This window comes from Sphingomonas sp. Ag1 (assembly GCF_000980895.1).
In the GTDB taxonomy this organism is placed as follows: Bacteria; Pseudomonadota; Alphaproteobacteria; order Sphingomonadales; family Sphingomonadaceae; genus Sphingomonas; species Sphingomonas panaciterrae.
Genome location: NZ_LAZX01000090.1, coordinates 1 through 56,806, shown reverse-complemented (window position 1 = coordinate 56,806; position 56,806 = coordinate 1). Strand labels below are relative to the sequence as shown.

54 protein-coding genes and 2 tRNA genes (1 of these 56 cut by a window edge) are annotated in these 56,806 nt (G+C 66.8%); 24 read left to right on the top strand and 32 right to left on the bottom strand.

What is annotated here, in order from left to right:
- On the top strand, positions 1–455 hold the 3' portion of the coding sequence (locus XM50_RS20980; protein WP_046409039.1) for an energy transducer TonB. The gene continues 352 nt to the left of window position 1, outside the view; only the last 455 of its 807 coding nucleotides appear in the window; its start codon lies off the left edge, out of view; it ends in the stop codon at positions 453–455.
- 36 nt (positions 456–491) lie between these two features.
- Here the strand turns inward: XM50_RS20980 and XM50_RS09180 are convergent, their stop codons facing one another.
- From XM50_RS09180 to XM50_RS09170, 3 genes are all read right to left on the bottom strand, one after another.
- A complete protein-coding gene (locus XM50_RS09180) occupies positions 492–926 on the bottom strand; it encodes an NUDIX domain-containing protein (protein ID WP_197075484.1) in 435 nt (144 codons plus the stop codon).
- Between the two features lie 39 nt (positions 927–965).
- Entirely contained in the window at positions 966–2,351 is a 1,386-nt protein-coding gene (locus XM50_RS09175) for a DEAD/DEAH box helicase (RefSeq protein ID WP_046409037.1), read from the bottom strand.
- Between the two features lie 103 nt (positions 2,352–2,454).
- Complete coding sequence (locus tag XM50_RS09170; RefSeq protein WP_231621916.1) at positions 2,455–2,904, bottom strand: hypothetical protein; 450 nt, start codon at positions 2,902–2,904, stop codon at positions 2,455–2,457.
- Between the two features lie 41 nt (positions 2,905–2,945).
- Between XM50_RS09170 and XM50_RS09165 the strand changes: the two genes are divergently transcribed.
- The gene (locus XM50_RS09165; RefSeq protein WP_082102928.1) at positions 2,946–4,418 is read left to right on the top strand and encodes an FAD-binding oxidoreductase; all 1,473 of its coding nucleotides are present in this window, start codon (positions 2,946–2,948) and stop codon (positions 4,416–4,418) included.
- Positions 4,419–4,472: 54 nt separating this feature from the next.
- A complete protein-coding gene (locus XM50_RS09160; RefSeq protein WP_046409035.1) occupies positions 4,473–5,237 on the top strand; it encodes a SapC family protein in 765 nt (254 codons plus the stop codon).
- Positions 5,238–5,490: 253 nt separating this feature from the next.
- On the opposite strand, the gene XM50_RS09155 is transcribed toward XM50_RS09160, so the two are convergent.
- On the bottom strand, positions 5,491–6,324 hold the full coding sequence (locus tag XM50_RS09155) for an N-formylglutamate amidohydrolase (RefSeq protein ID WP_046409034.1): 834 nt from the start codon (positions 6,322–6,324) through the stop codon (positions 5,491–5,493).
- Positions 6,325–6,445: 121 nt separating this feature from the next.
- On the opposite strand from XM50_RS09155, the gene cpdR reads away from it, so the two are divergent.
- The 4 genes from cpdR to XM50_RS09135 all read left to right on the top strand — a co-directional run bounded on the left by cpdR (position 6,446) and on the right by XM50_RS09135 (position 9,549).
- Entirely contained in the window at positions 6,446–6,823 is a 378-nt protein-coding gene (gene cpdR / locus XM50_RS09150) for a cell cycle two-component system response regulator CpdR (protein ID WP_046409033.1), read from the top strand.
- 49 nt (positions 6,824–6,872) lie between these two features.
- Positions 6,873–6,947, top strand: a tRNA-Val gene (locus XM50_RS09145).
- A 280-nt stretch (positions 6,948–7,227) separates the two neighbouring features.
- Positions 7,228–8,892 carry a catalase gene (locus XM50_RS09140; RefSeq protein ID WP_046409032.1) on the top strand — a complete coding sequence of 555 codons (1,665 nt, stop codon included), beginning with the start codon at positions 7,228–7,230 and terminating at the stop codon, positions 8,890–8,892.
- A 54-nt stretch (positions 8,893–8,946) separates the two neighbouring features.
- Positions 8,947–9,549, top strand: a complete 603-nt coding sequence (locus XM50_RS09135) for an ankyrin repeat domain-containing protein (protein ID WP_052742517.1) — start codon at positions 8,947–8,949, stop codon at positions 9,547–9,549.
- 26 nt (positions 9,550–9,575) lie between these two features.
- Here the strand turns inward: XM50_RS09135 and XM50_RS09130 are convergent, their stop codons facing one another.
- The 4 genes from XM50_RS09130 to sucC all read right to left on the bottom strand — a co-directional run bounded on the left by XM50_RS09130 (position 9,576) and on the right by sucC (position 13,446).
- Positions 9,576–10,145 carry a septal ring lytic transglycosylase RlpA family protein gene (locus XM50_RS09130; RefSeq protein ID WP_443024651.1) on the bottom strand — a complete coding sequence of 190 codons (570 nt, stop codon included), beginning with the start codon at positions 10,143–10,145 and terminating at the stop codon, positions 9,576–9,578.
- Positions 10,146–10,374: 229 nt separating this feature from the next.
- Positions 10,375–11,304: an electron transfer flavoprotein subunit alpha/FixB family protein gene (locus XM50_RS09125; protein WP_046409030.1), complete on the bottom strand. Its 930-nt coding sequence runs from the start codon at positions 11,302–11,304 to the stop codon at positions 10,375–10,377.
- Between the two features lie 76 nt (positions 11,305–11,380).
- Complete coding sequence (locus tag XM50_RS09120; RefSeq protein WP_046409029.1) at positions 11,381–12,130, bottom strand: electron transfer flavoprotein subunit beta/FixA family protein; 750 nt, start codon at positions 12,128–12,130, stop codon at positions 11,381–11,383.
- A 116-nt stretch (positions 12,131–12,246) separates the two neighbouring features.
- On the bottom strand, positions 12,247–13,446 hold the full coding sequence (gene sucC, locus XM50_RS09115; protein ID WP_046409028.1) for an ADP-forming succinate--CoA ligase subunit beta: 1,200 nt from the start codon (positions 13,444–13,446) through the stop codon (positions 12,247–12,249).
- A 255-nt stretch (positions 13,447–13,701) separates the two neighbouring features.
- Here sucC and XM50_RS09110 point away from each other — a divergent pair, with 255 nt between their 5' ends.
- Both XM50_RS09110 and XM50_RS09105 read left to right on the top strand, forming a co-directional pair.
- A complete protein-coding gene (locus tag XM50_RS09110; RefSeq protein WP_046409027.1) occupies positions 13,702–16,407 on the top strand; it encodes an ATP-dependent DNA helicase in 2,706 nt (901 codons plus the stop codon).
- 12 nt (positions 16,408–16,419) lie between these two features.
- Entirely contained in the window at positions 16,420–16,959 is a 540-nt protein-coding gene (locus tag XM50_RS09105) for a SixA phosphatase family protein (protein ID WP_046409026.1), read from the top strand.
- Positions 16,960–16,997: 38 nt separating this feature from the next.
- On the opposite strand, the gene XM50_RS09100 is transcribed toward XM50_RS09105, so the two are convergent.
- From XM50_RS09100 to XM50_RS09070, 7 genes are all read right to left on the bottom strand, one after another.
- On the bottom strand, positions 16,998–18,659 hold the full coding sequence (locus XM50_RS09100; RefSeq protein WP_046409025.1) for an ATP-binding protein: 1,662 nt from the start codon (positions 18,657–18,659) through the stop codon (positions 16,998–17,000).
- A gap of 92 nt (positions 18,660–18,751) precedes the next feature.
- On the bottom strand, positions 18,752–19,510 hold the full coding sequence (locus XM50_RS09095; RefSeq protein WP_046409023.1) for a TIGR02186 family protein: 759 nt from the start codon (positions 19,508–19,510) through the stop codon (positions 18,752–18,754).
- Positions 19,507–20,421, bottom strand: a complete 915-nt coding sequence (locus XM50_RS09090; RefSeq protein ID WP_046409022.1) for a sulfite exporter TauE/SafE family protein — start codon at positions 20,419–20,421, stop codon at positions 19,507–19,509. The genes XM50_RS09095 and XM50_RS09090 overlap by 4 nt, the downstream gene beginning before the upstream one ends.
- Positions 20,422–20,467: 46 nt before the next feature.
- Positions 20,468–21,649 (bottom strand): hypothetical protein, encoded by a 1,182-nt coding sequence (locus XM50_RS20835; RefSeq protein ID WP_046409021.1) that lies wholly within the window; start codon positions 21,647–21,649, stop codon positions 20,468–20,470.
- Positions 21,646–23,016, bottom strand: coding sequence for a glycosyl transferase family protein (locus XM50_RS09080; protein ID WP_082102926.1), 1,371 nt, complete (start codon positions 23,014–23,016; stop codon positions 21,646–21,648). Before XM50_RS09080 ends, XM50_RS20835 begins: the two co-directional genes overlap by 4 nt.
- 298 nt (positions 23,017–23,314) lie before the next feature.
- A complete protein-coding gene (locus XM50_RS09075) occupies positions 23,315–23,821 on the bottom strand; it encodes an RcnB family protein (protein WP_046409020.1) in 507 nt (168 codons plus the stop codon).
- Between the two features lie 164 nt (positions 23,822–23,985).
- Entirely contained in the window at positions 23,986–24,441 is a 456-nt protein-coding gene (locus XM50_RS09070; RefSeq protein WP_046409019.1) for an outer membrane protein assembly factor BamE, read from the bottom strand.
- A 109-nt stretch (positions 24,442–24,550) separates the two neighbouring features.
- Between XM50_RS09070 and XM50_RS09065 the strand changes: the two genes are divergently transcribed.
- Positions 24,551–25,069: a ubiquinol-cytochrome C chaperone family protein gene (locus tag XM50_RS09065; RefSeq protein WP_046409018.1), complete on the top strand. Its 519-nt coding sequence runs from the start codon at positions 24,551–24,553 to the stop codon at positions 25,067–25,069.
- Positions 25,066–25,587 (top strand): YceD family protein, encoded by a 522-nt coding sequence (locus XM50_RS09060; protein WP_046409017.1) that lies wholly within the window; start codon positions 25,066–25,068, stop codon positions 25,585–25,587. Before XM50_RS09065 ends, XM50_RS09060 begins: the two co-directional genes overlap by 4 nt.
- A 48-nt stretch (positions 25,588–25,635) precedes the next feature.
- Here XM50_RS09060 and XM50_RS09055 read toward each other — a convergent pair whose 3' ends face one another.
- Positions 25,636–27,300 (bottom strand): thiamine pyrophosphate-binding protein, encoded by a 1,665-nt coding sequence (locus XM50_RS09055; RefSeq protein ID WP_046409016.1) that lies wholly within the window; start codon positions 27,298–27,300, stop codon positions 25,636–25,638.
- 166 nt (positions 27,301–27,466) lie between these two features.
- Here XM50_RS09055 and XM50_RS09050 point away from each other — a divergent pair, with 166 nt between their 5' ends.
- On the top strand, positions 27,467–28,387 hold the full coding sequence (locus tag XM50_RS09050) for an SMP-30/gluconolactonase/LRE family protein (protein ID WP_046409014.1): 921 nt from the start codon (positions 27,467–27,469) through the stop codon (positions 28,385–28,387).
- 39 nt (positions 28,388–28,426) lie between these two features.
- On the opposite strand, the gene XM50_RS09045 is transcribed toward XM50_RS09050, so the two are convergent.
- Positions 28,427–29,734, bottom strand: coding sequence for a sensor histidine kinase (locus XM50_RS09045; RefSeq protein ID WP_046409135.1), 1,308 nt, complete (start codon positions 29,732–29,734; stop codon positions 28,427–28,429).
- A 111-nt stretch (positions 29,735–29,845) separates the two neighbouring features.
- Between XM50_RS09045 and XM50_RS09040 the strand changes: the two genes are divergently transcribed.
- Positions 29,846–30,103, top strand: a complete 258-nt coding sequence (locus XM50_RS09040; RefSeq protein ID WP_046409013.1) for a hypothetical protein — start codon at positions 29,846–29,848, stop codon at positions 30,101–30,103.
- Here XM50_RS09040 and XM50_RS09035 read toward each other — a convergent pair.
- The 10 genes from XM50_RS09035 to gltX form a co-directional block, all read right to left on the bottom strand.
- Positions 30,076–30,741 carry a response regulator transcription factor gene (locus XM50_RS09035; RefSeq protein ID WP_046409012.1) on the bottom strand — a complete coding sequence of 222 codons (666 nt, stop codon included), beginning with the start codon at positions 30,739–30,741 and terminating at the stop codon, positions 30,076–30,078. The two genes, XM50_RS09040 and XM50_RS09035, sit on opposite strands and share 28 nt — an antisense overlap.
- 61 nt (positions 30,742–30,802) lie before the next feature.
- A complete protein-coding gene (locus XM50_RS09030; protein WP_052742516.1) occupies positions 30,803–31,099 on the bottom strand; it encodes a hypothetical protein in 297 nt (98 codons plus the stop codon).
- 134 nt (positions 31,100–31,233) lie between these two features.
- Entirely contained in the window at positions 31,234–32,607 is a 1,374-nt protein-coding gene (locus XM50_RS09025; RefSeq protein WP_046409010.1) for a cytochrome P450, read from the bottom strand.
- Positions 32,608–32,738: 131 nt separating this feature from the next.
- The gene (locus XM50_RS09020; RefSeq protein WP_046409009.1) at positions 32,739–33,620 is read right to left on the bottom strand and encodes a bestrophin family protein; all 882 of its coding nucleotides are present in this window, start codon (positions 33,618–33,620) and stop codon (positions 32,739–32,741) included.
- Between the two features lie 120 nt (positions 33,621–33,740).
- Positions 33,741–34,160 (bottom strand): 6,7-dimethyl-8-ribityllumazine synthase, encoded by a 420-nt coding sequence (ribH, locus tag XM50_RS09015; protein WP_046409008.1) that lies wholly within the window; start codon positions 34,158–34,160, stop codon positions 33,741–33,743.
- Between the two features lie 154 nt (positions 34,161–34,314).
- Positions 34,315–35,505 (bottom strand): 3,4-dihydroxy-2-butanone-4-phosphate synthase, encoded by a 1,191-nt coding sequence (gene ribB, locus XM50_RS09010; protein ID WP_046409007.1) that lies wholly within the window; start codon positions 35,503–35,505, stop codon positions 34,315–34,317.
- Positions 35,450–36,064, bottom strand: a complete 615-nt coding sequence (locus XM50_RS09005; protein ID WP_046409005.1) for a riboflavin synthase — start codon at positions 36,062–36,064, stop codon at positions 35,450–35,452. The genes ribB and XM50_RS09005 overlap by 56 nt, the downstream gene beginning before the upstream one ends.
- Positions 36,046–37,005, bottom strand: a complete 960-nt coding sequence (ribD, locus tag XM50_RS09000) for a bifunctional diaminohydroxyphosphoribosylaminopyrimidine deaminase/5-amino-6-(5-phosphoribosylamino)uracil reductase RibD (RefSeq protein WP_197075492.1) — start codon at positions 37,003–37,005, stop codon at positions 36,046–36,048. Before ribD ends, XM50_RS09005 begins: the two co-directional genes overlap by 19 nt.
- Positions 37,006–37,037: 32 nt before the next feature.
- Complete coding sequence (locus XM50_RS08995) at positions 37,038–37,433, bottom strand: hypothetical protein (RefSeq protein ID WP_231621914.1); 396 nt, start codon at positions 37,431–37,433, stop codon at positions 37,038–37,040.
- On the bottom strand, positions 37,434–38,774 hold the full coding sequence (gltX, locus tag XM50_RS08990) for a glutamate--tRNA ligase (RefSeq protein ID WP_046409004.1): 1,341 nt from the start codon (positions 38,772–38,774) through the stop codon (positions 37,434–37,436).
- Positions 38,775–38,886: 112 nt separating this feature from the next.
- On the opposite strand from gltX, the gene XM50_RS08985 reads away from it, so the two are divergent.
- From XM50_RS08985 to XM50_RS08965, 5 genes are all read left to right on the top strand, one after another.
- Entirely contained in the window at positions 38,887–39,822 is a 936-nt protein-coding gene (locus XM50_RS08985) for a ribose-phosphate pyrophosphokinase (protein WP_046409003.1), read from the top strand.
- Positions 39,823–39,952: 130 nt separating this feature from the next.
- Complete coding sequence (locus tag XM50_RS08980; protein ID WP_046409002.1) at positions 39,953–40,507, top strand: pyridoxamine 5'-phosphate oxidase family protein; 555 nt, start codon at positions 39,953–39,955, stop codon at positions 40,505–40,507.
- The gene (locus tag XM50_RS08975) at positions 40,507–40,704 is read left to right on the top strand and encodes a putative signal transducing protein (RefSeq protein ID WP_443024650.1); all 198 of its coding nucleotides are present in this window, start codon (positions 40,507–40,509) and stop codon (positions 40,702–40,704) included. Before XM50_RS08980 ends, XM50_RS08975 begins: the two co-directional genes overlap by 1 nt.
- Positions 40,705–40,834: 130 nt before the next feature.
- Positions 40,835–41,173 (top strand): P-II family nitrogen regulator, encoded by a 339-nt coding sequence (locus XM50_RS08970; protein ID WP_046409000.1) that lies wholly within the window; start codon positions 40,835–40,837, stop codon positions 41,171–41,173.
- A gap of 11 nt (positions 41,174–41,184) precedes the next feature.
- Positions 41,185–42,513 carry an ammonium transporter gene (locus XM50_RS08965; RefSeq protein WP_046408999.1) on the top strand — a complete coding sequence of 443 codons (1,329 nt, stop codon included), beginning with the start codon at positions 41,185–41,187 and terminating at the stop codon, positions 42,511–42,513.
- Positions 42,514–42,698: 185 nt separating this feature from the next.
- Here the strand turns inward: XM50_RS08965 and XM50_RS08960 are convergent, their stop codons facing one another.
- The 3 genes from XM50_RS08960 to XM50_RS08950 form a co-directional block, all read right to left on the bottom strand.
- Positions 42,699–43,667 (bottom strand): retropepsin-like aspartic protease, encoded by a 969-nt coding sequence (locus XM50_RS08960; protein ID WP_046408998.1) that lies wholly within the window; start codon positions 43,665–43,667, stop codon positions 42,699–42,701.
- 66 nt (positions 43,668–43,733) lie between these two features.
- Entirely contained in the window at positions 43,734–46,160 is a 2,427-nt protein-coding gene (locus XM50_RS08955) for a ligase-associated DNA damage response DEXH box helicase (RefSeq protein WP_082102945.1), read from the bottom strand.
- 258 nt (positions 46,161–46,418) lie between these two features.
- A complete protein-coding gene (locus tag XM50_RS08950) occupies positions 46,419–46,607 on the bottom strand; it encodes a hypothetical protein (protein ID WP_046408997.1) in 189 nt (62 codons plus the stop codon).
- A 75-nt stretch (positions 46,608–46,682) separates the two neighbouring features.
- On the opposite strand from XM50_RS08950, the gene XM50_RS08945 reads away from it, so the two are divergent.
- Positions 46,683–47,681 (top strand): ligase-associated DNA damage response exonuclease, encoded by a 999-nt coding sequence (locus XM50_RS08945; RefSeq protein WP_046408996.1) that lies wholly within the window; start codon positions 46,683–46,685, stop codon positions 47,679–47,681.
- A 67-nt stretch (positions 47,682–47,748) separates the two neighbouring features.
- Positions 47,749–47,839 (top strand) — tRNA-Ser (locus XM50_RS08940).
- A gap of 44 nt (positions 47,840–47,883) precedes the next feature.
- Here XM50_RS08940 and XM50_RS08935 read toward each other — a convergent pair.
- Positions 47,884–49,431, bottom strand: a complete 1,548-nt coding sequence (locus XM50_RS08935) for an acyl-CoA synthetase (protein ID WP_046408995.1) — start codon at positions 49,429–49,431, stop codon at positions 47,884–47,886.
- 340 nt (positions 49,432–49,771) lie between these two features.
- On the opposite strand from XM50_RS08935, the gene XM50_RS08930 reads away from it, so the two are divergent.
- The gene (locus tag XM50_RS08930; RefSeq protein WP_046408994.1) at positions 49,772–51,838 is read left to right on the top strand and encodes a TonB-dependent receptor domain-containing protein; all 2,067 of its coding nucleotides are present in this window, start codon (positions 49,772–49,774) and stop codon (positions 51,836–51,838) included.
- Here XM50_RS08930 and XM50_RS08925 read toward each other — a convergent pair.
- Positions 51,835–52,815 carry a DMT family transporter gene (locus XM50_RS08925; protein ID WP_082102941.1) on the bottom strand — a complete coding sequence of 327 codons (981 nt, stop codon included), beginning with the start codon at positions 52,813–52,815 and terminating at the stop codon, positions 51,835–51,837. The two genes, XM50_RS08930 and XM50_RS08925, sit on opposite strands and share 4 nt — an antisense overlap.
- 103 nt (positions 52,816–52,918) lie before the next feature.
- On the opposite strand from XM50_RS08925, the gene XM50_RS08920 reads away from it, so the two are divergent.
- The 3 genes from XM50_RS08920 to XM50_RS08910 form a co-directional block, all read left to right on the top strand.
- On the top strand, positions 52,919–53,419 hold the full coding sequence (locus XM50_RS08920) for an Lrp/AsnC family transcriptional regulator (protein ID WP_046408992.1): 501 nt from the start codon (positions 52,919–52,921) through the stop codon (positions 53,417–53,419).
- A 247-nt stretch (positions 53,420–53,666) separates the two neighbouring features.
- Entirely contained in the window at positions 53,667–56,153 is a 2,487-nt protein-coding gene (locus XM50_RS08915; RefSeq protein ID WP_231621912.1) for a TonB-dependent receptor, read from the top strand.
- A gap of 42 nt (positions 56,154–56,195) precedes the next feature.
- Positions 56,196–56,806 (top strand): amidohydrolase family protein (locus tag XM50_RS08910; RefSeq protein WP_046408991.1); only part of this gene is annotated, 611 nt, incomplete at its 3' end.

The window sequence follows — 56,806 nt, the reverse complement described above, 5'->3', positions numbered from 1 at the left end:
CCAATGATTTCATGTCCGGCTCGGCCGACGTGCGTGGCCCTGGCACGGGGGCCGGGGGCAGCGGCGACGGATTTGGCAGCGGCGGGGCGGGCGATGGCGATGGCAGCGGCGGCGGATCGCCGGAAACCGCGCCCCGCTTCCTGCGCGGCCGGATGAGTACGTCCGACCTGCCGGAGGCGCTGTTCGTCTCGGGGTTCAATGGCACAGTCGGGGTGCGCTACCTCGTCACCACCGACGGGCGCGTGCGCGACTGTGTGGTCACCCGGTCCAGCGGCAACGCCACCGTCGATGCGATCACGTGCCGCCTGATCCGCGAGCGCTTCCGCTTCCGCCCCTCGCTCGATGGCGACGGGCGCCCGGTGAACGCCTGGATCGTCGAAAACCATAGCTGGGAGGTGGAGGCGGACACGGTCGAGGAGACGGAGACCATCCGCCGCCGGCGCCTGCGCTGGTAACCGGGAAGTGGTCGGGCCGGTGTTCGCGCGACGCTACTACCAGCGGCCGATGCCATACGCCCCAGCGCGATGCTCGTCGATCCGCCGCCGCGTCGCCGGGGAGGTGCCGTCGGGCAGCGCATCGAGCGCAAACCAGCCTGCCTCCGCAATCTCGCGTCGGTCCGCCGCACGCAGCGCCGCCGGGTCATCCACTACGCAGCGATAGACGACGACATGATCGTCCTTTGCTTCGCCGCGGTTGTGATACACTCCTAGCAGCCCCGCGATCGTGACCGCGCGCAGCCCGACCTCCTCGATCAGCTCGCGTCGGATCGCCGCATCGGCGCTTTCTCCGCGATCGACCCCGCCACCGGGCAGATACCATCCGTCGATATAATGATGGCGGACCAGCGCCACCCGTCCGGCAGGGTCAAGCACCAGCGCGCGAACGCCAAAGGTTCGCGGGCGGACGATCCGTGCGTAAAGTCGCATGGCGCGTCCGGCAGCCCGGTAGCGCCAGGCCACCATCGGTCAGGAGCCGAGCGACACGCTCAGGAAGGCCGGAACCGGGCCGTTCCACCCCGAATCCGATCCGGCATCGCTGTCGATCCGGCTGTCCTGACGCTGCGGCTGCGCCCGGCGGCTGCGCTCGGGCGCGCGCTCCTGCTCGCGCGGGGGCTGCGGCGCGCGGGCGACAGGCGCTTCCGCCTCGCGCTCTGGCACCGGCCGTTCGTCGCGCCGGCGATCGCTGCCCTGGCGCCGCGCACGCGGCGGCCGGCCCTGCTCCTCGGCCTCCACCACGACGGTGCGACGCTGGATCTTCTGGCCGGTAAGCTTCTCGATATTCTCGATATTCTCGGCGTCGTCCGGGCCAACGAGCGTATAGGCGATTCCGGTCGCCCCACCGCGCCCGGTACGCCCGATACGATGGACGTAATCGTCCGGGTGCCAGGGCGCGTCGAAGTTGAAGACGTGGCTGACACCCTTGATGTCCAGCCCGCGGGCCGCGACGTCGGAGGCGACCAGGATATTGATATCGCCGGCCTTGAACCGCTCCAGCTCCGCGATCCGCGCCGGCTGCTCCATGTCGCCATGGATTTCGCCCGCCGCAAAACCGTGCTTCTTCAGGCTCTTGTTCAGCTCCCGCACGGTCGTCTTGCGGTTGCAGAAGATGATCGCCGTGGTCACCGCCTCTTCGCGCAGCAACTGGCGAAGCACCGCCCTTTTCTCGAACGCCGCGCCCTTAACCGGCACCACCCATTGGGTGATGTTGATGTTGGTGCTCGCCGGCCGGGCGACCTCGATCGTCTTGGGATTGCTGAGGAACTTGTCCGCCAGCTTCTTGATCGGCGGCGGCATCGTCGCCGAAAACAGCAACGTCTGGCGCTGCTTGGGCAATTTGGTGCAGATTTCCTCGATATCGGGGATGAACCCCATGTCGAGCATCCGGTCCGCCTCGTCGATCACCAGCATGCTGCAACCGTTGAGCAGGATCTTGCCGCGGCTGAACAGGTCCATCAAACGGCCCGGCGTCGCGATCAGCACGTCGACGCCGCGTTCCAGCGCCTTGACCTGGTCGCCCATCTGCACGCCGCCGATCAGCAGCGCCATCGATAGCTTGTGATACTTGCCGTAGATTTCGAAATTCTCGGCGACCTGCGCGGCCAGCTCGCGCGTCGGCTCCAGGATCAGGCTGCGCGGCATCAGCGCGCGCGCGCGGCCATGTGCCAGAATGTCGATCATCGGCAGCACGAACGACGCGGTCTTGCCGGTGCCGGTCTGCGCGATCCCGATGATGTCGCGCATCATCAACACGCTGGGGATGGCGGACGCCTGGATCGGAGTCGGGTCGGTATAGCCCGTATCGCCGACGGCGCGGAGGAGTTCTTCTGACAAGCCGAGGTCGGCGAAGCTCATGGCAATCCTGAAAAGAAGGCGCGTCGATGCTGCCCTTTTATCGTGCGGGCGAGACGCGATTGTGCCTTCGATGTCAAGGTAGAGCGGTGCGCAAGGCCGCTTTTTAGGACGGATTCTTCGGGATGAGCAGCCGAAAGCGACTTATTTCACACTGTCGGCCCGATCGGGTGCGCAACACGTCGCGCCGGGCGCAGAACTTTCCGTCCTTGGAACGCTTCAGGTAGAAGCCGCCGTAGAAATTCAGTGTCGGGCAATCACGGTCGAGCTTGGCGCGCAGCCGGCGCCCGTCGGTGACGATCAGGTCGATGTCGCCGTCCGGGGAGATGCTGGCGCTCGCCAGCCGGTCCATCGGCACGCATTTGGGCGCCTTCTTCTCCTCCCAGGTGACCGGCGCGGCGCGCTGCGCCCGCGACGGCCCGGGCAGCCGCGGGATGCGAATGATGATCCGCTCGCGAGTCGACAGCTGCGCATAGCGCTCGTCCGCCGGCCCGGCAGCGATTGCCAGGGGCGCAGCCATGAGCAGCGGAAGCATGGGGCAGGCGCGGATCAGCATGGATAGGCCCCCGTCGCTGCCCATCGAAGTTTGAACCCTTGATGAATTCGCGCGATGAAGCGGCGATGACCCCGCGCCAGACCCGCCTCATACAATCGCTCGCCGATACCCTGCCCGATCGCGCGATCGTCACTGATCGTACCGATATCGCACCGTGGGAAACCGACTGGCGGCAGCGGTGGCACGGCACGGCGCCGATCCTGTTTGCGCCTGACAGCGTGGCGCAGGTGCAGGCGATCGTCGCCGCGGCGGGCCGTGAGCGGGTGCCGTTGGTGCCGCAGGGCGGCAACACCTCGATGGTGGGCGGCGCCACCCCGCCCGCAGATGGCACCGCGGCGATCCTGTCGCTGCGGCGCCTCAACCGGATTCGCTCGATCGACGCCGATGCCGGGCTGGCGATCGTCGAGGCTGGCGTGATCCTCGCTGATCTCCATGCCGCGGCAGCAGCGGTGGGTCGTCGCTTCCCGCTGACCCTCGGCAGCCGCGGCTCCGCGACGATCGGCGGCCTGGTCTCCACCAACGCCGGGGGTACCCAGGTGCTGCGCTGGGGCACGATGCGCGGGCTTGTGGCCGGGGTGGAGGCGGTGCTGGCGGATGGCAGTCTTTATGACGGTCTCGCTGCGTTGAAAAAGGACAATCGTGGCTATGATCCGAACCAGCTGCTGATCGGCGCCGAGGGCACGCTCGGCATCGTCACCGCCGCAACGCTTCGCCTTGCCCCGGCAATTGCCAGCCGGGCGGTCGGCTGGATCGGCCTTGCCAGCCCCGACGACGCGCTGCGCCTTTTGCGGCGCTTCCAGGCGGCGGGCGATCTGGTCGAAAGCTTCGAGCTCTTGCCTGCCGAATCCCTTGCGGCAGTACTGGCGCATGTTCCCGGTGCCCGCGCGCCGCTTGCCGGCGAGCATCGCTGGCACGTGCTGGTGGAGGCGGTAATCAGCGATCCCGACGCCCCCTCGCCTGCGCAGTTCATCGAGCGCGTGCTCGTCCAGGCGATCGCCGAGAACATGGTCGAGGATGCGACCATCGCCGTGAACGAGGCGCAGGCAGAGGCATTCTGGCGCATCCGCGATTCCATCTCGGACGCCGAACGCGCCACCGGGCCAGCCGCGCAGCACGACATCTCGGTGCCGGTGGAGGCCATGCCCCGCTTCCTGATCGAGGCGTCGGCGGCGTGCGAGGCGCGCTTTCCCGGCACCCGCGCCAGTGGTTTCGGCCACCTGGGCGACGGCAACGTCCATTTCCACGTCCGTGCGCCAAGGGGCGCCGATCGCGCAACATGGCTGGCCGGGGAAGCACCCGTCGTCACCCGCTTCGTCGACGATCTCGTGGTCGCGGCGGGCGGCTCGATCTCCGCCGAACATGGTATTGGCCAGATGAAGCTTGCCGAGCTGGAACGCCTGTCGCCGCCGCCGCGCATGGCGATGCTGCGCGCGATCAAGCAGGCGCTTGATCCCCATGGCATCTTCAACCCGGGCAAACTGGTGGCGCTTGCGCCCGGCGCGGTGGCCGAATAGGGGCCGAAATCGAGCTTTTTGGGTCGTACCCGCACCCGCATCTGGAGAGTAATCATGGCCAGCGCGCCGCAGCAGCTTCCGCTTTTCTACAACGGCCTCGAGCCGCTTTCGAGCGACCTGCATGCCGACTACAAGATCCGCCCGGCCGCGACCGCGCCGTTCCTGACGACGCAGCACGCCATCCCGGTGACGGTCGATGAATTCGCGCTGGTGCAGCGTTACATGCCGATCGTCTTTTCCGCCGGCGAGGATTCGATCCCGATCGCGCTGATGGGCCTGAACGAGGGCGTGAACGTGTTCGTCGATGCCGACGGCAAGCTGATCGACAACACCTTCTACGTCCCCGCCTACATCCGCCGCTATCCCTATCTCCTCGCCCGCCTGCGTCCCGACGCGGAGGAGCTGTCGCTCTGCTTCGACCCGACGTCGGACACGATCGGCCAGTTCGATGAGGGCGAGCCGCTGTTCGAGAACGGCCAGCCGAGCGACGTGACCAAGAACATCCTGGCCTTCAACGAGCAGTTCGAACAGGCCGGCGCCCGCACCGCCCAGTTCATGAACGAGCTGCGCGAATCCGAACTGCTGATGGACGGTGAAGTCTCGATCCAGCAGGAAGGGTTCGAGCAGCCGTTCGTGTATCGCGGCTTCCAGATGGTCAACGAAGAGAAGCTGCAGGGCCTGCGCGGCGACCAGCTGCGCAAGATGGTGCAGAGCGGGATGCTGCCGCTGCTGTATGCGCACCTGTTCTCGCTGTCGCTGATGCGCGAAGTGTTCGCGCGCCAGGTACAGATGGGCAAGATGCCGCAGCCGACGCTCTGACCGCGCTGGCGGCAAGCCTCCAATGAACCGGACGGGCGCGGGGACAATCCTGCGCCCGTTTGTCGTTGGGGCGCGGGCATCGCGCGACACCTTTTGCCGTATCAGCCAGGGTTCTTGAAACCGATTGCCGGTCTCTTATGTTATAAAGGTACGGTTTCCGTGTCCCCCCTTTCGCGGAACCGTATGGCACACCTTCTGGTGTGTCTCCTCCCTGAACCTTGGCCACCTCGGGCACCGCCCGGGGTGGTTTTTTTTATTCGGCGGCGAGCCGCTCGGGCCCAGCGATCGCCTCATCGGCCAGCGCGTCGAGGATTTCGCGGACTAGCTGCACGATACGCCCGTGTCCCGGCCCCGCGCCGTCCATCCGGCTGTCGAGGTATAAGGAGCGATCGATCTCCAGCTGGATGGCGTGAATGCCCTGCTCTGGCGCGCCGTGCCGCTCCAGGATATATCCGCCGGCGTAAGGGACGTTGAGCGCCTGCGGCAGGTGCCCCGCTGCCACCGCCGCCTCCACCCGGTTCACGAAACGGCTGTCCGCCGATCGGCCGAAGCGGTCCCCGATCACGATCCGCGTCCGGCTGCCACGGATCGGCGGCATGGAATGAAGGTCCAGCAGCACCGCCACGCCAAAACGCGCACGCGCGGCCGCCAACGCCGCCGCCAGCGCCGCGTGATAGGGACGATGCGCCGCGTTGATCCGCGCGATCACGTCGTCGGCGCTCAGCCGCTTGCGCCACAATTCCCCCGCCGCGGTGGTGCGCCGCGGCACCAGCCCCAGCCCGCTGCGCACCTTGGCGCTCAGGTGGCCGGTACGTGCGCCATCGTCGAGCATCGGGTCGCGATCATCCTCCGCCCGGTTCAGGTCGATCCACGCGCGCGCCGCCTGCTGGATCAGCGTCGTCTCGCCGCCACGCGCGGCCATCGCCACCGAATCGATCAGCCGGTCTTCCAGCATCGTCAGCGCCGCGAACGGCACCCGCAGCGAATCGCGCACGCCCTCGGGATAGCAGCGCCCCGCGTGCGGCACCGACAGCACGACCGGGCTGGCGGGCGGCACGTCACCGTATGAGATGAAGCACGCGTCCATCGCTCGCCAACCTATGGGCAGGCGGCACGTCTCGCAATGCGGGCGCACAGCGATCAACGCGCGTCTGGAAAATATTAAGCGATCTTCCCATAAGCTGCCGGTTGATCACAGGAACCCACGAATGATCCGAATTTTGCTGGCCGAGGACGACCAGGTCATGCGCGAATATCTGGCGCGTGCGCTGGAAAGGTCCGGATATGCGGTCACCGCGGTGGACCGCGGCACGGCCGCGCTGCCGCTCATCGAGGAGGAGGAATTCGACCTTCTCCTCACCGATATCGTCATGCCCGAAATGGATGGCATCGAACTGGCGCAGAAAGCCGGGGAGATCCGCCCCAAGCTGCGCGTCATGTTCATCACCGGCTTCGCCGCCGTCACGCTGAAGGCTGGCCAGGCAATGCCGCAGGCCCGTGTCCTCTCAAAGCCGTTCCACCTGCGCGATCTCGTGATGGAGGTCGATCGCATGTTCGAAGTGGGAGAATTTCAGGGTGCGAGCTGAACAGGGGTTGCGCACCCCCGGCAGCCCGGCTAATGGCGCCGCTCCCCGTGGGCGTGTAGCTCAGTGGTAGAGCACTGTGTTGACATCGCAGGGGTCGCAAGTTCAATCCTTGCCACGCCCACCATAAAAAGCCCTGCCAGGCGATCCGCTTGGCAGGGCTTTTTTGATTTTCCCATTTTTGCCTCATTCAACAGGCTCGCCGGGTCGCGCATCAGCGCGCCTCAACAGCATCCGACGGCACCGAGCCGGTGGGACCGCCTGGGCTTCATCATCAGATTGTTCGATTTGTGTAAGCGGGCAATCTCGTTTCGTGGCGGAATCGACTGCTCTTAGTGGGACGTGACCCGGCAGAGACCGGAACCCACCTCGCCGCGCGGCGCCGCGGCACAACAAAGAGATATGTGATGAACGCCAGCTTGAAGGCGCGCGCGCTCCGCGCGGCCGCGTTGCTCCTCGGAGGGGTCGCGCTCCCTCTTCCCGCCATTGCACAGTCGGTGAGCGATGCCGATGCGTCGGCCGCCGCGCGGATGCAGACCGGCCCGGCACCGGTGGCCCCGGGCGCTGCACCGCCGCGCGTCGACCTCTCGCGCGGCCCCGCCATGCAGTTCACGCGCGACAATGGCGCGCCGATCGGCGAGAATCGTCATTCCAAGGCCGCCGGCGATTTCGGCCCGGTCCTGCTGGAAGACGCGCACCTCATCGAAAAGCTTGCCCGTTTCGATCGTGAGCGCGTGCCCGAGCGCGTCGTTCATGCCCGCGGCACTGGTGCCCATGGCGTGTTCAAGGCGACCGCGGACATTTCCGACCTGACCAAGGCATCGCTCTTCGCGCAGGGCAAGGAAACGCCGGTGTTCGTCCGCTTCTCCACCGTGATCCACGGCAAGGACAGTCCTGAATTCGCCCGCGACCCGCATGGCTTCGCGACGAAATTCTACACCGATCAGGGCAATTGGGACCTGGTGGGCAACAACCTGCCCATCTTCTTCATCCGCGATGCGATCCAGTTCCCGGACATGATCCATTCGCTGAAGCCCGATCCCGTGCTCAACAAGCAGGATCCCAACCGCTTCTTCGACTTCTTCTCGGCCACGCCCGAGGCGACCAACATGATCACCCAGGTCTTCTCCAACCTGGGCACGCCCGCCTCGTACCGCACGATGGACGGCAATGGCGTGCACGCGTTCAAGCTGGTCAATGCGAAGGGCGAGACGGTTTTCGCCAAGTTCCGCTGGATCAGCCGCCAGGGCGTCCACAATTACAAGGCGGACGACGCGGTAAAGGCCGGCTTCAACTATCTGACCGATGATCTTTATGCGGAAATCGCCAAGGGCAATTTCCCGAGCTGGGATCTGATGATCCAGATCATGCCCGAAAGCGAGTTTGCCAAGCTCGACTATAATCCCTTCGACGACACCAAGGAGTGGCTGGGCGTGCCGTTCCGCAAGATCGGCGAGATGACGCTCAACAAGGTGCCGGACAATTTCTTCGAATGGACCGAACAGTCCGCCTTTGCCCCCTCCAACATGGTCCCGGGGATCGAGCCCTCGCCCGATCGCATGCTTCAGGGCCGCCTGTTCTCCTATGCCGATACGCAGCGCTATCGCGTTGGCGCGAATGTCATGTCGCTGCCGGTCAATCGCCCGCGCGTGGCGGTCGTGAACAACAACCAGGATGGGCAGCTCAATGCGTCAGGCCGTGACAGCAGCGTCAATTATTTCCCGGCGGCCGCAGCGTCCAAGGAAACGGCCGACACGTTCCGCAACTCGACCTACACGGTGAATGCGGTGGTGGATTCGCGGCCGATCGCGAAGACCAACAACTTCAAGCAGGCCGGCATCTTCTACCGTTCGCTGCCGGCCGCGGAAAAGGTCGACCTGATCCGCAACCTTGCCGCCGATCTCGGGCAGGTGCGCTCGGACCGTACCCGCACGATCATGGTGAGCTATTTCTACCAGGCCGACCCGGACTACGGCACGCGCATGGCGAAGGCGGTCAACGTGCCGCTCGCCGAGGTGAAGCGCGCCGTCGCCGAATATCAGGCGGCCAACCCCGAACAGCCCACCAACTAACACCCTCCGGGCCGCCTGCCACGGCGGGCGGCCCCTTTCTTTCGGAACACCAATATGATTTCGCTGATCGCGGCTGCGCTACTGGCGGGGACCACCCCGCAGGGCGCCGCCTCCTCGCCGCCCGCTCCCGCCGCTGCGCTTCCCTCCCCGGAACGCCGACAGGAATTGCTGTTCGAGGCCGCACGGCTCGGCCGCACCGATCTGATCGCCCCGCTGATCACCGCCGGTGCAGACGCCAATGCCCGCGATCGCCGCGGGTTCACGCCCGTGATCCTCGCCGCTTACGCCGGGCATCGCGACACGCTCGACGCGCTGCTCGCCGCCGGCGCCGACGCCTGCCTGGCTGACGCGGGCCAGGGGAATACCGCGCTGATGGGCGTCGCCTTCAAGGGTGAGGATGCGATCGCCGAGCGCCTGCTCGCTGCCGGCTGCGACGTGAATGCGCGCAACAAGGCCGGACAGACCGCGCTGATGATGGCCGCGCTGTTCAATCGCACCCGCCAGATCGAGCTGCTCCTCGCCGCTGGCGCCGATCCCGCGCTGGCCGACGCCTCAGGCCGAACCGCCGCCGAGGTCGCCCGCGCGCAGGGCAATGATATGGTTACCAAGCGGCTCGCCAGTCCGGCGGCGCGCGAAGCAGCCCCCAAAAGGCCCTGAGCGGCCACGCGGTTCGCCTGCGCGCTTCAGGGCGCCTGAACCAGCCCCTGCCGCACGCCGGCGGCCAATTGCGCGCGCAGATTGGCCAGTGCCTGATCCGACACGCGCTCGCGCTCCCGCGCCGGCTTCCCGCGACGAAGCCGCTTGCGGTCCTTCTCCGGCGGGTCGACGATCCGCACGCGCACCGGGATGATACCGGCCCGTTTCGCGCCCAGTTGCTCGGCCGCCCCACGCGACAGGTCGATCACCCGCCCCCGGGCGAAGGGGCCACGGTCGTTGACGCGCACGACGATCGTTCGCCCCGTCTCCAGCGACGTCACCTCGACATAACTTGGCAGCGGCAGGGTCGGGTGCGCCGCCGTCACCCATTTGGGGCGAAACCGCTCGCCCAGCGCGACCCGGTTTCCGCTTTCCGAGCCGTACCAGCTGGCATAGCCCAGAACGTCCAGGTTCGGGTCGGGCGTTGGCGTATAGGTCACGCCACGCACCGTATAAGGCTTGCCGATCCTGACGGGCGTGTCGCTGACCGGACGGAATTTCTGCGAGGCGCAGGCGGACAGGGCAAGCGCCAGAACGGCGACCAGCGGCAGGCGCATCACGCTTCTATCTAATCCACCCATTGCGATCGGCTTAGACGACGCGGCCCAGCCTCTGCAATGCAGCGGTGACGTGTGTTTGGGGAAGATCGCGCCGCACAGATGAGCGGCGACTGGCTGCCATCCTGCGGCAGAGCGCACGCACATGGCGTCTCGGCAGCAGCAGCGGCGACGCTCATCAGAGCGCCGCCGGCCGTGGCGCGATCCGCTGGACCGCGCCGGAACGGGATCAGAGCTTCTCGGTCAGCTCCGGGACGACCTTGAACAGGTCGCCGACGAGGCCGATGTCCGCGACCTGGAAGATCGGGGCATCCTCGTCCTTGTTGATGGCGATGATGGTCTTGGAATCCTTCATGCCGGCAAGGTGCTGGATCGCGCCGGAGATGCCAACCGCGATATAGACTTCCGGGGCGACGATCTTGCCGGTCTGGCCGACCTGATAGTCGTTCGGCACGAAGCCAGCGTCCACCGCCGCGCGGCTGGCGCCGACACCGGCACCCAGCTTGTCGGCCAGCGGCTCGATCAGCGCGCTGAAGTTCTCGCCATTCTGCAGCGCGCGGCCACCGGAGACGATGATCTTCGCGCTGGCCAGCTCCGGACGCGCGCTCTTGGCGATTTCCGAGCTCTCGTAGGTCGACAGGCCCTGGTCGCCGGTTGAGGCGACTGCTTCGACGGCCGCCGAACCACCCTCTGCCGCTGCCTTCTCGAACGCCGTGGTACGGACGGTCAGCACCTTCTTCGCGTCCGACGTCTGCACCGTCGCGATCGCGTTGCCGGCGTAGATCGGACGCGTGAACGTGTCCTCGCTCTCGACCGACAGCACTTCGGAGATCTGCATCACGTCGAGCAGCGCGGCGACGCGCGGCGCGATGTTCTTGGCCGACGTGGTGGCCGGCGCAACGAACGCGTCGTGATGGCCCATCAGCTCGACGACCAGCGGCGCGACGTTCTCGGCCAGCGCATGCGCATAGGCGTCGTCGTCAGCGACGTGGACCTTGCCGACGCCGGCGATCTTGGCAGCTTCCTGCGCCACGCCATCGACACCCTTGCCGGCAACCAGCAGGTGAACTTCACCCAGCTTCGACGCGGCGGTCACCGCGGCGAGCGTGGCATCCTTGACGGTCGAACCGTCATGCTCGACCCAAACCAGAGTCTTCATCTTGAACCTCTTTCCTCTCCCCGTCGGGGCCGCGTCCACGCGGCGCCCTGAACGGGATCAGTGACCGGCGGTGCGCTTACTTCGCGACGCCCATCGCCTTGAGCTTCATCACCAGCTCGTCGACGTCAGCGACCTTGATGCCGGCCTGGCGCTTGCCCGGCTCGACGACCTTCAGCGTCTTGACGCGCGGCGCGGTGTCGACGCCGTAATCGGCGGCGGTCTTGGTCGCGAGCGGCTTCGACTTCGCCTTCATGATGTTCGGCAGCGAGGCGTAGCGCGGCTCGTTCAGGCGAAGATCGGTGGTGACGATCGCCGGCAGCTTGAACAAATCGGTCTCTAGACCGCCGTCCACTTCGCGCGTGACCTTGACGGTCTCGCCCTCGACCTCGACCTTGGACGCGAACGTGCCCTGGCCCCAGCCGAGCAGGCCGGCAAGCATCTGACCGGTCTGATTGTTGTCGTCGTCGATCGCCTGCTTGCCCAGGATGATGAGCTGCGGCTGTTCCTCGGCGGCAACCGCCTTCAGGATCTTCGCGACGGCGAGCGGCTCGACCTTGTCGTCCGAGGTGACGAGAATCGCACGATCCGCACCCATGGCGAGCGCGGTACGCAGCGTTTCCTGCGCCTTCGCCTCACCGATCGACACGACCACGATCTCGGTCGCCACGCCCTTTTCCTTCAGGCGGATGGCTTCCTCGACCGCGATCTCGTCGAACGGGTTCATGCTCATCTTGACGTTGGCCAGATCGACCCCCGTCCCGTCCGCCTTCACGCGGGGCTTTACGTTGTAGTCAAGCACGCGCTTGACCGGCACCAGAACCTTCATTCCACTCTCCCAAGCGTCACCCCGGCAAGCGCCGGGGTCTCCCGGTTGTGTCGCGCTCCACGTCGGGGAGATGCCGGCCGAAGCCGGCATGACGATGGAGAACGATCAGTCGAAACTTACGCCGCCTTCTTCACCTCGGCGACGATCTTCTGCGCGGCATCGCCCAGGTCGTTCGCAGGAACGATGGCGAGGCCGGAATTCGCGAGGATTTCCTTGCCCTTCTCGACATTGGTACCCTCGAGCCGAACGACAAGCGGTACCGACAGATTAACTTCCTTCGCCGCGGCAACGATGCCCTCGGCGATGATGTCGCACTTCATGATGCCACCGAAGATGTTGACGAGGATGCCCTTCACGTTCGGATCGGCAAGGATGATCTTGAACGCCGCGGTCACCTTCTCCTTCGACGCGCCGCCGCCGACGTCGAGGAAGTTCGCCGGGAACATGCCGTTCAGCTTGATGATGTCCATCGTCGCCATGGCAAGGCCCGCGCCGTTGACCATGCAGCCGATGTCGCCATCGAGCTTGATGTAGGCGAGGTCGTACTTCGACGCTTCCAGCTCGGCCGGATCTTCCTCGGTCTCGTCGCGCAGCTCGGCCAGGTCCTTGTGACGGAACATGGCGTTGCCGTCGAACCCGACCTTGGCGTCGAGCACCATCAGCTTGTTGTCGTCGGTCACCGCGAGCGGGTTGATCTCGATCTGCGATGCGTCGGTGCCGAGGAAGGCGTCATATACCTTGCTCGCGAGGCTCTGCGCCTGCTTGGCGAGATCGCCGGTAAGGCCCAGCGCATGCGCGACGGCGCGGCCGTGGTGCGGCTGGAAACCCGTTGCCGGATCGACGGCGAAGGTGTGGATCTTCTCCGGCGTGTCGTGCGCAACGGTCTCGATGTCCATGCCACCTTCGGTCGATACGACGAAGGCGACGCGGCCGGTGGCGCGATCGACCAGCACGGCGAGGTAGAATTCCTTGGCGATGTCGACGCCGTCGGTGACGTACAGGCGGTTGACCTGCTTGCCGGCATCACCCGTCTGGATCGTCACCAGCGTGTTGCCGAGCATCTCGGTCGCGGCGTGGCGAACCTCGTCCTCGGTCTTGGCGAGGCGGACACCACCCTTGGCCTCAGCCGGCAGTTCCTTGAACTTGCCCTTGCCGCGGCCGCCGGCGTGGATCTGCGCCTTCACGACATAAAGCGGCCCGGGCAGCTTCTTGGAGGCTTCCACTGCTTCCTCGACGGTCATCGCCGCATAGCCCGCGGGAACGGGCACGCCGAACTTCGCCAGCAGTTCCTTGGCCTGATATTCGTGGATGTTCATGCCGGAGCTCGCCTTACAAAACCGAAAACAGGCAGCCTTAAGCACAGCGGCGGTCGGGAATCCAGCCTTGATAGGTCGTGTGTGCCGATCAACCGACGAGAGCACAGCCTCACTGATGCTAAACGTTCGCAATAGCGGAATTGCGATCAGGCAAGGGTGTTGTGGCGATGATCGGCATCGATCCGGCGAGGCGCGCGGCAACCCGCCGACGAAGAGCACTGGAACAGGTTTTCCGTTTGTTCTAACGCTGGCGGCGTGATCGCTCTTCCCTATCCGGCGCTGCACGCGAGCCATACGGGCACCTGGATCGCGAGCGACGACGGCGTGCGCGGCGTGTCGCGCGGCGAGGCGATCCGTGCCGCCGCCGATACGCCGATGATCGTGATGAACGCGCCGCTGGTCGGGCAGCGGCTGGGCTATGCCGATCTGTCGGGTCTCGACATCCTAGAGCTGTTCGCCTTTCTGCGACCGGCTCGCTTCATGGTGCCGACGCCCAAGGGACTGGCGACCGTCACCGGGCTCGACGTCCCGGCGAGCGACAGCGACATCGCGCCCTTCCTGCGCACTGCCGCCCTGCGGCTGCTGGAAATAACCGACGGCGACTGGCCCGAGCGGGAAGGCGCCTGGGCGGCGGCGCAGACACTGGCGCGGCTGCGCTGGTCCTGGGGACCGCTGCTCGCCAGCCGCTTGCGCAAGCCGGCGCGGGACGAACCCTGGCTCTTCTCGCGGCTGCCGGAATGGGAGGAAAGCGCACCGCGCCCTGCGCCCCGTGCGATCAGCCTGGACGCCGATGCGACTCAGCGCACGCTGACGACGCTGGTCGGCGCCGCCGCCGAACCGCGCCAGGGCCAGCGTGATTTCGCCGCCGCGGCGGCGCACGCCTTCTCACCGCGCGTGGGGCGCGACAGCCCCAATCTGGTGCTGGCGGAGGCCGGCACCGGGATCGGCAAGACCCTGGGCTATCTGGCGCCGGCCAGCCTCTGGTCACGCACTGCCGGCGGCGCTGTGTGGGTGTCCACCTATACCAAGGCGCTGCAACGGCAGCTCGGCCACGAAACGCAGCGCGTCTATCCCGATGAGGCGGAGCGTCGCGCGCGGGTCGTCACGCGCAAGGGGCGGGAGAATTATCTCTGCCTGCTCAATCTGGAGGATGCGCTGCAGGGCGGCTTCGCCGGGCGCGCGGCGGTGCTGGCGCAACTGGTCGCGCGCTGGGCCGCCTATACCGCCGATGGCGACATGATGGGCGGCGACCTTCCCGGCTGGCTGACCACCCTGTTCCGGCGCAACGGCTCGGTCGCACTCACCGACCGGCGCGGCGAGTGCATCTACGCCGGCTGTCCGCATTATCGGAAATGCTTCATCGAGCGCGCCGCCCGCGCCTCCGCCGATGCCGACATCGTGATCGCCAACCATGCGCTGGTGATGGTCAATGCGGCGCGCGGGCGCGAAACGGCCACCCGCCCCAGCCGCTATGTGTTCGATGAGGGGCATCACCTGTTCGATGCCGCGGATTCGATGTTCGCCACCGCGCTCACCGGCCAGGAAACGATCGAGCTGCGCCGCTGGATCATCGGCCCCGAGGCCGGCAGCCGCGGACGCCGACGGGGCCTGGCCGCGCGCCTGTCCGATGTCGCCAGCTACGATGAGGCAGGCGCACAGGCGATCGCCGACGCGGTGAAGGCCGCCCATGGCCTTGCCGCCGACGGCTGGCTGCAACGCATCATTGAGGGCGCGCCGTTCGGCCCGATCGAGGCGCTGCTGGCCAGCGTACGGGCGCTCACCTTCGCCCGCGCAGAGGGCCCCGATGACGCGGGCTATGGGCTCGAAACCGAACTGGCCGAACCCTCGCCCGAGCTGATCGAGGCCGCCGCTCATGCTGCCGAGGCACTCGATGCGCTCTACCGCCCCCTCGTCGTGCTCGGAAAGCGGCTGGAGGCGGTGCTGAACGATGCGCCCGACTGGCTCGACGGCCAGGCCCGCGCCCGGGTGGAGGGCGCCATCGCCTCGCTTGGCTGGCGCGCGGAAAGTGTCTCGGCGTGGCTCGCCCTCATCGCCCGCGTCGGCGCGCCGGCCAGCCCCGACTTCGTCGACTGGCTCGCCGTCGACCGGGTCGAGGGGCGCGAATATGACATCGGGCTTCACCGCCGCTGGCTCGACCCCACCCGCCCCTTTGCCGAGATCGTGCTGAAGCCGGCGCATGGCGCGCTGGTCACCTCCGCCACGCTGACCGCAGGCGGCACATGGGAAACGGCGGAGGCCCGCGTCGGCGCGCCGCATCTCACCGGCGCGGCGGCACGGTTCGAGGCGGCGAGCCCGTTCGATTATGCCGGCAACGCCGAAGTCATCATCGTCACCGATGTGAAGCGCGGCGACGTACCGGCGCTCAGCAACGCTTACGCCCGGCTGATCGAGGCGGCGGGCGGCGGAACGCTGGGGCTGTTCACCGCGATCCGTCGGCTGCGCGGCGTGCATGCGCGGATCGCCGACCGGCTCGCCCGCGCTGGCCTTCCGCTCCTCGCGCAACATGTCGATCCGATCGATACCGGCACGCTCGTCGATATCTTCCGCGACGATCCGCACGCCTCGCTGCTGGGCACCGACGCGCTGCGCGACGGCGTCGACGTGCCCGGCCATTCGCTGCGCATGGTGGTGATGGAGGGCGTTCCCTGGCCCAAGCCCACCGTGCTCCACGCTGCGCGCCGGCTGGCGGGCGGCGGCAGCGCCTATGACGACCGTATCGTGCGCGCCCGTCTGGCGCAGGCGTTCGGCCGGCTGATCCGTTCCCGCGGTGATCGCGGCGTATTCGTGCTGCTGTCGGCGGCGACGCCGTCGCGGCTGCTCGACTCCTTCCCCGCCGGTGTCCCGATTTCGCGCGTCCCGCTCGACGAGGCGGTGGCGCGAGTCGCATCGCGGCTTTCCTCGCGCGCCGGCTTGGGGCATGAGGCGGCTCCCGCGGCCTAACGGAGACGAGCCTTGAAGACGCTGACGCTGTTGCGCCACGCCAAATCGGGCTGGGACGATCCGGTGACGCGTGATTTCGATCGCCCGCTCAACGACAAGGGGCGCAAGGCCGCGCGCGTCATGGGGCGCCAACTGCGCACACTGGGCGAAGAGTTCGACCGCATCCTCGCCTCGCCCGCGCGCCGGGTCGTGGAAACCATTGCGGAAGTGGCAGTGGGCTATGAGGCGCCGATCGAACCGGCGTGGGACAAACGGCTCTACCTCGCCTCGGCGGCCACCCTGCTCGAGATTGCGCGCGAGGCGCCCGACGATTGCAACCGCCTGCTGATGATCGGGCACAATCCGGGGCTGGAGGATTTCGCGCTGCTCCTCGCCGGCGACGGCACGCCCGAATTGATGTCGGCGCTGGACGAGAAATACCCGACGGCGACGCTGGCGCAGATCACCTTCGACGTTGATCGCTGGGCCGATGTCGTACGCGGCGGCGGTACGCTCACGCGTTTCATCCGCCCGCGTGACCTCGACCCGACGCTCGGCCCCGACGACCATTGAGCCCGGGCTGACGCCCCGCCGTCAGCACCCCGGCCAACCTAGCGGCCCTGCGCGCGCCACTTCTGGATCGTGCGCTCGATGATCTCACTCTCATGGCCGACATCGCGCCACAGGCGGGAGAAGACCGGATCGGCCGACGCCGGCCGTTTCGCTTCCTCCAGCCGGTCGAACCGCACCCGGATCGGGATCGCCACGCCCTCCCCGCTGATGATGCATTCCTGATTGCGCAGCGCGGGGATCGAATCGAGGAAACCGCGCGCGCCTTCGGGCATCGCCGCGCGCACGAACGACTGATCCCGATCGTTGTTTAGGCGCATGGCCAGGATCGTGCCGCACTGCGACAGCACCCCCTCCGCCAGGTCCGACGGCCGCTGCGTGATCAGCCCCAGCGACACGCCGTATTTGCGCCCTTCCTTGGCGATCCGGCTCAGGATCCGGCCGACGGAGGACCCGTCCTCATCGCGCGGGATATAGCGGTGCGCCTCCTCGCAGATCAGCAGGATCGGGCGCTGCGGCTCGTTGCGTGACCAGATCGCAAAGTCGAACACCATCCGGCTCAGCACCGCGACGACCACCGACGTGATCTCGCTTGGCACGCCCGAGACGTCGATGATCGAGATCGGCTTGCCATCACCCGGCAGGCGGAACACCCGCTGGATGAAGCTGCTCATCGTGTCCGCGACCAGCATGCCGGAGAACATGAAGCCATAGCGCGGATCGGCCTTGATCTCGTCGATCTTGCTCTTCAGCCGAAGATAGGGTGCCGTGTTGGACGCCTTGTCCATCTTCCCCATCTCATGCTGGATGAGGGTGGTGAGGTCGCTCAGCAGATAGGGCACCGGCGCATCGACGGTCAGCTTGGGGATTTCGGCCCCGACCCGGCTCTTGGCGCGCGCGGCGAGCAGGCATTTGGCAAGGATGTCGGCATCCACCTGCCGCTCGGCGCCCTCGGTGGTCAGGAACACCTCGCAATGTTCCTCGAAGTTCATCAGCCAGTACGGCATCTGAAGGTTCGACACATCGTAGATCGCGCCATTGTGGCGGAACGCGGCGGCATATTCGCCGTGCGGGTCGACCATCACGATATGGCCCTGCGGCGCCATTTCGCAGATCCGGTGGAGGATCAGCGCGGCGGCCGTCGACTTGCCGGTGCCGGTCGAACCCAGCAGCGCGAAATGCTTGCCGAGCATGGCATCGACATACAGCGCGCCGCGCACGTCGCTGGTCGGATAGACGTTGCCGACCTCGATATGCGCGCGTCCTTCCGCGGCATAGACCTGGCGAAGATCGTCGGAGGAGATCGGGTAAACATCCGCGCCGGGTGTGGGATAGCGCGTCACGCCGCGGCGGAACTGGTACAATTTGCCAGTCAGCTTCTCCTCATCTCCCTCGCCGAGGAAGTCGACGGCGGCAACGATGCGGCCGGTCTCGTAATCGTCGAGCCGCAGGGTGCGAACATTGGCGATTAGCCAATTGTGCCCCACCCGCACCTTGATCTGCCCGCCGACCTGCCCGCCACTGGCAACCACCGGATCGGCATGGGCGCCAAGCGCCGCCAGCGCCGCCGGATCGAACACCACCTGGCTCGATGCGCCGCCGATCTCGGTGACGAAGCCGATCGGGTCCAGGCCGGCCGGCGCGCACGCCCCCGCCGCGGCAATCGCCGCGTCGAACACGTGACGTGCAGGTAGTTCACTCATGCGGCATTTCCACGCCTTTTCCCATCCGGGCGGGTCTACGGAACAAGGGTAAACAGAGCGTGAGCGATATATTGCGGCGCGGCGCCAGCCACTTACACCCGCTGCGCGATCCGCCCCGCGCCCCAGCCCAACAGAACCGACAGTGCCACCGCCGCCAACCCATAGACAAAAGCATGGCGATCGGCGGCGCGCGCAACGAACCGCTCGAACCCGGTCTTCTCCACCGTGATGTCGCGCACCGCCGCGGCCAGCACCTTGCCGTCGCGGATCAAAAAGGTCTCAGCGGTGAATTGTCCCACCGGCACGCGCGCCGGAATCCTGACGCGCGTGCGGTACAACACGCCCTCGGTGATCTCCACCGCGCCGGGCGCCTCGTAATACAGGCCCGCGCGGCGACGCAGGTCGACCAGCCCGCGCGCGAACCGGTCCTGCACCGGCGGCGGCGCGGAGGATGCCGGCGATAATTGCAGGCTGTCGAGCCCCAGTTCGTAGATCGCGCGCGTGCGATCATCGACGATCTGGCTGACGGGGCGGGACGAGGCGACCGCGTAGAAGCTCGGCGCCGAGCGATACCGCAGCGCCTCCGCATTGACCCACACGCCGGCAAGCTTCTCCTTCTCGCGCACGGTGATCGATTGCACCGGGCCCTTCACCACCACCACCAGGTCGGTGGGATGCTTGTCGTCGGGCAGCCGGCCGCCCGGATAGAGGATGGCACCGAACAGCAGCAATTCTGCGCCGGTGAAGCTGTAGGCGATACGGATCTCTCGCTGCGACACGTCGGGTACCAGCACCGGCTTGGCCTGCGCCATCAGCAGCGGCGCGGCCAGGATCAGCGCGGCGCGCTTCACAACAGCTCGACCGAATAGATCTCGTCCGGCCGCCAGCCGAGACCGATCGCGATTCGGCCCGCCACCAGCAACACCATCAACGCCAGCGCAAGGCGCAGATATTCGGGCCGCGCACGCGCCGCGAAATGTGCACCGACCTGCGCGCCGACGACCGATCCGATCAGCAGCAGGCCAGCGAGAACGATGTCAACCGCCTTGGTCGTCATGGCGTGGACCATGGTCGCGGCGGCGGTGACGAACAGAATCTGGAACAGCGACGTGCCCACCACGACCTGAGTCGCCATGCCGAGGAGGTAGATCATTGCCGGCACCAGCACGAAACCGCCGCCGACGCCCAGCAGGATGGTGAGGATGCCGGTCCCGAACCCCAGCAACAGGGGGGCGAGCGGCGAAATGTACAGGCCCGAACGGTAAAATCGCATGCGAAACGGCAGCGACGCGACCAGCGGATGGTGCCGCCGCCGGCGCGCCGGTGCCGCGCGCCGGCCACGGCTGACGGCGATCGCCTCCAACGATTCCTTCAGCATCAGCCCGCCGATGGAAACGAGCAGCAGGACATAGGTGATGGCAATGGCGGTATCGATCTGCCCGCTCGCTTGCAGCAGGCGGAACAGCCAGGCGCCGAACAGCGATCCCAATATGCCCCCGACGACCATCACGCCGCCCATCTGCACGTCCACGCCGCCGCGCCGGAAATAGGCCGACACGCCGGACACGCTCGCCCCCGTCACCTGGCTCGCGGCAGAGGCGGCGGCAACGGTCGGCGGGATGCCGTAGACGATCAGCAACGGCGTGGTGAGGAACCCGCCGCCCACCCCGAACATGCCCGATAGCAGACCCACGCCCGCGCCCAGCGCGATGATCACGAGCGCGTTGACCGACAGGTTCGCGATCGGGAGGTACAGATCCATGCCACCGTCGATATGCCGATCGGCCGCGGCGGGGAAGCGCCAGCGGTCAGAAATCGGTGCCGATGGTCAGTGCCGGACCGGAAGACGGCGTTGCGCGGCCCGCCAGCCGCTGTCGCCATTCAAGCGACAATCGCAACGATCGGCCCGCGACCGGCAAAGCGGTCGACAGCCACGGCCCGGCGTCGACACGCGACGCCCCGCGCTGCGCCGCACCCCATGCCCCCAGCCCCAGGTCGATCCGCGCCGGGCCCAGCCGGGCCAGCGGGTAGCTGATCCGCATCGCCCCATCGACATAGCCCTCGATCCCGTCGCGCGCGATCCCGCCGCCCTGCGCATAGCCGTCCAGCATCAGCCACGAAGTCAGCGGCAACGGGCCAAAGCCACCGACCAGCCCCAGCGCCGGGCCGCCCCGTGCGCGATCGATGCCGATGCGCTGCTCGGCGACGACATGCACCGGCAGCGACGTCGGCCGCCAGTCGAGCCCAATCGCGGCCTCGCTCTGCCGGCTTTCCAGCGCCCCCGAGAACCGCCCGGCGATCGACAGTCGCCGCGCGGCATCGATGGCATAGGTCAGCCGCGCCCCCGCCTGGCTTCCGCCGAGCTGCGGGACGAACGGCGCCGCATCGCCCGGCCGCAAGATCGCCCAGGCACTGCCACCAAATCGCGACGGGCCCTGCGCCGCCGGCAATGGCGCACCGGCCGCGACGCTGGCTTGGCTCGCGGGCGGCGGGACGGCATGGGTGGAGTGACCTCCCGGACTAGGCGGCACCAATCTTGGCCGCTCCCACTCTCCCGCCGCGGGCGACGATTGCCGCGGCAGATCGTATGAAAAAGCGAGCGTCTCGACCGCCCTGACCCGCATGTCGGCCGACGGCACGTAGCGCGGCCGGACCTCGTTCGCCGGCGTCAATCGCACCGGGGCGCCCGCACCCGGCATGTCGGGCAGCGCGCGCGACGTCGCCGCGACCGACATGGCCGGGGGCGACGCCACAATGACTCGCGCCGGTTCGGCCGGTGGCCGGGCCGCCACCTCCTGCGGTCGCGCAAACGGCGCCGCGATGATCGCCAGGATGCGCGGCGCCATCGCCGGCTCTGCCCTGGCCGCCACCGCCCGGGTTTCGGCCGCGAGTGCAACGTCACCAGGCCACAATTGCAATGCCCGCAGGCCGATCCACAGCCCCAGCAGGCCGACCAGAAAGCGCAGCGGGCGCCCAGTCCGGGCCGTCATGCCGGCAGCTCCTCAGGGAAGACATGCACGGTCTTGTCCCAACGCGGGGGCGACCCGCTCAGCATCCGCACATATTGGGCGGCGGCGCGAATCGCGGCGAGCATCGATATGACGTTGCCGACAATCGCCCGGGGCACCGCCCACAGCGCCTCGTGCCAGTCATAGGCCCGGCCGGTGGACGCCACGCGCCAGCCGAGACGCCAGATCAGCAACAGGAGATTGACGGTGAGCAGCAGGCGCATGCCCTCGCTGATGTCTGGCAGCGGCAAGCCCAGGATGGTATGCACCAGTGCCGCCGCGCCCCAGCCCACGATCGCCAGATAGGCGGCGGCCAGGACGATCACCGCCAGCGGGCCACGCCGGTCGCGCATCCGCATCCAGTGATCGGCAAGGTGCGGCACGCGCGCCCAGCCGATCCGATCCCAGCCGGCGAGCGCGATGCCGGTCATCCACCGACCCTTCTGGCGAACCGCCGCCTCCACCGTCGCCGGGAAGAAGGCGCGCACCGCGACCAGCCGTCCCGCCCAGTCCTCGACCCGCGCAAAGCACGGCCGGTAGCCAAGCGCCGCCGCGCGCAGCCCCAACTCATAATCCTCGGTCAGGCTGTCCTCATCGAACGGCGCCCCATAAGCGTCTTCCATCGCTGCCAGCACCGCGACCGAGATGGCGCAGCCCACGCCGGACAGCGGCAACCCCGCCCCCAATGCCGCGCGCAGCGCCATGTGGCGGCCATGCGATTCGGCAAACTCGTCGGCATAATGGCCCGACACCAGCCGGGCGCGGCGATCGACCAGCGGCAGCACCGGGATCTGCACCAGCTGGTATCGGCTGATCAGCGCGTCGAACACCATCAGCTCCAGCGGATGAACCACGTCCTCCGCATCGTGCAGCACCACCGCCAGCGTCGTCTCGCCGTCGACCGCATCGTCATGCCGCAGCGCGCGCCACATTTCGTTGAGATTGTCCGCCTTGGTCGTCGGCCCTGCCCGCGTTGCGATGACCAGCCGCACGCGCGAATCCTGCGCCGCCAGTTCGGCGACGATGCCGCTGGTCACGGGATCGTTGGGGTAGCAGCCGACGTAGATGCGGAAACACGGATGGTCGAATCGGGCGAGCGCGGTGCGCAGCATCGGCCCGATCACCGCCGCCTCGTCCCAGGCCGGGACGAACACCGCCAGTCGACGCGCATCTTCGGGATGCGGCAGATTGGCGAGCGAGCGACGCGTCGATCCGTAACGCAGCCGGTGGTACAGCCACACCACGTCGACCAACAGATCATCCACGCCGCCGATCAGAAAACCGACAGCCGCAAACAATGTAAGCTCGCGCACTGTTGCGTCGAGCCACCAGAGTGCGATTTCCCCCATCGCATGCCGACCCCCAGATACGGCCGGCCAAGACTGTGCGATTATTTGCGCATAAGCAACAAAAAGTCGTTCGAACCCTATTGGATCAAGTATTCGCCGGGCATTTCAAAAATCGCAGGCATCAACAGAACCAATCCGGGACATGCGCGTTCCCTCGCTTAGTCCCAACCCCCTTTCGGGACTAGTGCCGGATCCCAAGCCAGGCACCGGCCGCGCTTGCGGCGTAGCTTGCGGCGCGGCCGCTCCGGGTCACGAGAACGGGACGGGCCGGGCGATCAAACGCCCGGCCCGCTTCGCGTCACCAGTAAAAGTTCCGGATCACGTCCAGCACCGTACCACGCCGGTAATCGACCAGAAGGACGTCGTTGTAATGGCGTACCCAGCGCGTATTGGGGCGGGCCGGCGGCAGGCGATAACGCCATGGATCGTTGATCCAGTAACGCTGCGCATAATAGCTGGGCGCAATCCGCGCACCCGGCCGCCACTGATTGTAGCGGAATGGCGCGCGCCACTGCCCACGGGCGTAGAGCGCACGATTCTGGTTGCGATAGCCGCGCCAGTCGTCGCGGCTCCAGCGGCGGTCGCGATCACGCAGGTCTTCACGATATTCGCGCCGTGCCTCACGCAAGTCCTGCCGGGCCTCGCGCACATCACGCCGGTCGCCCCGGCGCTGCGCCTCATACAGGTCCCGGCGCTGTTCCCGGATATCCTGCCGGTCGCGGCGCAACTCTCCCGGCGACTGTGCAGCGGCCACAGCCGGCGCGATGGTCGCGGCCATCATCAGCGAAACGATCAACTTACGCATGATCAGACACCTCCGTTCGTCTGGCCGGCATTCCCGCGGAATGCCCTGCCGTGATCGAAGGTATCGGCCCCCGCCGCTGAACCGCCGGAGAATACGCCAGTCAGCAGATAGAAAGCTGCGCCGCGAAAAGGCCCCGGCGCCGGAAGGCCCTGTTGCCGAAAGACTCAGCGGCCGCCCGGCCCCGCACCCGCGCCGGCGGCGCCGACCGTGCCGATGTTGCCGAACAGGTCGGCGAAGAAGCCGCGATCACGGCCCAGCGTCGGGGTGGTCTTCTTGGTCGGGCTGATCGATGCGACCTGCTCGACTCCCGACTTGCGGATCGCGCTGACGTTGCCGTTCTGATCAAAGCTGATCTGGACGGTCACCTGCTCCTTGGGCTTGGGCGTATTGAACGCATAGTTCCGACTGTCGCGCGAAATGTAATACCAGTCGCCCTGGTTGAACTGGCTAGCGAAGCTCGGCTGGCCCAGCGTCGCCAGCACCGACTGCCGGTTGTCCACGCCGGGCTGCACCGAATTGAGCAGGTCCGCATCGACGACATAGCCCTGATGCGAGCGCAGGGGCGCACAGGCCGACGCGGTCACCGCGATGGCGGCAGCGATCAGGAGGGGAAAACGCATGGCTACTCCGCAAAAGGCCTTGGGGCATGCGACGCGCCGTTGCGCCGTCGGCCATTCCCCTCAATATGCCTCCACGACACTTGACACAAGCACGACAGGCACGACGATCTTGGCTCTTCTTCAACGGTTTCGACGGCGCAATCGCGATGCGGCGGCCCCGCTCTATGCGGCGGTGGTGGCAAAGGCGCGCGAACCGCATTGGTATCTCGATGGCGGCGCGCCCGATACGCTCGACGGGCGGTTCGACATGGTGGCCGCGGTTCTCGCCATGGTGATGCTGCGGATCGAGGCAGAACCGCCGGGCGACCTTGCCGCCGCCACGCTCTCGACCGACCTGACCGAGCGATTCGTCGACGACATGGACGCGCAGGTGCGGCAGATCGGCTTTGGCGATATCGTCGTCGGCAAGCATGTCGGGCGCATGATGGGGATGCTGGGTGGCCGGCTCGGCACCTACCGTGAGGGGATCGCCGCCGGCGACCTTACCGACGGGCTGATCCGCAACCTGTGGCGCGGCGAGGCACCCGGCGAATCGCAGGCGCGCTATGTCAGCGACCAGTTGCAGGCACTGCATGCCGCGCTCGCCACCGTTCCCCTATCCGCGCTGCGCGAAGGCCGACTGGCATGACCCCCGAATTCTCCCATCCCGTCCGCATCGACATGATCGGCGAAGGCGCGCGGACCGAAACCATCGCCGCTGACGAGACGCAGCGCGCCGCGCTCGCGCGCCGGTTCAACCTGATCGGGATCAAGCGCCTGGAGGGCAGCTTCACCGTGCAGCGCGTCGCCGGCGGGATCGCCGTGTCTGGGAAGGTGCAGGCGGAGGCGACCCAGCGCTGCTCGATCACCGATGAGCCGCTGCCCGCGCGGATCGCCGAAACCGTCGACCTTCGCTTCGTCGAGGATTCGGCCGCCGGCGAGGAAGTGGAGCTCGACGACGACGGGATCGACGTCCTCCCGCTGGAGGGCGGCGCGATCGACCTTGGCGAGGTCGCGGCGGAAACGCTCGCCCTTGCGCTCGATCCCTTTCCGCGCGGCCCCAATGCCGAAGCGGCGCTGCGCGAGGCCGGAATCCTGGGCGAGGACGAAGCCGGTCCGTTCGGCGCGCTCGCCGGGCTCAAGGACAAGCTGGCGGGAAAGAAATAACGTTGCGAACAGGCGAGCGGTATCGACCGCCCGCCGTTGTCGCAGGTTTCAGCGTTTCGCCGCGCTGCGGATCGCGCTCAGCGTGGTCCCGGCGGTGATGAACTCGACGTCGGTTTTCAGGTGCAGCAACCTGACGCCGCCCTGCCCGACGGCACGTTCCAGCGCGCCGGCGAAGTCGGCCGTCCGCTCCACCGTCTCCGCCCAGGCGCCATAGGCCCGCGCCAGCGCTGCGAAGTCGGGATTGTGCAGTCGGGTCGCCGACAACCGGCCGGGAAACTCACGCTCCTGATGCATGCGGATCGTGCCATAAGCGCCATTGTCGACGATGATGACCAGCAACTCACAATCGTGCTGGACGGCGGTCGCCAGTTCCTGCCCGTTCATCAGGAAATCGCCATCTCCCGCCACGGCAACCACGGTGCGATCCGGGCGGCGGCGCGACGCCGCCACGGCGGCCGGAACGCCATAGCCCATGGCTCCGGCGGTCGGCGCCAGCTGAGTCCCCGGCCCGGCATAGGGCCAATAGCGGTGCCACCAGCCGGAAAAGTTGCCCGCGCCGTTGCAGATGATGGTGTCCGCCGGCAGCTGCTCGCGCATCGCCAGCACGCACTGCCCCAGGTCCAGCGTCACGCCCTCGCGCTCGCGCGGCGTCGACCAGGCGCGATAATCGTCGTGCGCCTCCAGATCGTGCGCGCGTGCCGGACCGTCGACCAGCGCCAGCGCCTCGGCGAACTCCGCCATGGTCGCGCAGATCGCGAGGTCCGTGCAATAAGTGCTGCCAAGCTCGGACGGATCGGGGTGAACATGCACCATCCGCTGGCCGGGATGTTCCGGGGAGATCAGCGTATAGCCGTCGGTCGTCGCTTCCCCCAGCCGCGCGCCGATCACCAGCAGCAGGTCGGCGTCCTTCACGCGTTCGACCAGCAGCGGGTTGGGGCCATAGCCCAGGTTGCCGGCATAGGCCGGGCAGTCGTTGGGCACCGCATCCTGTCGGCGGAAAGCGGCGACCAGCGGCACGCCGGTCCGGTCGGCCCAGGCGGCAATGTCCTGCCCCGCAGCCGCATCCCATCCTGCGCCGCCGATGATCGCCAAAGGTCGCTCCGCCGTGGCCAGCAGATCGGCAAGCTGCTCCATCGCATCGGGATCGGGCGCCTGCCCGATCCGCTCGACGCGCGGGCGATCCACCGCCACCACTTCGTCAAGCAGCATGTCCTCCGGCAGCGCGATCACCACCGGGCCCGGCCGCCCGTTCATCGCCACGCTATAGGCGCGCGCGACATATTCCGGGATGCGCCGCGCATCGTCGATCCGCGCCGCCCATTTGGCAATCGGGCTGAACATCGCGGCGAAATCGATCTCCTGAAACGCCTCGCGGTCGCGCATGCCGCGGTCGACGTCGCCGATGAACAGGATCATCGGCTGTGAATCCTGCATCGCGACATGGACGCCGATCGACGCGTTGGTGGCGCCCGGCCCACGCGTGACGAACGCAATGCCCGGCCGATGGGTCAGCGCGCCGTCGGCGCAGGCCATGAACGTCACGCCGCCTTCCTGCCGGCACGTCACCACATCGATCTGCGGCACGTCGACCAGCGCGTCGAGCACGGCAAGGAAACTTTCGCCCGGCACCGTGAAGATGCGATCGCAGCCCTGCGCTGCCAGTTGATCCACCAGGATGCGGCCGCCGGTGCGGGTCGTCTCGGGTTCGCTCATGCGACGATCCCTACCCCGGCCTCTGCACCTCCGCCACTATATTGGTAGCAATGTGGCCATAACGGCGCTGCCTGACTTGCTGCCCGCCGAATGCCACCGAAGCGGCTTGCTAAGCCGATCGCCTTAGACAATTCTCCCGCGCAACAAGAAAAGAGCGGAGAGGATCATGGCGGACTTCGAACTGATGACCGACGGGCTGCGTTTTCCCGAAGGGCCAGTCTTCATGCCGGACGGCAGCATCGCGCTGGTGGAGATCGAGCCGGGGCGGATCACCAGGGTGAGACCCGATGGGTCGAAGGAGACGATCGCCGAGCCTGGCGGTGGTCCCAATGGCCTCGCGCTCGGCCCCGACGGCATGCTCTATTGCTGCAACAACGGCGGGTTCGACTGGCACGAAAACAACGGCATGCTCGCCCCCGGCGGCATCGCCTCCAATTATTCGGGCGGCCGGATCGAACGGATCGACCCCGCAACCGGCACGGTCGAGGTGCTGTACAAGTCGGGCGATTTCGGCTGCGTCCTGCGCGGGCCGAACGACCTTGTGTTCGACGATCACGGCGGCTTCTGGTTCACCGATCACGGCAAGATGGATCACGCCAAGCGGATCCATGATGTCGTTGGCATCTTCTATGCGAAGGCCGACGGCAGCCATCTCGAGGAAGTCGTCTTCCCGTCCAACAATCCCAACGGTTGCGGCCTCTCACCCGACGGCCAATGGCTCTACGCCGCGGAAACCTACACCTGCCGGCTGATGAAATTCCGCGTCACCGCGCCGGGCAAGGTCGATACCGCGGCCGGCGTCGGCGGTGCCGGCATCCCGGTCTACCGCCCCGCGGGGTGGAAATTCTTCGATTCGCTCGCGGTGGAGGCGTCGGGCAATGTCTGCGTCGCGACGATCGGCGAAAGCGGGATCAGCGTCGTCTCGCCCGACGGCGACCTCGTTGAATTCGTCGCTACCGACGACATCTTCACCACCAACATCTGCTTCGGCGGCGATGACATGCGTGATGCCTATCTCACGCTGTCGGGCACCGGCCGGCTGGTGAAGACCCGCTGGAACCGTCCCGGCCTGAAGCTCGCCTATTGATCGCGAACGGGCGCCTTCCGCCTCGGCGGAGGGCGCCTGTCAGCTCGCCATCGGCAATCGCAGCCGCACCAGCAGCCCGCCCAGGTCCTCGCTCTCCTCCAGGCTGACGGTCCCTTCGTAGATCTCCGCCACGTCGCGCACGATGGCGAGCCCAAGCCCCGTACCCGGCTTGCCCGTGTCCAGCCTGACGCCGCGGTCGAAGATGCGGATGCGGTCCGCCTCCGGTATGCCCATGCCGTCATCCTCGACCAGGATCTCGACGAACCCGGCCTGCGCGCCCACCGTCACGAACACGCTGCCGCCGCCATATTTGGCGGCATTCTCGACCAGATTGCCCATGATCTCGTCCAGATCCTGGCGCTCGATATGCGCGACCAGGTCCTTCGGCCCATCCATGTCGATCCGCACATGCGGATAGAGCCGCCGCACCGCACGCTCGACCGATTCGACGCTCGGCCACACCTCCGCCCGGCTGTGCGCCGATCCGCGCCGCCCGACCGCACGCGCCCGCGCGAGATGATGGTCGACCTGCCGCCGCATCGTCCGCGCCTCGCGCACCACCGTGTCGGCCAGATCGTCCGACTGCGCGGTCGCCGCGTTCATGATCACCGTCAGCGGCGTCTTCAGCGCATGGGCAAGGTTCCCGGCATGGCGCCGCGCTTCCTCCGCCTGCGTTTCGTTATGCGCCACCAGCGCATTCAGCTCCTCGACCAGCGGCGCCACCTCGACCGGCAGCGGCCCGGCGATGCGGTTGGTCCGCCCGCCCCGCATCCGCGCAATCTCCAGCCGCAGCTTGCGCAGCGGCAACAGCCCGTAAAAGGTCTGCAGCGCCGCCAGCACGATCAGCCCCAGCCCCAGCAGCAGGAAACTGCGCACCAGCGTCCGGCGCAGCGCCCCGATCTGCGCGTCGAGCCCGTCCCGATTGTGCGCCACCTGGAACCGCCAGCGCACGTCCGATCCCGGCAGCTTCACGTCACGCTCGACGACCCGCAGCTTTTCGGTGCCGAATTGGTCGCTGTCATAGATGTGCACCGCGCGGTCGTCGTGCGGTTGGCCATATTGCAGCTGGCGATCCCACAAGGATCGGGAGGGAAACGCCTCGCGCCCCTTTGCCGACACTTGCCAGTACACGCCGGAATAAGGCTCGAGGAAGCGCTGGTCGGCGGGCTCGCGATTGAACATCACCTCGCCCTCCGGCCCGATCTCGGCCGAGACGAGCAGCGAGCGCAGGACATATTCGAGCTGGTCGTCGAAATTCTGCGTCACCGCCGCAGTCAGCACCCGGTCCAGCGCGAAGCCGCCACCCGCCAGCAATACCGCGATCCACACCGCGGCAATGACGATCATCCGCCGGGTCAGCGACCCCGTGCTGGCGAAGCGCCCGTCCGCACTCGTTTCGTCGCGCGCCGGAACCATGCCGCCGCCCTGTTGTTCACTCGCGGAGAAAGGAGACGAAGTATGTCGCGTACCTTTCCGGTCCTCGCGATCGCGTCGCTCGGCGCGCTCATCATCAGCCTGGTCGCGGGCTTCCTGCTCGCGTCCTGGGTCTTCACCGGCATCGTTCCCGCTCATGCCGCGCCGCCGGTCATCGCCGCGCTGGAGTCGCAGGCCGTGCCGGGGACCAACAGCTGGCACGAGGCGGGATATGAACGCATCGGACTATGGGAACAGCCGCAGGCCGCCGACCTTTACGCCGCCGGATCTTCCAGACTGTAACCCAGTCCCCGGATCGTGGTGATCACGTCCTGGCCCAGCTTCTTGCGGATGCGCGTCACGAACACTTCGATGGTGTTCGAATCCCGATCGAAATCCTGATCGTAGATATGCTCGATCAACTCGGTGCGGCTCACCACCTTGCCCTTGTGATGGAGCAGGTAGGACAAAAGCTTATATTCCTGCGCGGTCAGCTTCACCGGCTCGCCGGCGCGCGTCACCTTGCCGCTGCGCGTGTCGAGCCGGACGTCGCCCGCGTTCAGCTCTGAGGAGGCATTGCCCGATGCGCGCCGGATCAGCGCGCGCAGGCGGGCGATCAGCTCTTCGGACTGGAACGGCTTGGCGACATAATCGTCCGCGCCTGCGTCCAGCCCGGCGACCTTGTCGGACCAGCTGTCGCGCGCGGTCAGCACCAGCACGGGCATCACCTTGCCCTCCTTGCGCCAGCGATCGAGCACGGTCAGCCCGTCGATCTCCGGCAGGCCAAGGTCCAGCACGACGGCATCGTAATTCTCGGTCGAGCCGAGGAAATGCCCTTCCTCGCCGTCCGTCGCCAGATCGATGGCATAGCCCGCTCCTTCCAGCGTGCTCTTGAGCTGCTGGCCGAGATTGGGTTCATCCTCAACGATCAGGACGCGCATGGACTACCTCTTGTCACCAAAGGTCGTGGTTAGCATTGCGGTGGCGCGCGTCAACGATCGCTCACCGACCCGTGCGGCCGATGACCTGACCCGAGCGACCATCGACATCCACCCAGATCACCGTGCCATCGCGCAGGAACTTCAGCGTGTAGACCGCGCTCGGCATCTCGAAATCGAAACCGATATATTGCGCGTCCTTCATCGTCGGGACGACGCGTCGCTCGATTTCCTTGATCGGCAGGATGCGCCCTTCGCGCAGCGCGCGCCACGCGGCCACGCCGTCGCGCTGCTGCTCGGCCGGCTGCGCCATCGTGGCGGCGGGCAAGAGTGACAGGGCAAGGGCGGCGAACATCCTCATGCCTCGTTGCATAGCGGGATCGGATTGAACACCTTGTGAATAGCCCCGCAATGGGACGCAGCGCATCCTTCCCCGGGTCACGGACGCCGGCCGCCGCTGCGACAACCGGCGTTGCTGAGGTCACCGGCTCGCGATCAGAGCGGCACGAAGCGTACCGGCAGGCCGTCCTTGGGCTGCGGGATCGGGAAGATTTGCCAGTCGCTGCCCGACCCGGGTTCCAGCTCGATGCGATAGCGGCTCAGCAGCTGGGCCATCAGGATACGGATCTGCATCGTCGCGAAATGCAGCCCGATGCACATGTGCGCCCCGCCGCCGAACGGCACCCAGGCAAAGCGATGCCGCCCCTTCGACCGTTCGGGGGAGAAGCGCTCGGGATCGAACGTCTCGGGATTGGGCCAATGCTCCGGCATCATATGGGTATAGGCGGTGTTCACCCCGACATGCGTGCCGGCCGGAATGTGATAGCCGCCAAAGGTGAAGTCGCGCATCGCGCGGCGCGGGATGGACGGCACCGGCGGCACCATCCGCAGCGCTTCCTTGAACGCCCATTCGGTCTCGACCAGCCGGTCGAGCTGCTCATAGGGCACGCCGCCGTCGTTGCTGCCCAGCGACTGGACCTCGGCACGCAGCCGGTCCTGCCATTCGACATGACGCCCCAGCAGCATGACGAGGCTGGTGGCGGACGAGGTGATCGTGTCGTGCGCCGCCATCATCAGGAAGTTCATGTGATCGACGATCGCCTCGTCGGACAGCAGGGCACCGCTTTCGTCGGTTGCGCGGCAGAATTGCGAGAAGAAATCCTGCCCCTGCTGCTCCCCCGCGCGCCGGCGCGGGATCTCGCGGGTGAAGTAGTCGACCAGATATTCGCGCGCCTTCACGCCCTTGCGCATCGAGGTGCCGGGCAGCGGCTTGCGGATCGGCGATACCGACGCCTGCACCTCGTCGACGAAGGCCTGGTTGATCCGCGATGCCTCGGGGCCCAGCGGCACGCCAAGGAAACTGGTTGCCGCCAGGTCGAGGCTCAGCGCCTTGATCGCGCGATAGAATGGCATCGGGCGATTGCCCCAGCTGCTCACCTGCGCCGCGATCCCGGCATTCAGCTCGGCGGCATAATGGCGCATCGGCTCCGGCTTGAACGCTACTGACAATGCCTTGCGGTCGGCGCGATGCTTCTCGAAATCCATCAGCATCAGGCCGCGCGGGAAGACGAGGTTCAGGATCGGGCCCCAGCCCTGTTCGGAGGAGAAATTCTTCTCCTTGTCGAACAGCACCAGCTCGTTCGCTTCCGGCCCCAGCAAGACCACGCCGTCGCCCCCAAACGTTCGGTTGCGATAGACCGGGCCGTACTTGGCCACCATCCTGTTGGTGAAGCCCAGCGGGTCCTTCAGCACCCTGAAGGTATTGCCGACGAACGGCAGCCCGCGGCTTCCGGGAATGTCCTTCAGCGCCGATGGAGGATTGGCCGGCAGCCAGTGCGGATTGGCGGCGAGCGTGTGCGCATAGGCCATGGTGGCAATCTCTCTCCCGATCTTATTTACACGAGTATAAGTAAGATATTATCGGGACGCCAGACCCCATGGCGTTGCGCGCGACCGATCCCGCAGCACGTTGAAAATACTGCCTTTTGCCGGCCATTCTGTCACCACAACACGCCGTCCACCGGCTGCAACGGCGTTGGCGCTTCGTCGCCGATCGATTGCAGCAGGTCGATCTCGATCGTCCGGCACATACCCGTCAGCGGGACGTCGTGGATCGTGTTGGCGAACGGGTCGACCAGGTCATCGCCGATCTGCAGCGCGGCGAGGAACATCAGCCCGGCGACGGTCGACCCGACCGGCGTCGCGATGCCCAGCGTCTCCACCAGCCCGATCGGCAGCAGGACGCAGAACAATCGCGTGAAGAACGTGGGGAAGAAGCGATATTGGTTGGGCAAGGGCGTGTTCTTGATCCGCTCCATGCCGCCCTGCGCGTTGGAGATGTCGACGAACAATCGCTCGAAATGCGCCTGCTGGATGGTGTCGATCCAGCCCCTCTGCCGCGCATCGTCCAGCCGTCGTGAGGATCCGTCGAGGATGCCGTTGGCGACGTTCGCCCGCTGCAAGGCAGGCTCCGCCTCACCGCGCGACAGGAAGCGCAGCACCTCGGCGTCGGCCGACTGACGGCGCAACTGGCACCGCAGCGCATTCACATAAGCGACGTGGCGCAGCACGATCGTGCGCTTCAAGTCCAGCGCCTCTTCGGGCAGCAGGTTGCGCGCCGTGCGGGCCAGGCTGCGCGATGCGTTGATCATCAGCCCCCACAGGCCGCGCCCTTCCCACCAGCGCTGGTAGGCGGAGTTCGTCCGAAAGCCGAGGAACAGCGCCAGCGCCGAACCGAAGATGGTCAGCGGCAGCGATGGCGCGGTGAACGGATAATAGAAATAGACTGCCGTGACGATGCAGTCCCACACGAACAAGGCCGCGAGGGGTCGCCACACTTCGCCAACGATGTTGCCGAAGCGTGGAGTGGAAGAAACTATCATAGGGGAAGCAGCGGCTCGCTTGTGGATCGGATGATCCCATACGCGCGATCGCTGCTTCAGGTCCGTGACGAACCTTTTCCGCAGGCGGGCGCCCGCCCGCGCTGACTTAGCTGAGCAGGATCAGGCGAAGCGCTGCTGCAACTCGAGCATGGCGATCGCCGCCTGCGCCGCACCGCCGCCCTTGTCGAGCTGCGCCGGATCCGCGCGGCGGATCGCCTGTTCCTCATTCTCGGTGGTGAGGATGCCGTTGCCGATCGGGATGCCGTCCATGGTCAGCGCCATGATGCCGCGCGCGCTCTCGTTAGATACGATCTCGAAGTGATAGGTTTCGCCGCGGATCACGACGCCCAGCGCGACAAAGGCGTCATAGCGCCCGCTCTCCGCCGCCATCGCGATCGCGCCCGGCACTTCCAGCGCGCCCGGCACGGTCACCACCTCGGCGCTATGCCCCGCCGCCTCGATCGCCGCGCGCGCGCCCGCGATCAGCATGTCGTTCAGATGATCGTAGAAACGCGCTTCCACGATGAGGACGCTTGCCATGATCTCGCCTTTCTCCTCCCCGGCTCAGGGGAGCGCCGCCGGGGCGGCAAAAAAGGGGGCATTCCTTGTCCACGCCACCAGCCGGTGCCCCCTCCCGACTGGCGTTGCCGGCCGCTGCGCAAGCTGCTGGCCGAATATCTCCGTAAACAGGCCGTTATTCGCCGCCGGTACCCGGGATCGGCCGCTCGCCCACGATGGAAAGGCCATAGCCCTCCAGCCCGACGAGCGTGTGATGGGTGTTGGTCAGCAGGACCATTTCCTCGACGCCCAGCTCCGCCAGGATCTGCGCACCCACGCCATAGTCGCGCAATTCCTCGACTTCCGGCTCGCCGGCGCCCTTGCCCGCGGCACGCAGCTCCATGAAGCGCGTCACCACGCCCTTCATCGGGCGGTTGATCACCACGATCACGCCGGCGCCTTCCTCCGCGATCAGCTCCATCGACTTGGAAAGCAGGCCCGAGCGCTCGGAATTTTCGCCAAACATATCAACGAAGAAGCTCGCCGTGTGCATCCGCACCAGCGTCGGCCGCTCGGGATCAATCTTGCCCTTCACCAGCGCGATCGTCTCGTCGCCGGTCGCCTTGTTGTGGAACGTGACCGCCTTCCACTGCCCGCCCCAGCGCGAGTCGAAGGTCATCTCGGCCTTCTTCTCGACCAGATGGTCATAGCGCCGACGATAGGCGATCAGGTCGCGGATCGTGCCGATCTTGAGGTTGTGCAGCTGCGCGAAGGAGACGAGATCGTCCATCCGCGCCATCGTGCCGTCCTCGTTCATGATCTCGCAGATCACGCCCGAGGGGTTGAGGCCGGCCAGCCGCGACACGTCGACCGCCGCTTCGGTATGCCCCGCACGCACCAGCACGCCGCCATCGCGCGCGACCAGCGGGAAGACGTGACCCGGCGTCACGATTTCTTCGCGGCTCTTCGACGAATCGATCGCCACCGCGATCGTCCGCGCACGATCGGCCGCGGAAATGCCCGTCGTCACCCCATCGCGCGCCTCGATCGAAACGGTGAAGGCGGTTTCGTGACGGGTGCCGTTGTGCCGGCTCATCAGGTCGAGGCCCAGCGCGTCGACACGCGACTTGGTCATCGCCAGGCAAATCAGGCCGCGGCCATGGCGTGCCATGAAGTTGATCTTTTCCGGCGTCGCCATCTGCGCGGGGATGACCAGATCACCCTCGTTTTCGCGATCCTCATCATCGACCAGAATGAACATCCGGCCATTCTTGGCCTCGTCGATGATCTCTTCCGGGGTCGAGAGAAAGGCGTGGCGCAGGCGCGCGAGTTCAGCGGGCTTTTGCACGATAATGTTCCATCCGTTGGAGGTAGCGGGCGAGCACATCGATCTCGATGTTGACGGCGCTGCCCGGCGCCAGATCTGAAAGCGTCGTCACCGCCTGGGTATGCGGAATGATGTTGACCGCGAAGGTGGTCGCGCCGTCGGGGTCGTCCGTTACGTCGTTGACGGTCAGCGACACGCCGTCGACCGTAACCGACCCCTTGGTAGCGAGGAAGGGCGCAAGATCGCTTGAGACCCGGAAATCGACGCGCTTCGAATCGCCATCGGGCCGTACGCTGGTGACCTCGGCGATTCCGTCGACGTGGCCGGTGACGATATGACCACCAAGCTCATCGCCCAGCTTCATCGCGCGTTCGAGATTCAACCGACGCCCTTCGGACCATTGCCCCTGAGCGGTCCGCGTCAGAGTCTCGCCCGAAACGTCGAACGCGAGCCAGTCAGGCCCCTTGTCGACGACGGTGAGGCAAACGCCCGAACAGGCGACCGAAGCCCCCAGGTCAATCTCAAGCGTTTCATAGCTGGTGGCGACAACGACGCGCGTATCCCCGCGCGTCTCAACGCGCGTAATCTCTCCGACGTCGGTTATGATCCCGGTGAACATCGCACCCGCTCGTAGACCTCGAGCCGATCGCTGCCAAGCTGGCGTGAATCGATCATTGCCCATCGATCGTGCGCATCGGCCAAGGCGCCCAACCCGATGTCGCCCAACGCATGCCTGCCGTCGCCGATCAGGATCGGGGCGCGATACAGCAGCAGGCGATCGACCAGATCCGCCGCGAGGAAAGCGGAGGCGACCCCAGCGCCCCCCTCCACAAGCAGACGATCGGCGGGAAGCCAGGCGATTTCCTCCGGGGCCGAGAGCTGAAGCACGTCATCACCCATGTCGTGGGTCGACAGGATCACGCGTTGCGGAGCGCGATTCTCCAGTCCCGGCAACCGCACGTCGAGCGCCGGGCGGTCGATCTCCCAGGTGCCTCGCCCTACCAGAATGGCCTCATGCCGGCTTCGTTCGAGATGCGCGTGCGCGCGCGCTTGCGGACCCGTGATCCACCGGCTTTCGCCGTCAGCACGAGCGATGCATCCATCGAGCGAGGTCGCGAGCTTCAGCGTCACCTGCGGCCGGCCAAAGGCGAGTCGCGTGAGAAATCCGGCCAGTCCCGCGCGGGCCTCCCTCTCGCGCGCACCCGACATAGTCTGCACACCCGCCGCGGCGAGCCGCCCCAGCCCCTTGCCGTTGGTGCGCGGGTCAGGATCGGTCACCGCCGCGACCACGCGGTCCACACCGCTGGCGACGAGAAGGTCGGCGCAGGCGGGGCCGCGCGATGAGACATGGGCGCAGGGCTCCAGCGTCACATACGCGGTCGCGCCCTTTGCCGCGCTTCCGGCCTCAGCGAGCGCCATCGCCTCCGCGTGCGGCCTGCCACCCGGCTGGGTCCAGCCGCGCCCGACAACAATGCCATCACGCACCAGAATGCATCCGACGGAAGGATTGGGATGGGTGCGCCCCTGCCCGCGGCTGGCGAGCGCCAGCGCAGCCCCCATCCAGCGCTGGTCCGCGGACGACACGCCGGCGGTCAGAGCCCCCACTTCTTCATCTTGTCCTCAAGACGCTTGAAGGATGCCTGCCGCTCGGCCAGCGCCTTTTCGCGCTCCTCGATCTGCTTCTGCTTGATCGGGGCATCGATCGCCTGCTGCGCGCGAATCTCCGCCTCGCTGCGATCGAGGCGCCATTGCTGAACATAGATGATGTCCGGCTTGTAGACCTTCTCGACCTTCGAATCCTTGGCGAAGCCGATCAGCAGCAAGCCGGTCATAAAGACGGAGAGAAACAGGAAGAACAGTTCGTGCTTCTGCCGCTGATGCAGAAACAGGCGTAGGTCGCGCACCGCGCGAAACGGGCTTAGCCGGGCAAAGAACTGCATCCGCGCAACATAGGCGCGCGCGGCCGCGACGGCCAGACCCTGGTCCAATTAGCCGCCGGAAGCGGCGCGAAGTCGCGCGAGCGCCCGGTCGCGGCCGATCAACGGCAGCAGCGCCGCCATGTCCGGCCCGTGATCGCGACCGGTGAGCGCGCGCCGCAACGGCAGGAACAGCGCCTTGCCCTTGCGTCCTGTGCGCTCCTTCAGCCGCTCGGTCAGACCGTGCCAGGGGTCGCCATCCCAATCGATCGCCGCAGCTTCCTCGGCAGCAATGGCCAGATAGGCGCCATCGTCAGCCGATAGCGCCGCCGCTGTGACCGGCCCTTCGACCACGCCCCACCAGTCGGCCGCTTCCGCCACGGTCGAGAGGTTCGGCCGCACTGCTTCCCAGGCAACGGGCGTCATGGCAGGCGGCAAGCGATCGCGCACCGCTTCGAATGGGAGCTGATGGACGATCCGCGCATTCAGCTGCATCAATTCCGCCTCGTCGAACCGCGCCGGCGCTCGGCCAAAGCGGGCAAAATCGAAAGCGGCAAGCAGCGGCTCCATGTCAACCGCGGGCTCAACCGGATCGCTGGTGCCGAGCCGCGCCAGCAGCGCCCGGATCGCCTGCGGCTCCACCCCCGCCTCGCGAAGCTGGTCGACGCCAAGGCTACCCAGCCGCTTGGACAATTTGCCCTCGGCGCCGGTGAGCAGCGCGGCATGGGCAAAGGTCGGCGGGGTGCTGCCAAGCGCGGCAAACATCTGGATCTGCAAGGCGGTGTTGGCGACATGGTCCTCGCCGCGCACCACATGCGTGATCCCCATGTCGACGTCGTCAATCGCGGACGGCAGCATATACAGCCATGAACCATCGGCGCGGCGCACGATCGGGTCGCTCATCGTAGCGGGATCGAACCGCTGGTGACCGCGGATCATGTCGTCCCATTCGATCGGCGCGCCATGATCGAGCCGGAAGCGCCAATGCGGCTTGATGCCCTCCGCCTCCAGCCGCGAGCGATCCGCATCGCTCAGCGCCAGTGCCCCGCGATCGTAGATGGGCGGCAGTCCGCGGCCCAGCTGGATCTTTCGCTTGAGGTCCAGTTCCTGGCTGGTCTCATAGGCCGGGTAAATACGTCCGGCCGCGACCAGCGCATCGAAGCGCGCCTGATACAGATCGAAACGCGCCGATTGCCGCGCCTCGCCATCAGCCTCAAGGTCCAGCCACGCCAGATCCTCGCGCAGCGCCTCGACGAACCGTTCTTCACTACGCTCCTGATCGGTATCGTCGATCCGCAGCATGAAGCGGCCGCCATGAGCACGCGCGAACATCCAGTTGTGCAGCGCCGTGCGGATGTTGCCGACGTGCAGCCGCCCGGTCGGTGACGGGGCAAAGCGGGTAACGATGGTCATGTCGGCGCCGGTACGCCCTGCGACGCGCGACGGCAAACGTCCTCTGAGTGCGTCGCACGATTGCAACATATGCCCGGCCCGCTAAGGGGGCGTCACGAAAGGGCGTGCTGACATGAAACTGATGACCGGCAACTCCAACCTGCCGCTGGCACGGGACATTGCCTCCTATCTGGAGCTCCCGTTGACCGAGGCTCTGGTGCGGCGATTCGCCGACGAGGAGATCTTCGTCGAGATCATGGAGAACGTCCGCGGTGAAGACGTTTTCCTGATCCAGTCGACCAGCTATCCGGTCAACGACAACCTCATGGAGTTGCTGATCTGCATCGATGCGCTGAAGCGCGCGTCGGCCAAGCGGATAACGGCAGTCCTCCCCTATTTCGGCTATGCGCGGCAGGACCGGAAGCCGGGCCCGCGCACGCCGATCTCGGCCAAGCTGGTCGCCAACCTGATCACCACGGCGGGCGCCGACCGCGTGCTCTCCGTCGACCTCCATGCCGGTCAGATCCAGGGCTTCTTCGACATCCCGACCGACAATCTGTTTGGCGCGCCGGTCATGTCCGCGGACATCCTGGCGCGCTTCGGGTCGAAGAACCTGATGGTCGTCTCCCCCGACGTGGGCGGCGTGGTGCGCGCGCGCGCGCTCGCCAAGCGGCTCGACAATGCACCGCTGGCGATTGTCGACAAGCGCCGCGAGCGCGCGGGCGAGTCGGAGGTGATGAACATCATCGGCGACGTGGAAGGGCGCTTCTGCATCCTGATCGACGATATCGTCGATTCCGCCGGCACGCTGTGCAACGCGGCCGCAGCGCTGCGTGAGGCGGGCGCCGAGGACGTCGTTGCCTATGTCACCCATGGCGTCCTCTCCGGCGGTGCCGTCGCCCGGGTCGAAGGGTCGGCGCTGCGCGAGCTGGTGATCACCGATTCGATCGGCAACCAGGAAGCCATCAGCCACGCCAAGCGTATCCGGCACCTGACGATTGCACCGCTCCTTGCGGAGGCGATCCGCCGTATCGCCGACGAGACCAGCGTCTCCTCGCTGTTCGACTGAGATCGCCGGGTGCATTCCTGACACCTCGCACCGCTGGTGACTACCGGCGGTGCGGTGGATCGGACGCATCGTAAATGGTAGGCAGGCGCCGCGAGCCATCCTTCTCGCCTGAACAGGGGAGCACGCCTGCATGGCGGAATTCTTTCCGGCGCTGAACGACGCGCATCGTGCCTTCATCGCCCGGCAGCCGGTCTTCTTCGTGGCAACGAGCGCGCCCGGCGCGCGGATCAACCTCAGCCCCAAGGGCATGGACACGTTCCGCGTTCTGGACCCGACCACCGTCGCCTATCTCGACGTTGCAGGATCGGGCAATGAGACCAACGCGCACCTGCTCGCCGACGGGCGCATCACCATCATGTTCTGCGCCTTCGATCAGCCCGCACTGATCTTTCGCATCTACGGTCGGGGCCGCCCAGTCCTTCCCCAGGATCCGGAATGGCGCGCGCTGTATAGCGAGTTTCCGCCACTGCCCGGCACGCGGCAGATCTTCGTCGTGGCGATCGACCAGGCGCAGACGTCCTGCGGCTGGGGCGTGCCGCAGATGACGCTGGATCATCCGCGTGAGACGCTGAACAAATACAACGCCAAGTACAGCGATGAAGAGCGGCTGGCCTATTGGCAGGGCAGCAACGCGAAAAGCATCGATGACTTGCCAGTACGCACGCCCGACGCGCTGCCGCGCTGATGCTGGTCGAACTGGGTCGCTATGACCGCAATCTTGCCAGCATCCTCGCCGCGCGATTGGAGAGCGAAGGAATAGTCGCGCTCACCTTCGATGCCGGGGCGTCGATCGCCGACGGCAGCTGGTTGCTGATCCCCGTGCGCCTGATGGTCGATGAGGATGATCTTGATCGTGCCAGGTTCGTAGTCGACGATGCCTAATTCTTGAGCATGTTTTCGCATCTGCACAAAAAGTAACGTGCCAAATGTGGTTGCCGTGACCATGCACTAGGCAGCGGCGGTTTGGCACATCTGTTGCGAAGTACCTTTCCCGGTAACGGAAGGGGGCGCGATGAAACTGGTCATAGCCATCATCAAGCCGTTCAAGCTCGACGAAGTGAGGGAAGCACTCACCGGGATCGGGGTGGCGGGGATGACAGTCACCGAGGTCAAGGGTTTCGGGCGCCAGAAGGGCCAGACCGAAATCTACCGCGGCGCCGAATACAGCACCAACATGGTGCCCAAGATCAAAATCGAAGTGGTCTGCCCTGTCGACCTCGCGGATCGCGTGGTGGAGGCGGTGCAGGCGGCCGCGAATACCGGCGCGATCGGCGACGGCAAGATCTTCGTACTCGATGTCGGGCAGGCGGTGCGCATCCGTACCGGCGAAACCGACGATACGGCACTCTGAGGGGGGTGGTGATGAAGCAGATAATCAGGACTGCCCTGGCATTGGGCGTGGCGGCAACAGCCGCGGCGGCGGCACCCGCCTGGGCCCAGGCAACCGCGCCGGTGCCCAACAAGGGCGACACCGCCTGGATGATGACCGCGACCGTGCTGGTCATGACGATGATCGTGCCCGGGCTGGCGCTGTTCTATGGCGGCCTCGTGCGCACCAAGAACATGCTATCGGTGCTGACCCAGATCCTGGCCGTCGCGAGCTTCGCGATGATCATCTGGGTCACCTACGGCTACACCATGGCGTTCGGTGACGGCGGCAACGCCTTTATCGCCGGGTTCAACAAGCTGTTCCTTGCCGGGGTCAACGCCGACTCGACGGCGGCAACCTTCACCGACGGTGTCGTCATCCCGGAATATGTCTTCATCGCCTTCCAGATGACCTTTGCGGCGATCACCGTCAGCCTGGTGGTCGGTGGCCTGGTCGAGCGGATGAAGTTTGCCGGCCTGATGGTCTTTGCGCTGATCTGGCTCACCATCGTCTATTTCCCGATCGCGCACATGGTGTGGGCGGGCAACGGCCTTCTCTTTAATTGGCAGCCCGCCGCGCTCGACTTCGCCGGCGGCACGGTGGTTCACATCAACGCCGGCATCTCGGCGCTGGTCGGGGCGATCATCATCGGCCCGCGGCTGGGCTACAAGAAAGAGATCATGGCCCCGCACTCGCTGGTCATGACGCTGATCGGCACCGGCCTCCTGTGGGTCGGCTGGTTCGGGTTCAACGCCGGATCGGCGCTGGAGGCCAATGGCTCGGCGGCGCTGGCGATGATCAACACCTTTGTCGCCACGGCGGCGGGCGTGCTGTTCTGGATGCTGACCGAGCGGATGCTGGGCCACAAGGGATCGATGCTGGGCGCCTGCTCCGGCGCGATCGCCGGCCTGGTTGCGGTGACCCCGGCGGCGGGCAATTCGGGGCCGTTCGGCGCCATCCTGCTGGGTGCGATCGCGGCCATCATCTGCGCCTATTTCGTGGTCGCGGTGAAACCCAAACTCAACCTTGACGACTCGCTGGATGCGTTCGGCATCCACGGCATCGGTGGCATCGTGGGGTCGATCGGCACGGCATTCACCATGCTGCCGGGCCTCGGCGGGCCGGGTGCGGCCGACTATGCCCTGGGGCCGCAGCTCGTGACCCAGGTGGTCGCAGTGCTCATCTCGGTTGCCTGGGCCGGCGTCGGATCCGCCATCGCCTTCTCGATCGCCAAGGCGACCGTCGGGCTGCGGGTCAGCGAAGAGGTGGAGCGCGAAGGGCTCGACCTCGGCGAGCATGGCGAGCGCGCCTACAATTATTGACGAGATTGGGGGACGGCTGCGGCCGGTTCCCAGACGATGTTCCTCCTGCGGACGCACTAGGCCCGGTACGAAAGTGCCGGGCCCTTTTTTATGGGCCATCGGCCTCAACGAGGCATCGACTGGAGTCGTTCGGCCGTTTTCGGCCGCTTTTGGGCGCATTCGGCCCTTTATGGAGAAATCCGGCCCTAGCCGCGGCGCGCGGCGCCGCGCGGCAGCAGCAGGCGCAATTCGCGGTTCGCAAAATCGATCTGGACGCGGGTGAACAGTTTCAGCACGTCCATGCCGAGCATGATCGCCGGCTTCTTTTCCAGCCCGAACACGCGGAACGGCGGGACGTCGGCAAAGGCGACGGGCATGTCGCGGATCTCGGCATCGCCGATCTTGATCGACTTGACCGACCCATAATCGGCGACGAGTTCGCCGCCCGTCACGCTGATCAGCGTGATCGGCGTGACCTTGCCCCGCCTGGCGAGCCGTTTGCGCAGCGCGAGATTGCCCATCGACACCACGCTGCCGGTGTCGAGGATGACGCGGACCCGTTCCCCGCCGACGCGCGCGTCGGTGACGACGAGCTGCCCGAACAGGCTTTTCGCCTGGATGACGATTTCGTCTGGGGCGCGGCGGACCCGCTCGCCGCGCTTGCGGGCCGGCGTCACCGTCATTCGCTGCTGATCGAAATCGATCGCCAGCGCATGGCCCTGAAGCGCGTCGATGCCGAGCATGCCGGGCGCGCCGAGGTTCGCCGCCGATAGCGCCGGCGCCTCGATCCGCTCCCCGCCGAGCGTGCTGACGGAAATCGACGGGATCACCACCGTGCCGACATCCTGTGTCCCGGTCATCCCGGTCAGGCGGACGTTGCGGCCGCCGGGCAGGCGGAGCCGTGCGGCCAGTTCACGGCTGATCACCGTTCGCTGGGCGCCGGTATCGATGACGAACTGATAGGGCCCCGCCCCCGCGATCTGGACCGGCACCGTCATGCGCGGGCCGTCGACGCCGAAATCGAGATGCTCGCCGGTCGGCACCGCCGGATCCTCGGCGTGGCCAAGCCCGATGTGCGCGGCGTAATCGGTGATCGGCGCGGGCGGCACCACGGGCTGCTGATCGTCCGCATTGGCGAGCAGCGACAGGAGCGGCAAGGCAAGCCAGCGGCGCATGCAGGGATGAAGCGCCCGATCCGGACCCTTGTCAATCGTTATCCCCGGCGGCGGAGGCCTGCGGCCTCAGTCGAGGCGCATCGCTTCCCCGGCGAGTGCCTCCGCCTCGATCAGCAGCGCATCGTCCGCGCTGCCGGTGGCGACTCGTTCGCGCCCGATCAGCACCAGCACCGGCACGGCGAGCGGCGAGACGCGCGGGAGATCGACGTGCAGCATCGTCCCCGCCGCGCGATCGAGCAGGTCAGCGAGGCGGCCGACGTCGGTCATGCGCGCGCGGGCGTCGGCCCAGGCAGCCTCGAGCAGGATATGGCCGGGTTCGTACTTGCGCAGGACGTCGTAGATGAGGTCGGTGGAGAAGGTGACCTGCTTGCCGGTCTTGCGCTTGCCGGGATGCTGCCGCTCGACGAGCCCGCCGATCACCGCGACCTCGCGGAAGGCGCGTTTCAGCAGGTGCGACTGCTGTACCCAGTCGACGAATTCATGCTCAAGGATGTCGGGCGAGAAGAGCGCGGCGGGATCGGTGACGGGATCGATCGAATAGGTGGCGATGGCATAATCATTGGCGACGAAGCCGAGCGGCTTCAGCCCCGCGGTTTCCATCCGCCGCGTGATCAGCATGCCGAGCGACTGGTGCGCGTTCCACCCCTCGAAGGAATAGGCGACCATGTAGTTGCGCCCTTCGCGCGGGAAGGTTTCGACGAGCAGCTGGTCGGGATGCGGCAGCGCGGAGCGGCGGGCCTGGATTTCCAGCCATTCGCGCACGTCATCGGGGAAGCGCGCCCATTCGGCAGGCGTATCGAGGAAGCCGCGGACGCGATCAGCGAGGTTGGTGGAGAGCGGCATCCGGCTGCCGCCATAAGTGGGGATTCGCGCGGGCCGCGCGGTGGCGCGGACGATCAGATCCTCGGTATCGATCTTCTCCACCTCAAGGCTCATCCCGGCGAAGAAGAAGGTGTCGCCATGGCTGAGCGTGGAGGCGAACGCCTCCTCCACCTTGCCCAGCGCGCGGCCGTTGCGGAAGCGGACCTTGAGCATCGTCGCCTCCACGATGATTCCGGCGTTGAGGCGATGCTGCGCAACGAATTTCGGATGGCTGACGCGCCACAGGCCATCGGCATCCTGCGTCAGCCGCTTGAACCGATCATAAGCGCGCAAGCTGTAGCCGCCGTCGCGGATGAAGCCGAGCACCTTGTCGAACAGCTCATCGGTGAGCGCCGAATAGGGGAGCGACGAGCGGATCTCGTCTAGCAATGCGGCCTGATCGAACGGGGCGGCGCAGGCGCAGGCCATGACATGCTGCGCCAGCACGTCGAGCGCGCCCATGCGGAACACGTCGGTATCAAGCTCGCCGGCCTCCACCGCGTCGAGCGCGGCGCGCGCCTCGAGATATTCGAAGCGGTTGCCGGGGACGACGATCGCCTCCGACGGCTCATCAAGGCGGTGATTGCTGCGGCCGATGCGCTGGAGCAGGCGCGACGATCCCTTGGGGGCGCCCATCTGGATGACGCAATCGACATCCCCCCAATCGACCCCCAGGTCGAGGCTGGCGGTGGCGACCAGCGCGCGCAGGCGGCCGCCAGCCATCGCCGCCTCCACCTTGCGCCGCGCCTCTTTTTCCAGGCTGCCGTGATGGATGCCGATCGGCAGCTGCATCTCGTTCGCCTTCCACAGATCCTGGAAGATCAGCTCAGCCAGACTGCGCGTGTTGCAGAAGACGATGGTGGTCTTGTGAGTCTCGATCTCCGCCATCACCTGCGCCGCGGCATAGCGGCCGGAATGGCCCGCCCAGGGCACGCGATCCTCGGGCAGCAGGATGGCGATATTGGGATCGACGCCGGTTTCGCCCTGCACCAGGCTGATGCTTTCGATATCGCCGTCGGGCGCAAGCCAGGCGCGATAGCCGTCGGGATCGGCGACCGTGGCGGACAAGGCGACGCGGCGCAGGCCAGGTGCGATCGCCTGAAGCCGGGCCATGCATAGCGACAGCAGGTCGCCGCGCTTGCCGGTGGCGAAGGCGTGCACCTCATCGATCACGATCGTGCGCAGGCCGGCGAACATGGTGAAGCTGTCGGGGTAGCTCAGCAGCAGCGACAGCGATTCGGGTGTGGTGAGCAGGATCTGCGGCGGCTTCACCCGCTGGCGCGCCTTGCGATCGGACGGGGTGTCGCCGGTGCGGGTTTCGACGCGGATGTCGATGCCCATTTCGTCGAGACCCATCTCATCGAGGGGCGTGACGAGATTGCGCTGAATGTCGACCGCCAGCGCCTTCAACGGCGAGACATAAAGGGTGTGGAGACCCTCGGTCGGCTGCTCGATCAATTCCGCAAGCGTGGGAAGGAAGCCGGCGAGCGTCTTGCCTGCGCCAGTCGCGGCGACGAGCAGCGCGTGCCGCCCGGCGCGGCCCTCGGCGAGCATGTCGAGCTGGTGGCGGCGCGGAGACCAGCCCCGCGACGCGAACCAGTCGGCCAGCGGGGTCGGAAGTGAAACAGTCATCGCGTCGACATATAGGGTCGCCATCCCGTTTCAGAACGCCGCGCCTGCATCGTCGCCCGGCCGCGGCAGGTGGCGCTTTGCGGCGACAGCCCCTGACGCAGCACACTCGGAGCACACTCTCCCCTGAGGGAGCGGCGGCATAGCGTCCTGGCGATCAGATCACGCGGCTGTCCCAGCGCCCGGCTCGCAGGGAGGCGCTGTCACCGCGGGATCGGCCGCCGCCGACCGCGCCGGCCAAGTGACGGCGCGGCGCGACAATCAGCCGCGCGCGGCGTCCTCGCGCGATTGTTCCTCGTACAGCCGGTGAGTCGCCTCTTCGGTGCGGCGTTCCTGTTCCGGGGTCACCTTGTTGCGGAACTTCGCAAAGGCGATCGCGAGGCCCAGGATGATGAAGCCGCCGATGACGACGAAAACCCAAAGGCTGTCGCCCAAAGCCTGATGTTCCATGCCGCACTCTCCTTTTTCTGTTGTTCCCACAACGAGGCGCCGGGGCGATTTGATCCGCTCGTGCGTACTGCCCCCATGCCCAAGCTTGGCGACTGGCTCGAACCTCACCCCCATGGCATCTTCGTTCGCCCGGCCGATGCCTGGGTCGATCCCTCCCTGCCCCAGCCACGCGCGCTGGTGACTCATGGCCATGCCGACCACGCGCGCGGCGGGCATGGCGCGGTGTGGGCGACGCCCGAGACGCTGGCGATCATGGACACGCGCTATGGCGAGCAGGCGGGACACCCGGTAGGCTATGGCGATAGCGTGCGGCTGGGCGAGGTGCAGGCGACCTTCGTTCCCGCCGGCCATGTGCTGGGATCGGCGCAGATCCTGCTGGAATATCGCGGCGAGCGGATCGTCGTGTCGGGCGACTACAAGCGCCGGCCGGACCCGACCTGCGCGCCGTTCGAGCCGGTGGCGTGCGATGTGTTCATCACCGAGGCGACGTTCGGCCTCCCCGTGTTCCGCCACCCCGATACCGGGGACGAGATCGACAAGCTGGTCGCGCGGCTGCACGCCAACCCGGATCGCTGCGTGCTGGTCGGCGCCTATGCGCTGGGCAAGGCGCAGCGGGTGATCGCCGAGCTGCGCGAGCGCGGGCATGAGGCGCCGATCTATATCCATGGCGCGTTGCAGCGATTGTGCGACCTTTATGCCGATCATGGCGTGCGGCTGGGCGAGCTGATCCCTGTCGCGGGGGTGCCCAAGGCAGCGATGGCGGGGCATGTCGTGATGTGCCCGCCCGGCGCGCTCAACGACCGCTGGTCGCGCCGCCTGCCCGATCCGATCACCGCGATGGCGAGCGGGTGGATGCGGGTGCGCCAGCGTGCGCGACAGAAGCTCGTCGAGCTGCCGCTGATCATGTCCGACCACGCCGATTGGGACGAGCTGACCGACACGATCGAGGAAATCGCGCCGCGCGAAGTGTGGGTGACCCACGGGCGGGAGGAGGCGCTGATCCACTGGTGCGCGATGCGCCAGATCAAGGCGCGCGCGCTGGCGCTGGTCGGCTTCGAGGACGAGGACGATTGATGCGTATGCGGCAAACGCTTGCGCGCGGCGAAAGACCGGCCTAGGGCGCGCTTCTTCCGGGACATGCGGAGCGGTGGCCGAGTGGTCGAAGGCGCTCGCCTGGAAAGTGAGTATACGGCAAAACCGTATCGAGGGTTCGAATCCCTCCCGCTCCGCCACTCTTCTTTCTCGTATATCCCTCCACGCTGACCCCTCCCGGGCGCTAGCGCTCCAGCATCAGGCCGCCGTCGGCGAGCATGTCGCGCAAGGTGCGTTTCAGGACCTTGCCGGAGGCGTTCTTGGGCAGTTCGGCGATGAAGGCGACAGCCTTTGGCTTCTTGTAGCTGGCGATATGGTCGCGGCAGTGCCGGATCAGCGCGGCGGCGTCCGTGGCTTCGCCGTCGCGGGTGGCGATGATCGCGACGACGCTTTCACCCCACACGGGATCCGCCATGCCGACCACCGCTGCCTCCAGCACGGCGGGGTGACGGTAGAGCACTTCCTCCACCTCGCGCGGGTAGACGTTCTCCCCGCCGGTGACGATCATGTCCTTCTTGCGATCGACGATGGTGAGATAGCCGTCAGCATCCCAGCGGCCGACGTCGCCGGTGTGGAACCAGCCGTCGGTGAAGGCCCGGGCCGTCGCCTCCGGGTTGCGCCAATAGCCGGTGAGGACCTGATCGCCCTTCACCACGATCTCCCCCTCCACGCCAGGCGCAACGTCGGCCATCGCCTCATCGACGACGCGGACTCGGGCGAGCAGCATCTGGCGGCCGACCGAGTTCAGGATCGGCAGGCCCTCATCGATCGCGCGATCATGCTCGTCGGCGGTCAGGACCATGACGTTGCCGGCAAGCTCGGTCATGCCGAAGCCAGTGCCGAAGCGCACCTGCGGCCATTTTTCCCGCGCGCGCAGCAGCACGGCGGCGGGCATCGCGGAGGCGCCATAGCCGACGTTGCGCAGCGAGGAGAGGTCGTAATCGGGCATCGCGGGGTGATCGAGGAGCAGCGCGATCATCGTGGGGGCGGCGGCGGTGGAGGTGATGCGGTGACGTTCGATGAGGGCGAACAGCGCCTCGGGCACAAAATTGGGCAGGATGGTCAGCTCCGCGCCGCGCAGATGGTTCACCACCATGCCGTAGCCGGCGACGTGATACATCGGGAAGGTGAGCAGATAGTGGGAATCGGGCTCCTTGTCCCAGCTCGCCAGGCTGTTGAACACGGCGGCCATGACGTTGCGATGGGTGAGCATCGCGCCCTTGGGCAAGCCGGTGGTGCCCGAGGTGTAGAGCAGCCAGGCGATCGAGTCCTCTGATGGCGGGGGCAGCGGTTGCGGCGTGCCGCTGGCCAGCAACGCATCGAAGCTGGCCGCCCCTTCCGCCGCGGCACCGATCACCAGCAGGTGCCGGACCGAGGGGGTCTGATCGCGGATGGCGCGGATCGCGCCGAGATATTTGTCCTGGACGATCAGAACGCTAGGCGCGGCATCGTTGATGATCCAGGCGAGCTCGGCCGGGGCGAGGCGGTAGTTGAGGAAGGTCAGCGTCATGCCGGCGCCGGGCACGGCATAATAGCAGAGCGCATATTCGAGGCAGTTTTCGGCGAGGATCGCCACCCGGTCGCCCGGCTGGGCGATGCCGAGCAGCGCCTGCCCGAGCCGCCAGCAATCGTCGCGCATCTGGCTGTACGTGATCGCGCGCTCGTCCAGGCGCACCGCGACACGATCGGGCGCCCGGTGCGCCGCATGCACCGGAACCTCGCTGAGCAGCATTCATCCTCTCCTGTCTGTCGCAGGCAGGACGCAAGCTTAGCCGAAGGCGGGGCGGGTTCAACCACGTTGGATGGCCCGGCGGTTTATCCGGACGGGCGTGTCAAAATGTTGCTGCGAATGATTTGCATTGACCTATATAGCCCCGTGCCGCAGGGCACGATGCAATTGCGAGTCAGTCTCACAAAGGGGTTTCATGTTCCGGACGTCCATGCTGTGCTCAGCGGCTTTTTGCACGCTGTCTCTCGCAGCGCTGTCACCCGCCCAGGCGCAAACTGAGGTTCAGGCGCAAACTGGCGCCCAGTCGCAGACAGAGGCAGGGTCAAGCGCCCCGTCGGTCACGGTGGCGAACGCCGAGGAACCCGCCAGTAGCGGGACGCGCCAGGACGCGCCGACCGGCGACATCGTGGTGACCGCCGCGGGCTACGCCCAGCGCATCGTCGACGCCCCCGCGAGCATCAGCGTCATCGACCGCGCCGACCTGCAGGACAAGAGGTTCGGCAGCCTCGCCGAAGCGCTGGTCGACGTGCAGGGGATCGATGTCGGCGGCGAGGCGGGCAAGACCGGCGGCCTCAACATCTCGATCCGCGGCATGCCGAGCGATTATACTTTGGTGCTGATCGACGGGCGGCGGCAGAATCCGCCGGGCGGAGTCACGCCGAACGGGTTCGGCGAAACCTCCACCAGCTTCATCCCGCCCTATTCGGCGATCGAACGGATCGAGGTGGTGCGCGGGCCGATGTCGACGCTGTACGGGTCGGACGCGATGGGCGGGGTGGTGAACATCATCACCCGCAAGGTCGGCGATCGGTGGGTCGGATCGGCGACGGCGGAAAGCACCGTTCAGTTCGACGAGCGGTTCGGCAACATCCAGTCGGTCAACGCCTTTGCACAGGGCCCCGTGGTGCGCGACCTGCTGGGCCTGACGCTGCGCGGCAGCGTGTTCCATCGCGAGGGCTCGGACATCCCCATCCCGGGTGACCCGGCGCTGACGCTGGGGCGTAACCCCGTCCGGTCGGACGTCTATACCTATGGCGGGCGGCTGACGCTGACGCCGCATGCGGACCATGACTTGTGGCTGGAATATGACCGCAACGAGCAGCGCTATGACAATAGCGAAGGGCGGCTCGGCACGCTGGGTTCCGGCGGCTATGCACCCGAGCAGCGGTTCAACCGGTCGAACTATGTGCTGGCGCACAGCTGGCGCAGCCCGATCGGTACGCTGGACACGACGCTGACGCGCAACGAGACCGAGACGATCGGTCGCCTGATCCCCAACGGCACGCCCGGGCAGGTGCCCGGCAGCCCGCGCGAGCTGCAGGCGCGCAACGACATCATCGATTCACGCCTGGCCGGAAAGCAAGGCCCGGTGGCCCTCACCGTGGGCGGCCAATATTGGCACGCCCGGATGGTCGAGGGCGTGGCGCCCGAACCCTTCACCTTCACCCAATGGGCAGGCTTTGCGGAAGCGACGCTGACCGTCGTCGAGGACGTGAAGCTGACGGGCGGCGTGCGCTATGACAATCATTCCACCTTTGGCGACAAATGGTCGCCGCGCGCCTATGCGGTCTGGAACGTCTCCGACGTGCTGACGCTGAAGGGCGGGGTGAGCCGTGGTTTCAAGACGCCGCGGGTCGAGCAGATCGCGGAAGGCATCATCGGCTTTGGCGGACAGGGACGTATCCCGCTGCTCGGTACGCCCAGCCTGACGCCGGAGACGACGACGACCTATGAGGCGGGCGTCTATTACGACAATGGCGGCCTGTTCAGCGGCAATGTGACGCTGTTCAACAATGATTTCGACGACAAGATCGCGACCGGCCCAGGGATCCCCAACTGTCGTTTCGCCGGTAATCCGAACCGACCGGGCTGCCTCGACGTCGGCAATTTTCCCGCCGTCGACCTGTTCAGCCAGTCAATCAACATCGACAAGGCGCGCACGCGCGGGATCGAGGCGGCCGGACGGGTGGAATTCACCCCCACTCTCTCGCTGGCCGCCAATTACACCTATACCGAAAGCGAACAGCTGAGCGGTCCCGAGGCTGGCCTGCCGCTGATCGGCATTCCCAAGCATATGGTGAACGCCAATTTGCGGTGGCGACTGACCGAGAAGGCGACGGTGTGGACGCGCGCCGAGATCCGGTCGAGCCGGTACCGCGGCAACAATGACCAGCAGCGTGCGGTGGGCGACTTCCGCGGCTATGAGCTGTTCCACCTGGGCGGATCGTATCAGGTGACGCCGGCGCTCCGCCTGTCCGCAACGCTGTGGAACATCCTCGACACCGATTACGCGGTGTACGAGCCCTATCTGAGCGGCACCGCGGCCGCGCCGGTGACGGCGTTCACACCGGCCTATTCAATCAACCAGGAAGGACGCCGCCTGCTGATTTCGGCCAACGTCGACTTCTAACGTGCCGGCTCCCCGGCATCGCTCGCCAACGGGCGGGGCCGATGCCGGGGGCGGTGCGCGTGGATGCAGGACAGCACGCTGGCGATGACCAGCGTCGCGGCGGCGATCTCCGCCGGGGTGGGCCAGCGCTGTTCCCAGAAGAAGCCGTAGAGCAGCGCAAAGAGCGTTTCGAACAGGATCATCTGCCCCACCATCGTCAGCGGGAGCAGGCGGCTCATCTTGTTCCACAAGGCGTTGCCGATGATCGACGCGGCCACCGCGACGCCAACCGACACGGCGGCGAATTGCCCCCAGGCGGTCATGCCGTGCGCAGCCGCCGCGCCGGACAAGGCGAACGGCAGAAGCACGATCGCCTGTGCGCCGGTGGCGAGGCCGATCAGCAGGTTCCAGTCATGCACCGAGACGCCCGGCCGGCTGGCCAGCGCACGGGCATTGCCGACGGCATAGACCGTCCAGCAGATGAGCGCCCCGATGGCGCACGCCAGCCCGACGATGCTGCGCGTGCCCGGGGTTGCTGCGGAGGGATCGAGCGCCTGCCAGCCGATGCACAAGGCCGCGCCCGCGCCGAGTAGCAGCGACGGCGCAAGCTGGCGCAGCGGGACGGCATCGCGATCCCGACTGCCGACGATCGTCACCGCAACCGGCAAGAAGCCGATCACCAGCGATGTGAGCGGGATACCCGCCGTCTGCACCCCGGTGGACAGCAGCACATAGTAAAGTGTGTTGCCGGTGAGCGCGAGCCACGCCAGCGTCAGCCAATCTCGTCGCGTCAGCAATCGGGACAGCCGCCGCCACTGCGGGCCGATCAGCGCAGCGGCGATCGCGCCATAAGCGAGATAGCGGCCGACGGTGAGCTGGAGCGGGGTGAAATCACGCACCAGCGCGGGGGCAAGGAACACCAGTCCCCACAAGGCGCCCGCCGCGGCACCGCAAGCGGTGCCGCGTGCGATCGCACTGCCATGACGCGCGCCGATGATCGATGCTGACACACGAGTCCCCTGCTGACCGGTGCAACGATAATGCGCGCGGCGCGAGTGGTGTGCGCTTGATATGGCGGGTAAAAGCAACAATCACTCGCGAATGGCGCGATCCCCCTCTCACCGCCCCGGCCAGCGCCGGGCGAAGCTCGACCCGTTCGACCGCGCGATCCTTCGCGTGATCCAGCGCGACAACAAGACGCCGCAGCGCGCGATTGCCGAGGCGGTCAACTTGTCTGCGGCGGCGGTGCAGCGGCGGATCGCGGCGATGGAAGCGGCGGGGATCATCACCGCCAATACCGCCGTCGTGGATACTGCCGCGCTGGGGCTGGCGATTACGGCCATCGTCGAGGTGCATCTGGTCGATGAGCGCGCAGCGACCGTCGACGCGGCCAAGGCGCTGTTCCGCGCCGATGCCGACGTCCAGCAATGCTATTACGTCACCGGCGGGATCAGCTTCGTCCTCGTCATCCTGAGCAGTGACATGGTCGCCTATGAGGAGACGACCCGGCGGCTGTTCGCGCACAATCCGGCGGTGGCGACGTTCCGCAGCCTGATCGCGCTCGATCGCGTCAAATCGGGAAACAATGTGCCGATCGCCTGACCTTCGGCGCGAGCGACAAGGTGGCGCGACATTGCCTTCCTGTGGGCCGGAGTGACGAAACAATGTCCCCTCACTCGCTTCATTGCCGAAGGATCTGCGTTTTATCGATCATTAAAGACGCAACAATTCTGTTATCGCGCCCCAGAAACGGAACACTTTCGGTCGCCGCAAAGCTAATCTCCGCATGAAGGTTACGGGGTGAAGCGCCAGCAGGCGCAGCCACCGCAGCAAGATGGGGGAAATATCGATGATGGGACGTAATGGCGCCGCCCGGCGTCAGGCTGGTTTGCGTGCGCTTCTCCTCGGCAGTGTCATGGCGGTGACGCCAAGCCTCGCCGCAGCGCAGGACGCGCCGCCGCCACCGGCGGAGTCCCCCAGCACGGAGGCGAGCGCCCCCTCCTCCGGCGCCGACGGCGAGATCGTCGTCACCGCGCTTCGTCGAAATACCCGCATCCAGGACACGCCGATCGCGATCTCGGCAACCTCGGGCGAGACGCTCGCCGCATCGGGCACCACCAGCTTCACCGAACTGACCCGCACCGCGCCGTCGCTGCGCATCGTCGACAGCGGGCCGGGCAGCCGGCGCGTGCTGATCCGCGGCATCACCTCCGCCGGCGAGCCGACGGTCGGCGTCTATTATGACGAGACGCCGGTGTCGGGATCGGTCGGCACCACCTCTGACTCAGGCGGCAGCACGCCGGACTTCCGCCTGTTCGACGTGGAGCGCGCCGAGGTGCTGCGCGGGCCGCAGGGCACGCTCTTCGGATCGGGATCGATGGGCGGCACGCTGCGCATCATCTTCGAAAAGCCCAAGGCCGACCGGCTGGAAGCGGCGTTCAGCGGCAACATGACCGCCGTCGAGGGCGGCGGGCCCGGCTTCTCACTCGACGGGATGATCAACCTGCCGATCGTCGAGGACAAGATCGCGCTTCGGATCGTGGGCAATTACAACAAGTTCGCCGGCTACGTCGACAATATCATCCTGACCGACGATCCCAACGCCGGCAACGTGGCCGATACCAGCCCTGATCCGCGCTACCTGCGCAACGTCAAGAACATCAACGACGGCGAAAGCTATGGCGGGCGGGCGCTGCTGCGCATCACGCCGACCGAAGACCTGACGATCGACCTGTCGGCGACCTATGAGCATGTCGACGCGCCGATCCCGCTTTGGCGGCCCGATTTCTCGCGCGCCAACGGCCTCGATTTTGCCAGCAACATGCACGCGGACAATATCAACGAGGATAACAACCGCATCTTCAGCGGCACGATCCGCTACGATTTCGACGCGTTCAGCGTGATCGGCACGACCAGCTATTTCGATCGCGATTTTACCCGCACCTACGACGTCAGCGACACGTTCAACGGCCGCGTCGGCACCGTGCAGAATGCCGAAGGCCGCTTCGTCAACACGCTGAACTCCGCCGGCACGCGCGAGGGGTGCCGCCGGTATCAGCTGGGCATCACGTCGGCCGCGAACCCCACGCAATGCACCGCGGACCAGCTGACCGGCTATTTCAACGCAACGGTGCCGCTGCAATCGTCGGCGCTGTACCAGCCGCAGAAGCTGAACAATTGGGTGCACGAGCTTCGCCTGAGCTCGACCAGCGACAGCCCGTTCCAGTGGACGGTCGGCGGCTTCCTGGAAAGCCGCGATACCGAGGTGCGATCGCTGCTGCTGGTGGCGAGCCCGGAGACGGGCGCGGTGTACAGCCCGTCGACGCCAGGCGCGATCGCCTATGACCGGACCATCAACGACGAGCTGCGGCAGAAGGCGGCGTATGCGGAATTGAGCTACAAGCTAGCCGACCAGCTGACGCTGACCGCCGGCGCGCGATACTTCAACTTCGAGCGCAAGGTGGGCGGGCGGATCGACGTCGGCCAGATCCACTACAGCTCGCGCGTGACGCCCTATACCGAGGCGAATTACGAAGAAGACGGCCTGATCTACAAGTTCAACGTGTCGTGGCAGCCGACCACCCGGCTGCTGTTCTATGCGCAGGCCGCGCAGGGCTTCCGGCCCGGCGGCGTAAACCAGGTGATCGGCCTGCCCGCCGAACGCGCGGCCTATACCTCCGACAGCCTGTGGAATTACGAAATCGGCGCAAAGACCACTCTGGCGCGCGGCGTGTACCTGAACCTGGCGGGTTATCGCATCGACTGGGACAATCTGCAGGTGTCGGCGCGGACTGCGGGGACGGGATCGGTGTTCGGCTTGATCTCCAACGCGGGCGCTGCGCGGGTATGGGGCGCGGAGGCCGAGTTGTCGGCCAATCTGCTGCCGGGCCTCTCGTTCAATGGCGCGGTCGGCTACACCGATGCCAAGCTGTCGGAGGACCAGGTCAGCGATTTCGTGGTGGCCACCGGCCGCCGCGGCGACCGCATCCCCAACGTGCCGCGGATCAGCGCCTCCGCCTCGCTCGATTACAAGCGCCCGGTGTCGGACACGCTGACCGCCACCGCGCGGGTCGATGCGAGCCATGTCGGCTCCTTCTATAGCACGCTCAGCCCGACGGACATATACCGCCGCAAGATCCCGGCTTATGAACTGGTCAACCTGCGCTTCGGCATCGAGGGCGTGGACAGTGACTGGGGGGTATATCTGTTCGCCAACAACCTGCTGAACGACACTGCCATCAACCAGATGAGCGCGAACGCCAATACGGGCGGGATCACCAACGCCGTCAGCATCGCACCGCGCACCTATGGGCTGAACCTGATGCGGCGCTTCTGATCCGCCGCGTCACGCCCCTGCCCATCTATTCAAGGATCGACCATGGCCCTGTTTCGCCTGTTGAACACTCGCCTGCTGATGCTGTCCTCGGCCGCCGGCATGGCATTGGCCGGCCCCGCGCTGGCGCATGAGGAAAAGGCGCCGCGCGCCGCCGCCGCGGCAGCCGCGCCCGCCGGCAACCAGCCGGGCGCCGCCCCGGCCCGCGCGGCGGGGGAAGGCGCCGGCCCGTTCCGCCGCCTCGTCATCCGCGGCGCGACGCTGATCGACGGTACCGGATCGGTGCCGCGCGGCCCGGTCGACATCGTCGTCGAGGGCAATCGCATCGCCGACATCCGCCAGGCCGGCTGGCCGGGCATGGTGCTGGCGCAGAACCGCGCGCCGCAGGATTTCGACCAGGAGATCGACGCAACCGGCATGTACGTGCTGCCCGGCTTCGTCGACCTGCACACGCATTTGCCGGCCAAGGGCAAGGCGCCCGACGCTTCCTACGCCTACAAGCTGTGGCTGGCGCATGGCGTGACGACGGTGCGCGGCGTGTCGCTGGCCTCCCCGTCCTTCACCAGCAATGAAAAGGCACGGTCGGCGCGCAACGAGATCGCGGCGCCGCGCATCTTCAACTATCAGACGCTGGGCGCCGGATGGTCCGGCGGGCG

Excerpts from the sequence above, each read along its gene's own strand:
- XM50_RS09180 (WP_197075484.1), bottom strand. The coding sequence starts at position 926 with ATGCGACTTTACGCACGGATCGTCCGCCCGCGAACCTTTGGCGTTCGC.
- XM50_RS09175 (WP_046409037.1), bottom strand. The coding sequence starts at position 2,351 with ATGAGCTTCGCCGACCTCGGCTTGTCAGAAGAACTCCTCCGCGCCGTC.
- XM50_RS09170 (WP_231621916.1), bottom strand. The coding sequence starts at position 2,904 with ATGCTGATCCGCGCCTGCCCCATGCTTCCGCTGCTCATGGCTGCGCCC.
- XM50_RS09165 (WP_082102928.1), top strand. The coding sequence starts at position 2,946 with ATGAATTCGCGCGATGAAGCGGCGATGACCCCGCGCCAGACCCGCCTC.
- XM50_RS09160 (WP_046409035.1), top strand. The coding sequence starts at position 4,473 with ATGGCCAGCGCGCCGCAGCAGCTTCCGCTTTTCTACAACGGCCTCGAG.
- XM50_RS09155 (WP_046409034.1), bottom strand. The coding sequence starts at position 6,324 with ATGGACGCGTGCTTCATCTCATACGGTGACGTGCCGCCCGCCAGCCCG.
- cpdR (WP_046409033.1), top strand. The coding sequence starts at position 6,446 with ATGATCCGAATTTTGCTGGCCGAGGACGACCAGGTCATGCGCGAATAT.
- XM50_RS09140 (WP_046409032.1), top strand. The coding sequence starts at position 7,228 with ATGAACGCCAGCTTGAAGGCGCGCGCGCTCCGCGCGGCCGCGTTGCTC.
- XM50_RS09135 (WP_052742517.1), top strand. The coding sequence starts at position 8,947 with ATGATTTCGCTGATCGCGGCTGCGCTACTGGCGGGGACCACCCCGCAG.
- XM50_RS09130 (WP_443024651.1), bottom strand. The coding sequence starts at position 10,145 with ATGCGCCTGCCGCTGGTCGCCGTTCTGGCGCTTGCCCTGTCCGCCTGC.
- XM50_RS09125 (WP_046409030.1), bottom strand. The coding sequence starts at position 11,304 with ATGAAGACTCTGGTTTGGGTCGAGCATGACGGTTCGACCGTCAAGGAT.
- XM50_RS09120 (WP_046409029.1), bottom strand. The coding sequence starts at position 12,130 with ATGAAGGTTCTGGTGCCGGTCAAGCGCGTGCTTGACTACAACGTAAAG.
- sucC (WP_046409028.1), bottom strand. The coding sequence starts at position 13,446 with ATGAACATCCACGAATATCAGGCCAAGGAACTGCTGGCGAAGTTCGGC.
- XM50_RS09100 (WP_046409025.1), bottom strand. The coding sequence starts at position 18,659 with ATGAGTGAACTACCTGCACGTCACGTGTTCGACGCGGCGATTGCCGCG.
- XM50_RS09090 (WP_046409022.1), bottom strand. The coding sequence starts at position 20,421 with ATGGATCTGTACCTCCCGATCGCGAACCTGTCGGTCAACGCGCTCGTG.
- XM50_RS20835 (WP_046409021.1), bottom strand. The coding sequence starts at position 21,649 with ATGACGGCCCGGACTGGGCGCCCGCTGCGCTTTCTGGTCGGCCTGCTG.
- XM50_RS09080 (WP_082102926.1), bottom strand. The coding sequence starts at position 23,016 with ATGGGGGAAATCGCACTCTGGTGGCTCGACGCAACAGTGCGCGAGCTT.
- XM50_RS09075 (WP_046409020.1), bottom strand. The coding sequence starts at position 23,821 with ATGCGTAAGTTGATCGTTTCGCTGATGATGGCCGCGACCATCGCGCCG.
- XM50_RS09070 (WP_046409019.1), bottom strand. The coding sequence starts at position 24,441 with ATGCGTTTTCCCCTCCTGATCGCTGCCGCCATCGCGGTGACCGCGTCG.
- XM50_RS09060 (WP_046409017.1), top strand. The coding sequence starts at position 25,066 with ATGACCCCCGAATTCTCCCATCCCGTCCGCATCGACATGATCGGCGAA.
- XM50_RS09055 (WP_046409016.1), bottom strand. The coding sequence starts at position 27,300 with ATGAGCGAACCCGAGACGACCCGCACCGGCGGCCGCATCCTGGTGGAT.
- XM50_RS09050 (WP_046409014.1), top strand. The coding sequence starts at position 27,467 with ATGGCGGACTTCGAACTGATGACCGACGGGCTGCGTTTTCCCGAAGGG.
- XM50_RS09045 (WP_046409135.1), bottom strand. The coding sequence starts at position 29,734 with ATGATCGTCATTGCCGCGGTGTGGATCGCGGTATTGCTGGCGGGTGGC.
- XM50_RS09040 (WP_046409013.1), top strand. The coding sequence starts at position 29,846 with ATGTCGCGTACCTTTCCGGTCCTCGCGATCGCGTCGCTCGGCGCGCTC.
- XM50_RS09035 (WP_046409012.1), bottom strand. The coding sequence starts at position 30,741 with ATGCGCGTCCTGATCGTTGAGGATGAACCCAATCTCGGCCAGCAGCTC.
- XM50_RS09030 (WP_052742516.1), bottom strand. The coding sequence starts at position 31,099 with ATGAGGATGTTCGCCGCCCTTGCCCTGTCACTCTTGCCCGCCGCCACG.
- XM50_RS09025 (WP_046409010.1), bottom strand. The coding sequence starts at position 32,607 with ATGGCCTATGCGCACACGCTCGCCGCCAATCCGCACTGGCTGCCGGCC.
- XM50_RS09020 (WP_046409009.1), bottom strand. The coding sequence starts at position 33,620 with ATGATAGTTTCTTCCACTCCACGCTTCGGCAACATCGTTGGCGAAGTG.
- ribH (WP_046409008.1), bottom strand. The coding sequence starts at position 34,160 with ATGGCAAGCGTCCTCATCGTGGAAGCGCGTTTCTACGATCATCTGAAC.
- ribB (WP_046409007.1), bottom strand. The coding sequence starts at position 35,505 with ATGTGCTCGCCCGCTACCTCCAACGGATGGAACATTATCGTGCAAAAG.
- XM50_RS09005 (WP_046409005.1), bottom strand. The coding sequence starts at position 36,064 with ATGTTCACCGGGATCATAACCGACGTCGGAGAGATTACGCGCGTTGAG.
- ribD (WP_197075492.1), bottom strand. The coding sequence starts at position 37,005 with ATGGGGGCTGCGCTGGCGCTCGCCAGCCGCGGGCAGGGGCGCACCCAT.
- gltX (WP_046409004.1), bottom strand. The coding sequence starts at position 38,774 with ATGACCATCGTTACCCGCTTTGCCCCGTCACCGACCGGGCGGCTGCAC.
- XM50_RS08985 (WP_046409003.1), top strand. The coding sequence starts at position 38,887 with ATGAAACTGATGACCGGCAACTCCAACCTGCCGCTGGCACGGGACATT.
- XM50_RS08980 (WP_046409002.1), top strand. The coding sequence starts at position 39,953 with ATGGCGGAATTCTTTCCGGCGCTGAACGACGCGCATCGTGCCTTCATC.
- XM50_RS08975 (WP_443024650.1), top strand. The coding sequence starts at position 40,507 with ATGCTGGTCGAACTGGGTCGCTATGACCGCAATCTTGCCAGCATCCTC.
- XM50_RS08970 (WP_046409000.1), top strand. The coding sequence starts at position 40,835 with ATGAAACTGGTCATAGCCATCATCAAGCCGTTCAAGCTCGACGAAGTG.
- XM50_RS08965 (WP_046408999.1), top strand. The coding sequence starts at position 41,185 with ATGAAGCAGATAATCAGGACTGCCCTGGCATTGGGCGTGGCGGCAACA.
- XM50_RS08960 (WP_046408998.1), bottom strand. The coding sequence starts at position 43,667 with ATGCGCCGCTGGCTTGCCTTGCCGCTCCTGTCGCTGCTCGCCAATGCG.
- XM50_RS08955 (WP_082102945.1), bottom strand. The coding sequence starts at position 46,160 with ATGACTGTTTCACTTCCGACCCCGCTGGCCGACTGGTTCGCGTCGCGG.
- XM50_RS08950 (WP_046408997.1), bottom strand. The coding sequence starts at position 46,607 with ATGGAACATCAGGCTTTGGGCGACAGCCTTTGGGTTTTCGTCGTCATC.
- XM50_RS08945 (WP_046408996.1), top strand. The coding sequence starts at position 46,683 with ATGCCCAAGCTTGGCGACTGGCTCGAACCTCACCCCCATGGCATCTTC.
- XM50_RS08935 (WP_046408995.1), bottom strand. The coding sequence starts at position 49,431 with ATGCTGCTCAGCGAGGTTCCGGTGCATGCGGCGCACCGGGCGCCCGAT.
- XM50_RS08920 (WP_046408992.1), top strand. The coding sequence starts at position 52,919 with ATGGCGCGATCCCCCTCTCACCGCCCCGGCCAGCGCCGGGCGAAGCTC.
- XM50_RS08915 (WP_231621912.1), top strand. The coding sequence starts at position 53,667 with ATGATGGGACGTAATGGCGCCGCCCGGCGTCAGGCTGGTTTGCGTGCG.